We start from the raw sequence: 57,671 nt of genomic DNA on the forward strand, positions 1-57,671 counted from the left end.
GAGACGTGACCGCGTGCTTAAACATGCTCAGGATGAGGGGAGCCCCGTTGCCCCAGAAAGCCCTCTATGAGCCTCAAATAATCGAGGTGAGAGGGAAGGGACGAAAGTCTATGAATCCCACAACGGTTAGAACCATATGTAGTGGAACACATTCGAAAGATTGTTTTGTCTATACCACAAGTTAATCAGATAATTGATATAAAAAGTGTTTATTTTGGAATTAATCATGTAATACTTGGCATTGATATTAATTTCAAAGACAAATTAACAACAGATGAAATAGAATATATAATTGATGAAATAGAACAAAAAATAAAACAATCATACCCATTCGTAAAGCATATATACATAGAAGCAGAGAGTCAACCCGTAATAACTAAAAAATCAACTTAAATATTCTCATTTATATGATGGTCTCAGAAAATCTTTTCAAATCATTAAATCATCACTCGGCAAACACATCATTGACCAAAATAATCATATCAAAAGAGTATAAAAAATTATTGTTCAAGTTTTAAAGATGGATGTCTAGAAAACCTAGTGCTTTGGCTCTGGGATATTCCCGATGTGGATGGAGCGACATCTAAATGGTGTTAAGAACATAGCCATACTTTAATGAGAGGTGTGAGATGGGGGATGAGTGAGCCCCCGAGCCAGCAGATGTGCCTGAAATAGATAGCTATAGAAATCTTTAATAGCGAAAATGTACGGTCTAAGTTTTTTCTCATTTTAGGTTTCAAAACAATGATTTTTCTGTAAGAGAGATCTTATAAGTGTTTAAGCTTATGTGAAAAACATTATGATTTATAAGTTAGAAAGTGTTTTAATTTACTATGAGCGAGACAAAAAGTGATCTCATTGTAATAAAATTAGGAGGTAGTGTGATAACTGATAAATCAAAAGAAAAGTTTATAAAAAAAGATACATTAAATAGGCTCAGTCGGGAAATTGCAGAATTGCAGGTCAGAACTATTATAGTGCATGGTGGGGGAAGTTTTGGGCATCCATTAGCCAAAAAATATAAAGTGAGTTCAGGATTAGGAGGATCGACTTTAATAGGGGCAAGTTTAACAGAGTCTGCTATGAAAGAACTCAATTTATATGTAGTAAATTCCTTAATAAATCATGGAATACCTGCAGCATCAATCTCACCATTTTCAATAATAGTTACTGATACCAAAAAAGTTTGGTTATATTTTTTTGAAACTATTAATCTTTCATTAAACATAGGTTTCACACCAGTACTTTACGGTGATGTTGTGCTCGATAAATCTAATGGATTTTCCATATTATCTGGTGATAAAATGATTATAGAATTGGCGAAGTATTTTAAACCTAAGAGTGTAATTTTTTGTTTGGATGTGGATGGCATCTATACATCTGATCCTAAGATAGATAAAAACGCTAGACTTATAAAAGAACTAACCATTAATGATGCTATAGAGATAGCTAAAAGTAGTGGTAATTCTGAAAAAGATGTTACTGGTGGTATAAAAGGTAAACTAGAATCAGCAATTGAAATAGCACGCATGGGGACTGATGTAGTATTCATAAATGGGAATAGGCATGGTTTACTTCAAAAGACTTTAAAAGGAACGATTGAGATAGGTACATTACTCAGGGGGTTAAAGACTTGAGTATAAGAAAGAGAAAAGGCGAGCATGTAGATATTGTAGTTAATAAGGATGTAAGTTTTAAGACAAAAACAACGGGATTTGAATGCATAGAGTTTGTGCATCGTGGAGCCACTAGATTAAAAATAGATGAGATAGATATATCGACGACATTTCTAGAAAAGCATTTTAAAGCACCATTACTCATCGGTTGTATGACTGGAGGTTATGAGGATGCGGAAAGGATTAATCGAGGTTTGGCACGCATAGCTCAAAAACTAGGTATCGGAATGTGTGTAGGCAGCCAGAGAGCTGCGCTTAATCATCCTGAATTAGCTTATACGTTCTCAGTAGTTCGTGAAGAAGCTCCTGACATATTTGTAATGGGGAATTTAGGAGCAGCACAGCTTAAAGAATATGGTATGAGTGGCATTAGAAAAGCTATTGAAATGATTAAAGCTGATGCAATAGCAATACATTTTAACCCCGTGCAAGAGGCCGTTCAAATTGAAGGTACTCCGGACTTTAGTGAGTGGTTTAACACGTTGTCTGATGTTTCGAAAGATGTTGGTATACCTATTATAGCAAAAGAAATAGGGTTTGGTTTCAGTTATGAAGATGCAGTACTACTTAAAAAGGTTGGAGTAAGTGGTATAGAAATTGATGGGGCCGGCGGTACAAGTTGGGCTGCCGTAGAATATTATAGAGCAGAAACGGCAAATGACAAACAAAAAATGGAACTTGCAAAATTATTTTGGGATTGGGGAATACCTACTGCTGCATCATTATGTGAAGTTCTATCTCATGTGGATTTACCAGTTATAGCTGGTGGGGGAATAAAAAATGGTATAGAAGTAGCTAAAGCTCTCTCTTTAGGCGCTTCATTGGTCGCTATTGCGCGACCGATATTAAAAGAGTTAATACAGGGTGGGATTGAGAATGCCGCTGATTTGATTAATAAATATATACTTGAATTGAGGACAACAATGTTTCTTGTAGAGGCTAAAAACATACTGCAACTTCAACGAAAACCTTTAATAATAAGAGATTGGTTAAAAACATGGTTAGAGTCTAGAGGTATTAATACTATGCGTTGGTCATCGAGAAGTGATCTAAATGAGCAAATTGAATGAAGAATTAAAATTTTACGCGGACTTAATCACTAAAGAAGCTTTATTACGCATCGATAAGATACAGCCACCCGAGTTAAGAGATTCATGTGCACATTTGATTAAAGGTGGCGGTAAGAGATTGAGACCTTTTATAGTAATTACTGTTGGAAGAGGATTTGGTATGAAAACCGACACATTAATACCAGCTGCTTTAGCTGTTGAGTATATACATAATTTTAGTCTTATACACGATGATATAATAGATCAAGATGAAGTGCGTAGAGGGTTAAAGACTGTACACACGGTCTGGGGTACTTCAATGGCAATAATTGCTGGTGACATGCTTTTTGCTATGGCTTTCACAACACTTAATGAACTTGAAAGATTTAGTATTCATTCCAATAGAATTCAAATTGCAAACAACTTACTCGCATTAGCAACACAACGTCTAGCTATAGGACAGAGTTATGATATTTTATTTTCTAATGAAAAGTATGTAAATGTAGATTCATACTTAAAAATGATTTATCTTAAAACTGGTGCACTTTTTGAATGTTCCTCTGAAATGGGCGCCGTTATCGCAGGTGTTAAAGGTGAAAAAAGAATAACAATGAGACGTTTTGGAAGAAACCTAGGAGTAGCATTCCAAATTATAGATGATATACTAGGTATCATTGGCGACGAGAAAGTCACAGGAAAACCTGTAGGTAATGATATAAGGGAAGGCAAAAAAACGCTACCTATCATTTATGCGCTAAAACACGGAGATACCAAAATAAAAGAATTGTTGAAAAAGAACTTGGGTAACAAACTAATAACGCAAGAGGATGTGAAAGAAATACAAGATATATTGCTTAATACAGGAATAATAGATTATTCATATAAATTGGCTAAACAATATGGAGAAAACGCAAGAAAGAATCTAACTGTATTACCAAATAAAGATCAGAAGGAACTTCTTGATGAACTTATAGAATTCATACTGGCACGAAACTATTAAGTGAGAATTATGAGTTTCGATGAGAAAATTAAAGAAATTGCTTTAAAACATGCGTTACTTAATGCTGTAAAATTTGGAGGTAAAGCCAAGGTAGATGCTGTAATTTCAAAAATTTTATCAGAACATCCGGAACTCAGACAAAATATAAAATCCCTAGTAGATCTAGTCAAAAAAATAGTTGAACAAGTGAATTCAATGTCAGTCAATGAACAAAAAGACAAATTATCACAAATATGGCCTGAAGCGTTAAGTGAACAAAAGATAGAAAGAAAAGAAAAACAATTACCTCCCCTACCAAATGCTGACAAATACAAACTCATTGTTACTAGGTTTGCTCCGAATCCAGATGGACCACTCCATTTAGGAAGCGCAAGGCCAATAATCCTATCACACGAATATGCTAGAATGTACAAAGGTAAATTTATCTTAAGATTTGAAGATACTGATCCTAAATTAAAAAGACCAATACTCTTCATCAACAAGTCGACTGAGAAAAAGGAATACGATTATATTAGAAGAGACGTTGAGTGGTTAAGTGCTAAATGGGATGAAGAATATATACAATCAGATAGAATGGACATCTATCTTAGGCTTGCAAAAGAATTAATAGAAAAAGGAGGAGCATACATCTGCACATGCAGTCAAGACACATTTAAAAAATTCAGAGATGTGGGCAAACCATGTCCACATAGAGATCAAGATGTACAAATTAATCTAGAACTCTGGGAAAAAATGATTAATGGATCATTTGCTGAAGGTAAAGCAGTTCTTAGAGTAAAGACAGACTTAGCTCATCCAGATCCTAGCGTGCGAGACTGGGTTGCATTTAGAATTGTTAACATAAAAAAATATCCACACCCTAGAATAGGTAGAAAATATTTCGTATGGCCAACATATAATTTTGCAGCAGGAGTTGACGATCATTTAATGGGAATAACACACGTACTGAGAGCCAAAGAACATCTAACTAACACAGTAAAACAAAGCTATTTATACAAACATATGAACTGGCCAATGCCAGAAGTAATAAGCTTTGGTAGAATGAAATTGGAGGGAGTGGTACTTTCAAAATCTAAAATAAGAACAGGTATTTCAAAAGGTGAATATTATGGATGGGATGATCCACGATTAGGCACATTAATGGCATTGAGAAGAAGGGGCATATTACCAGAAACTATCAGGGAAATAATCATAGATATAAGCACAAAACCAATTGAGGCAACAATATCATGGATAAATCTAGCGGCACTCAACAGAAAACGCTTAGAAACAATAGCAAATCGTTACATGTTCGTCAGAAACGGACCATGGAACGAACCACCCAAACTAACCATAACAAACATAAATTCACTAGAAGCGCACCTACCATTCCATCCCAATCATCCAGAAAGAGGTTTTCGAACATTAAAAATTACAACAACAAATAATGCTACAACAGTATACATAGACTATACAGACATGTATGAAAATAACATAATAAAACTCTCCCCAGGACTTGAATTAAGGTTAATGAGTCTCACTAACATCAAAATAGTCTCAATAAAAGAAAAAGAAATCATCGCAAAAAACATTGGAAACAATCTAGAATACGCAAAAAACAAAGGGCTAACAATCATTCAATGGGTTCCAACAGACAATAACGTAAAAATAAAAGTTGTCATGCCAGGTCAAATAGTTTACGGTGTTGGTGAACAAAGTATCTCTAAACTCACACCAAACATTCCAGTACAATTCTACAGGTTCGGGTTTGCAAGACTTGATACAATAACCGAAAAAGAAATAGTCTTTTATTATTCGCATGATTAATTTTTACCATAAAACAGAGCTTATCCACTAGACAACCCACACGTCTCTAAACGTGAAATTCCATGTTTTCAGTCCATTATCATGATCAGATGCGTATTCCTACGTAACTTAAAACCCTTCTACTATTGATAGTAAGTTTAACCTTAACTAATATTATAATAAATCTTCACTAAATAAGAAGCAAAGGTTTAATCTATTGAGTTTTTGCTTGTGTAGTAGGTTATGAGGTTTCTGTTATTTTAGCTTGCTGTACATGTTTTACGTAGCGTAGTGTCCATTTATATTTTCGTGGATCTCTGCCCATGAAGTAATTTTTTCTACATTTGCTTGAACAGAATCTCAGTATTGTTCCATCTGTTTTTACAAATATTGTTCCAGTTCCTTGTATAATGTTTTTACCACAGAATGAGCATTTGTAGACCATGATTTTTACCTCACTGTAAGTTTTCTAGCTTCTCTTTCGGTCTCTCTTAGCATAAGAATGTCGCCTATTTTAACTGGTCCCTTTACATTTCTGGTTATTACTCTTCCTTTATCCTTTCCTTCAAGTATTTTTACTCGTACCTGTGTTATTTCACCAGTCACACCAGTTCTTCCTATAATTTGTATTACTTCAGCTGGGGTTGTATCCGTTATTTGTTGAGTTTGACTTTTTTCACTCAATTTCACCACCTAACTAAAAAATTCGTTAGTTGTTTATAAAATTATATTGTTTCATTTCTTTACTTTTGCTTTAAGCTCGGAATATACCGCGACCAATTCATCATAGAGTGACTTTGCTTCTCCAATTTCTATAATTGCTATCGATGCTGCTGGCACTTCTATTCCTGCTGCTTCACCTAATGTTTTCTTCGATGGCACATACAGGTATGGAATATTTCTCTCATCACAGAGTAAAGGTAATGGTGCTACAATCTCTGGAGGATCTACGTCTTCAGCTATTATAACCATTTTTGCAACTCCTCTTTCTACAGCTTTGGTTGTTTCATTTGTACCTCGCCTTAATTTCCCTGAGTCTTTTACTTTTCTTACTAATTCATATGCCTTCTCGGCTATTTCCGAAGGTACTTCAAATTTTACATAAAATGGTTTTTTTGCGGACACATCGCTCACCTATGTTCATAGCTTGTTCATATTCTAACGTTTTAACTGCTATAAAAATGTGTCGCAATAAAAATTTTAGAACCTTAATAAAGCTAGTACTTAATCAGTCAAACCTACATGAATATTCGATGAGAAAGCTCTAAGATTTTAGTTTTGGTGTGAATTACCAATATACTTATGTATATGTTTATGATTTCGGAGACACTCTCAAGCGAGTTTAATAGGTTCTGCTCTGGCATAACTCAAAACTCTGTAAAGTCCTAAGAACCGTTTATAGTGATTTCTTGTCGGCTTCTTTGTAGATATCCTGTCTAAAGAGTCTGGTTGATCTATTTTGTCAATAAACTTATTAGGGTATTTTATTTTTAGAATATAGTTATGCCATTAAGACAGCCAATATTAGTTGTTTTAGGTCACGTTGATGTTGGAAAAACATTGTTGTTAGATAAGATTAGAGGTACTGCTGTTCAAATGAGGGAAGCTGGAGGTATAACTCAACATATTGGCGCATCATTTCTACCAAAGTCAACGATTGAAAAGATCTGTGAGTCTTTGAAAACGCGGTTTAATATTAATATCAGGGTTCCCGGAATTTTAGTTATTGATACTCCAGGTCATGAGGCATTCTCGAATTTGCGCGTGAGAGGTGGTTCTGTTGCTGATATGGCTATTCTGGTTATTGATGCACTAAAGGGTATTGAGAAGCAAACGTTAGAAAGCCTTGAAATACTAAAAGCTAGGAATACTATGTTTGTTATTGCATTCAATAAGATTGATAGGATCCCAGGTTGGAAGCCGATGAATACATTTTCGTTTTTGGAATCTATCTCTAGGCAAGAAAATACTGTTTATGAAAATCTTGAGAATAGAATTTATACACTTATGGGTGAATTGTCTAAGCTTGGTATCTTAGCTGATCGATTTGATAGGGTAAAGAATTTTGCTAAAACTGTTGCAATTATACCTACTAGCGCTGTGACTGGTGAAGGTATTGCTGAGCTTTTGGCTGCTGTGAGTGGCATGGCTCAAGCTTATATCTCATTACGTCTTAGTTATACTGAAGGCCCTGCTAGAGGTGTAGTTTTAGAGGTTAAGGAGGAAGTAGGATTAGGCCCTACTCTTGATGTGATTATTTTTGATGGTATATTACGTCGTGGAGATCTCATAGTAGTAGGTTCACTTGAAAAACCTATAATTTCTCATGTGAGAGCTATTTTAATGCCTAAACCGCTTGATGAGATGATGTCTCCTGAAGATAAGTTCAAGAATGTTAATGAGGTTATCGCAGCAGCTGGTGTGAAGGTTGTCGCCCCAGATATTGAAAGTGCAGTAGCTGGTGCACCTTTTATAGTAGTTGACAAGCCTGAGAATATTGAGAAAATTTCTAATGATGTAATGAATGAAATACGCTCTATACGAATATCTACTGATAGAATTGGTGTTATTATTAAGGCTGATGCATTGGGCACACTTGAAGCTTTTACTAGTTATGTAAAGTCGATGAATATTCCAGTAAGGTTGGCCGATGTAGGTCCAGTATCTCGTAGAGACATTATAGAAGCATTTATTTCAAAAGAACATAATAGATATTATGGTTGTGTGTTTGCGTTTAACGCGAAAGTTTTGCCAGATGCTAAAGATGAAGCCTCAAGTAAGGGGATTCCAATCTTTTACAACAATATAATCTATAGAATTGTGGAAGAATATCGGGAATGGGTTGAGAAACTTAAGCTTGAAGAGAGACAAAAAGAGCTATCAACATTGATATTGCCTGGAGCTATTAAAGTTTTACCTGGTTACGTTTTTCGTAAGAATGACCCCGCCATATTTGGTGTAGAAATACTATCAGGCAGAATTAGATCAGGATATCCCCTTATGAAAGAGAATGGACAACTGGTAGGCACAATTCTACAGATACAAGAGATGGGCAAGCCATTGCAAGAGGCAATAAAAGGCCAAAGTGTAGCTATATCAGTAAAGGGCGATATTTATATTGGAAGAAATGTGAAAGAAAATGAAATACTTTATGTAAAAATTCCTGAAACACACTTAAAAATGATACTCACCAAGTACAGATCAGAACTATCACAAGATGAGATTATATTACTCGAAAAACTAACGAAACTGTATTTTGAGACAAAGATTTAATTTCATTCATTATGATGAATTTTGTTAAATAGATTAACCTTTTCCCTGCCTCCTGAAGAAGTATTTTCTGAAGTCTTTGAGAGCATTCTTTAGCAAGTGTTACTAAATAGAAGATTTGTTAGTGATAAGAGGAACAGTAACTCTAAAATAGTGTTAAATTAAAAGATGTCAGGAATGAATTTTAAAGGAAAACTTTTTTGGGAAGTGTATTATATGAGAATAGGATAAACATGCCTGAATTTAAAGTGGTGATTAGTGATCCGAAAACTGGTAAATCGCAGCAAGTAACAGTTTCAGGAAAGGATGCACAATCGTTAATAGGTTTAAAAATAGGGGATGTAATAAGTGGAACATTGTTTGGAATGCCAGATAAAAAAATAAAAATCACAGGAGGGTCTGATAATTCTGGTTTTCCTATGAGAGCGGATCTGCCGGGTGGTGCTAAACGTAAAGTCTTGTTAGCGGGACCTCCAGGTTATAGGCCAAAAAAGAAAGGAGAGCGTAGACGCGTTATGATTCGCGGAAATACTATAACCGAGGACATAGTACAAATTAACACTATGATAGTTTATGAATAAACTGAGGTGAATCAAATCGCAGATAAGGTCACTGTGCAAGAGGAACGACCTGAACTTAAACAACCTCTAATCAACATTGGTACAGCTGGACACGTGGATAGTGGAAAAACTACATTAGTATTAAGCTTAAGCGGTGTATGGACTGCGAGGCATTCAGAAGAATTACGAAAAGGAATTACCATTAAGCTCGGGTATGCAAATACATTAATAATGAGGTGCCCTGTTTGTCCTGAACCTTATAAATGGACTACTTTAGCTTTGTCACCAGATGGAAAATGTAAAAGGTGTGGATCAACCTTAGAACCGGTAAGATTTATTTCTTTTGTGGATAGCCCTGGGCATGAAATGTTAATGGCTACCATGCTTTCTGGGGCTGCTGTGATGGATTCAGCCATCCTTGTTGTCGATGCTACCCTACCATGCCCTCAACCTCAGACTAGGGAACATTTTAAAGCATTAGAAATTATGGATGTAAGAAATCTCATAGTAGTTCAAAACAAAGTAGAAGTTGTGTCAAAAGAAAGAGCTGTGGAAAGTTATAAAGAGATTAAGGATTTTTTAAAAGGAACTTTTGCTGAAAACGCTCTTATCATACCTATTTCAGCTCTTCATAAAGCAAACCTAGATTTATTAATTGAAGCTATACAAAAATATATGCCGAACCCAGCAAGGGATGAAAGTAAATCTTTGACTATGCATGTAATTCGTTCATTCGATATAAATAAACCTGGAACACCAGTTGAGAATTTACACGGTGGCGTTTTGGGAGGTACAATCCTACAAGGTACATTGAAAGTAGGTGATGAAATTGAAATCTTGCCTGGAGCTAAAATTAGAAAAGGTGATAAAATAACGTTTCTTCCTATCATAACTAAAGTCACAGGTTTGAGAAGTGGTGATATTGAATTGGATGTTGCTCGTCCTGGTGGTTTAATCGGTGTTTCAACAGAGCTTGATCCTTCATTAACAAAGAATGATGGAATGATTGGTAATGTAGTAGGGAGGCCTGGGCAACTGCCCAGACCTGTAATGAATATAACTGTTGAGTATAAATTATTTGATTATGTGATAGGTATGAAGGAACAAGTAAAGGTAGAACCTCTAAAAATTAAAGAGGAACTTGTGTTAAACATAGGTGCGAGCAGAGTCCTAGGTGTCATAACCTCCATGACTAGCGATGAATTAGTGTTCAAGTTAGGAGCGCCGGTTGTAGCATACAAAAATAGTAAAGTTGCGTTAAACAGAAAAATTGCTAACAGATGGAGACTAATTGGTTATGGAGTGCTAAAGGATTGAGAGCCAAAAATATGCTTATTTTAATGGATACAAGCTTCATTTTAGCTTGTGTTGAAAAAGGTAAAGATCTTCTAGCAATAGTTGAGAAAAAATCTGATCACGTTTTTAAACCTGTAGTTCCTCACGTTGTTTTAGATGAACTGAGATCTATAATGTCTAGAGGAGGCAAACGTGGTCGTTTAGCATTGTTAGCTCTTGAAATGGCTAATAGATATGAAAAGTTATCAGATAAGCTAATGCCCAATGAAGATGTGGACAGTTTTATAATAAGAATAGCCTTTGAGAAAAAATTAATTGTTGCAACAAATGATGTGCATTTGAGATCACGTCTTAGAAAACTAGGAATACCTCATATTTATTTACGATATGATGGTAATGTGGATTATTTCGGACTTTGAAAACTGCAAAAGTATAAATAAACAAATATATATGGGTATTTAATAATGCTCAAATGATTGTTAATTGGTAGGTGTGGCGTTCATGTATATGCTCTGTAAAATAAAAGGTATTGTGAGAATACCAGCAGATAAGCTTGGTGAAACATTAGAGGATACTGCAAAGAAAATTTTAAGGAGTGAGTATGAAGGTAGATTTATAAAAGATCTTGGCTATGTTCTTTCTATATTTGATGTGAAGGTTTCTAGATTTGGTAAAATTTTACAGGGAGATGGCGCATCATACCACATCGCTAAATTTAGTGCACTCACTTATATGCCTCACGATAAAGAAGTTATAGAAGGAGAAATTATTGATGTGAAAAGTTTTGGATTAATCGTAAGATCTGGCCCCCTTGAGGGATTAATTCACATCTCGCAAGTTATGGACGATAGAGCAAATGTGGACGTTCGTCGAGCGCTTTGCATTGGAGAAAAAACTAAACGCACAATAGGTAAAGGTGACAGAGTAAGAGCTAGAATAGTTTCAGTTAGTGTGTCCGGATCGTCGGTTAGAGTAGGATTAACCATGAGACAACCATTCCTTGGAAAAATAGACTGGATAAAGGAAGACATTGAACGATCAAAAGGTATGAAAAAGGAGATGAAAACTGTTGGCTGAAGAACGAAGAATTACACTTGGAATGAAAGCATGTATAAAATGTAAATACTTAGTTGAGGATAAAGAAATTATTTGTCCAAATTGCGGAAATAATACTTTCACAAAGAACTGGAGTGGCGTAATAATATTGTACAAACCAGAGCAATCGGCACTGGCACAAATGTTAAACCTAAAAAAACCTGGTAAATATGCAATAAAAGTAAAAGGTGTAGTTTAGTTGGTTAAACTAACTGAATTACCTAGAGGATATGTAGGTATACCTAAATTATCCGAAAAACGGAATTTGAGAATTTTTTTAAAATACCCTCTTGGTCTCTTATTACCATATCCGCATCCTGAATCAACAAAACTTGCAATAAAATATCTGTCAGAACTTGGTTCGAGTAAAGTAATTTTAGTTGGTGATAGAGTATCATATAATTTCATCAGCGAAGGTTTTAGCCCAAACGTTATAGTTATTGATAAACGCGAGAAACGAAATAGTATAGATGATAGATGGGTTTATAATTGGGCTAAAATAATTAGGAATGTAAAAAATCCTCCAGGAACAATAAGTAAAGAAGTGTTAACAGTTATTAAAGAATGCATCAATGAGAACAGATGTGCTATAGTTGTTGATGGTGAAGAGGATTTGCTTGTACTCCCAGTAACACTTTATTCCGAAGACAACACAGTAATATTCTATGGGTTACCTGATGTAGGATTAATATTGGTGAAAAGCGAAAAATCTAAAAAGATGTTTATTAAAAAAATATTGGAGCGAGTGAGTAAAAATGGGTGAAGAAATACAATTTGAAATAATAAAATCCGTAGAAAATCCATTACTAGAACGAAAAGAGTATATGATCAAATTAATACATATAAAATCTGCAACACCGTCTCGTCATAATGTCAGATCATTCTTTGCATCAAAAATGGGAGCGCCTGTAGATAATGTAATCGTAAAAAGGCTAAGAACTTATTACGGAACTAATGTAACTTTTTGTAAAATTCATGTCTACAATTCACCAGAGAAAATCATTGAACCAGAATACATTAAATTAAGAAACTTACCAAGATCTGAACGTAAAAAAGCATTGGAAGCAATGAAAACTGGAAAATCTGAAGCTAAAAAAGAACAAAAAAGTTAAATAATAGAATATAATCAAGACTATCGAGGTAAATCAAATGGCAAATGTTCATAAACTTTATGAGTATGATTATTCAACAGGTAAAATAAAACCAAAAAATCAGAAATGTCCTAGATGTGGTTCCTACATGGCTTTTCATAAAGAACCAATACCAAGATGGACCTGCGGAGCTTGTCACTATACGATTTTTCTGAAAAGTAAATAAAAAAAGTTTAGAAAACTTATATAAATAGCAAGAACTCCCGTTGTGGGATTCATGGACTTTCGTCCCTTCCCCCTCAACCTCATTGGGGGCTTTCTGGGGCAGCGGGGCTCCCCTCATCCTGAGCATGTTTAGACGTGCCCATTCGGTGCCAATTTACCACCACATATCGGGCACGTTCATGCATTCTTTAATACACTAAACATCTATAAAAATCTATCTATTTGGGAACTGCTGTCCAACCCTTAACCTCTTCATATCTTAAGAATGAGACTTTCGGATACAAATAAGCACCAAAAATTTCCTCTCCTTACATAAACAATGAGAATAAAATATTGTTATATTTTGGTTTAAAGTAATTTAGGACGGAACTATGTCCAAGTTGGTATTGGGTATAGAAAGTACAGCGCATACTTTTGGTGTTGGTATAGCCTCATCGGATGGACGTATATTAGCTAATGCAAAAGATATCTATAAACCTCAGAAAGGGGGTATTCATCCTAGAGAATGCGCTAAACATCATGCGTTAGTTGCAAATTCAGTATTAAAACAAGCTTTAACACAATCTAATGTTAAACTGGATGAGATAAGTGCGATAGCAGTAGCATTAGGCCCAGGATTAGGGCCGTGTTTGAGAATTGGAGCCACAACTGCAAGAACACTAGCTCTCCTTCTCAATGTTCCTTTAGTACCAGTGAATCATGGCGTGGCACATATAGAGATAGCGAAATTAACTGCTAATGTGAAAGATCCCTTAGTTGTATTTGTTTCTGGAGGACATACGAGTATCATGGCCTACATGGATGGTAGGTATAGAGTATTTGGAGAAACATTGGATGTTGCTTTAGGCAATTTCCTTGATTCATTAGGAGAAAAACTAGGGTTCCCATTTCCGGGCCTTGTAAGCATAGAAAAAAATGCAGAATCTGGTAAACAAATACTTAACCTACCATACACAGTGAAAGGTCAAGATCTATCATTTTCAGGACTATATACATCTGCACTTAGAGCAATAAAAAATGGTGCTAGAATAGAGGATGTATGCCTCAGCGTAGTAGAGTATTCGTACAGCATGTTATGTGAAGTTGTTGAAAGAGCATTAGCGTTTTTAGGAAAAGAGGCAGTAATTCTTACTGGTGGTGTGGCAAGAAGTAATAAGCTTCAGAAAATGCTCAGTGTTGTTGCATCATTGCATAATGCAAGCTTTCATGTAGTTCCCGATGAATATGCCGGTGATAATGGCGCTATGATAGCGTGGACCGGGGTGTTAATGTACCAGAATGGCATAACAATCCCGGTTGAAGAAAGTAGTGTAAAGTCTCGTTGGAGAATCGACGAGGTTGACATACCATGGATGAAATAACATTAGAAACAACAAAAAAACAATTAATAAAACGAGGCGCAGAATCAGAAATTTGGCTTGGTGTATGGCTAGATCTTCCAGCAATATTTAAAGTAAGAATCTCTAAACCATATAGACACACAATGTTAGATAAAATAATAAGGGAACATAGGACAATATCTGAGGCAAAAATTATGGCGGAGGCATTGGAGATAGGTATTAACGTTCCAATCATATATGATATTGACTTAGACGAAATGACAATAGTAATGGAATATATAGAGGGGTCAACGCTAAAAAGTATACTTGAGATTAATCCTAGCGAGGGAATTAAATGGGCTTATGTACTAGGTACTATAATAGGTAAGCTTCATAGAAATAATATTATGCACGGTGATTTGACCACGTCAAACGTCATAGTACGGAACGACAGGCTGTATCTTATAGACTTTGGGCTTGCAGAAAAAACAAATAGATTGGAGGATCATGGATTAGATTTACACCTTCTCAACCGTATACTTGATAGTAATCACCACAAAATAGCAACACTATTCCTTAATGAAGTTCTAAAAGGATACTCTGATGTTGTAGGTAGTGAAAAAACTAAACTTATTAAAGAAAAAATGAGAGAGATAAAATTAAGAGGACGATATATTCATGAAAGAAAACTTAAGAATGAATTGCAGTAAACCATTTAGCAAATTCTAATAATGCCTTACCCCTATGGGAAAAGATATTTTTTTCATTTACATCCATTTCTCCAAATGTTTTCGATGATCCATCAGGTATAAAAATCGGATCAAACCCCCATCCCCTCCCTCTTGGTTCAAAACTTATCTTACCCCTTATTTCTCCAACAAATACCTTAACTATTTTTTCATCAGCGTAAGCTATAGCAGCTTTAAAGATAGCGTCTCTCTTTTCTACATTACTCATGAGTTTAAGTATGCCATTTACTCCTAAAGTTCTATAAACATATGAAGAATATGGTCCAGGAAAACCATTTAATGCGTTAATGTATAATCCAGAATCTTCTACTATGAGAGCTTTTTTTAAAAATCTATAGGAATCTTCAGCTGCACGTCGCGCAATATATTCTATGTCATCTGCTTGGACTTCATCTATATCAAGATTAACATCAGTTATATCGATACCAAACGTTTTTAAAAAAGTCTCCACCTCACGTACTTTATTTTTATTCCCAGTAACAAATATTATTGTTGCCACATTAGTTAGACTAGTGAAAAATATATATTACTACTCGTATAAAATCATGTAAGGTGTAAGCCTTGAATAAGAACCGCGAAAAAGGTAAATCACATAGTACACGACCTATCTCACCTAACGAAAATTTAATTAGAAAATATAGAGCTGAAGAGGTCCGTTCACTAATAATTAATCTAGCTAGAAAAGGACATCCACCATCAATGATTGGAATAATCCTACGTGACCAGTACGGTATACCTCTGGCTTCATTAATCACAGGGAAATCCATAACACAAATTCTTAAAGAGGAGAATCTAGCTCCACAAATCCCTGAAGATTTAGTAAACCTCATTAAACGTGCAGAGAGAGTTCTAAGACATTTGCAAGAACATCCCAAAGATAGTAAATCTCTCAGAGGACTTGAGAGTATTATCTCAAAAATTAATCGGCTAACCAAATACTATAAAAGAGAAGGCATTTTACCACAAACATGGGAACATGGCATCACATTACCACGATAAACATTTTAATGTATAATTAACATCATTCTCATGAATAGAAAGTTTTAAATCCCATTCTAGAGATTAAGTGATTGTCGCTATGAGCTATGAAAATTTACTTAGCATTATAAATCAAGCTGTAGATCTATTAAAGAAATCAAATAATGTTTTTATTGTATCACATTTTGATGCCGATGGATTGTCATCAGCAATAATTTTAGCCTCGACAGTCTATCGCATGAGAATTCCATTCCAATTAAGAATTGTTGATCAGCTTGACATTGACATAATGAATAATATACTATCCAATAGTGCAGATACAGCGATCTTAGCAGATTTTGGTAGCGCAATTTCCAGGAAATTTTCTAATGAAAAAACGAACAAAAAAGTTATAATAATAGATCATCATGAAATACCAGAAAAAGATCTTCCTTCATGGGTATTAGAGATTAATCCACATGAATACGGATTTAATGGCAGTGTTGATGTTAGTTCAGCAGGACTTAGCTACTTATTAGCTAAACATCTGGATGAAAAAAATATAGATCTTGTAAGATTTGCGTTAGCAGGTGCTATAGGCGATCAACAAGATCAAGGACCTAAGAAAAGTTTTGTATCAATTAATTCAAAAATCGTTAATGAAGGTGTGGAGTCTGGTTACATCTCTGTAAGAGTACGGCTTTTACTTTCTGGATCACCCACAACTACACCAATAGTAAGAGCAATCGCTAACACAACAGAGCCTTATTTAGCAGGGTTAAGTGGAGATGAGCAGGCATCATATGAATTCCTAAAAAACATTGGTATAAACCCAGAGATTTCAGGACGTTTAAGAACTTTGGCAGAATTAAATGAAAATGAATTAAAACTGCTGGCATCAAGACTAGTTTTACACATCTTAGGATATGGCGGGACTGCAGAGCAAGCAGAAAATCTCTATGGACATGATTATATATACGTAAAAGATAATATAATACCAAGCATAAGAGAACTTTCAGCTTTTTTAAACGCATGTGGCAGGCTTGATATGGAGTGGTATCCGATAGAAGCATTCATATTAGGTAAAATTGAACAACAAAACGTAGTAGATATCATAGGAAAGCATAGACAAATAATTGCTAAAAAACTTGAAATATTACAAAATAATGCTGACATCATAACTAAAGGTAAATGGATAAATGCTTTCAAATTAGAAGATGTTGGTGATAGAATGATGGGCGTAATAACAACAATTGCTCTGAACAGTAGAATACTTGGTGGATCAATGGTTACAGTAGGCATAACTAAATCTCGTACAAAACCTGGTTATTTAAAAATTTCAGCCAGAGCACCGAGAGAATTAATTGAAAAAGGTATAAATGTTGGCAAAGCAATCAGCAAAGTAGCTGAAAAAGTAGGCGGAATTGGCGGAGGACATGATGCTGCCGGAGGAGCGCAAATACCCGAAAATTCAGAAAAAGAATTCATAGAAGAATTCGATGAAATAATAGATAAACAGATAGGTGGTTATCATGATACAGATTAAAGCAAAAGTAACTTTCAATTTTCTACAACCTTTAGCAAAAACTATAGAATGCGCATTATATCCTGATAATAAACCATTACCACATGACCTAAAATTAGAAAGCAAATCAACTAGTAAAAAATTATTTATCTATATTGAATACAATGGTGATAATGTACTCAGACTATTCTCAACAATAGATGAGCTAATAGAGACGATATCTCTCACAATTAAAACATCCGACCTAGTAAACTCTTTTAATTAATAAGGTAAAAAGATATGAACACAATTTCATAAATAAAAACAAAACATTTATGTAGAGATATTTTATTAGTGTGTTGAGTGGTGCAAAGATGCCTGTAAGGACAGTTAAAAAAGCCCCAATAATGTGGGTTCCTGTGTATGCTCCAGAGACATTCGGTAAAAGTGAGATAGCTGAAATAGCCACAAGAGATATCGAAAAAATAGTAGGTAGAACGGTGGAAGTCAGCCTCTACGAAATAACGAAGGAAATCGAACATCAATTCATCAAATTAAAACTAAAAATCACGAAAGTTGAGAACAACAAAGCCTATACAATGTTCATTATGCATGACACAACAAGAGATTATATCAGAAGTCTCGTGAGACGAGGAAGTTCAAGAGTAGACTTAATAACAGATATGAAAACTAAAGATAACTGGATTGTTAGAATTTTTGTAATGGCAGTCACAATAAGAAGAGTGTCAACCTCCAAAGAACGTCAAATACGTAAAGCCATGTTACAAGCATTAATTGAGCACGTACCACAACTTACATTGGATGAACTAGTCAGAGAAATGTTATTAGGAAAGCTAGCATCATTAATGACTGAGAGAGCAAAGAAAATCTATCCATGTAAAAAAGTTGAAATACGAAAAAGTAAATTAATCCGAAAAGAAGAAGTATTCTCTACCCACGTAGCCATACAAGAATCCGTCAAAATAACTTCACAATAGCAATCTACTAGTTGATTATCTACCTTTAGTTGCAACTATTTTTACAACATCCCTATGCTTAAGTTTATAATTCTCACCTACTTTTTGTTTTGACCTAACATCAATAGCATATAAAAAGCTCTCACCCAAATCACTATGTATCTTGTATGCAAACTCTCTAGCAGTAATGTCACTAGGAACAAGAAATACATCTGGTAAAATTCTTCCCTCGTGGTCGCTCAGAGAATTAACATCTTCAACAGGAAAAACGGCAATATAATTAAGCAACTTAAAGTATGTTAGTTCTAATGCCTCTTGAACACCAGTAGAACCATAAACATCAAGAACATTCTTCCTGATGTATTCTAATGCTTTAGAAACTTTTTCATTAAGATGATCCTTGACAACGAAATCTTTTGAACCAGGAGTATAATCAATAAGCCCTTTTTGCTGGGCAGTCCTTAATATAAGTTCAGCCTCAGCAGAAGCAGGTATAATAATGTAATTTCTGAGCTCTTTCTTCATAACATCAATATATTCTTTAGACTGGGGCAAGTCAGCCTTATTAGCAACAATAAGCATTGGCTTACCTTTAAACAATACCTCGCGAATAAATTCAAGCCGATCATCAGAACCCCATAATCTTAATGGTTTGTTAATAAGACTACTTTTCTCAAGTACGTTAGCAATAGCCCAACGCGGTATTGAATAACCTGATAATTTTTGGTAAAAGAATTCCACAACATCAATTGAGCCTTGGTGTTCAACACTTCTTATATCTCTATCCCATGATCTTTCAAGATTCTGATACACCCACATAGTGAACTCACGTTCGATGAACTTTACATCCTCTAACGGATTTCTAGTGCCAGGAGGAACAATGTTACCTTCTGCATCAGTGCCGCCTGAAGCGTCAACAATATGTATTAAGGCATCAGCTTGTCTTAGATCATCAAGAAACTTATTACCTAAACCCCTACCTTTCCATGCATCAGGCACAAGACCTGCCACATCAATTACTTCGACAGGCACGTATCTAATCCCATTGATACACTTAGAATTCCTAGGATTATCAATTACATTAAACTCACGACACACACATTCCACACGAACATTAGCAATTCCTTTATTCGGATTGATTGTAGTAAAAGGGTAAGGAGCAATCTTAACTGGAACCATAGTAAGCGCCATGAAAAAAGTACTTTTACCAACATTTGGCTTACCAACAACACCCACAAGAGGCAAACCAATACACCTACTATTTTATCTAACAACACGTATATAACCATAAAACTAAACTTAAAAACCTAAGAGCTTATACGAGACTTGAGCAATTTTAAACATCATGGCAGGACTCTTTAACAATTTCACCATAGCTTGTAGATAACTATTTCTATCACCATTAAAGATACCTATAAAATCGTCAGGTTCGAGGATTCTAAACACATTATTTAAATCCTTATCGTCAAGATTTTCAAATAAAAGCCTAGCCTTGAGACCCACATTGATCATTTTACTATACCTGTGAGAACGAAAACGTTGCACATACTTTTTAAGAAAACCTTTAGAAAAATCATTACTTTCTAAAGCCTCAACAGCAACCTCTCCTGCAATCTTTCCAGCTACTGCAGAAGGCCCTATACCCTCTCCAGTAATTGGTACAACATGACCGGCTGCTTCGCCACAGATCATTAACCCATTCATGACTGGATCATCAATTTGCCCAGATAAATCAATCACGCCAGCATTAACCTTAATGATACTAGAATCCTTAAATAAACTAGGATTTTCAAAAATAAATTTGTTCAGATAATCTCGCAAATTTACACCCCTAGCTCCTAATCCAACATTTGCAACATTAATATCCTTCGGAAAAATCCATAAATAACCCAAAGGCGCATACTTTCTTCCAAAAAATATATGTATAGAATTGTTATCGTTAAGTAAAACGTTCGCCATGGTATATTGATAAGCAGGTTCAAGAGTTCTATCATTACGACCTATAAGCACCCTACTAATTCCAGTAACACCATCACAAACAATCACAATCTTGCTATGAATCTTAATATATTCTCCATTACGAGAAACAATCACACCAGAAAACTTGTTACCATCTTTTTTTAGAAAATCAACAACATAAGCGTTCATAAGTACATCAGCACCGTTTTCCATACCCTCAAAGACCAACTCTCTTAATAAGAGACGTTTATCAACCACATAACCTGAAAGGTTTACTTTCTCAACAGGAACATACATGGCATTAGAAGCTTCAGGAGGATAAAGCCACGCACCACTAATTCTAAATGCACGAATCTTTTCCGAAGGTGAAATACCCATTGCTTCAAAAGCAAGGTTAGTAACTCCCTCAGCACAAGCTTTCACAGCAAAATCACTATTTTTCTCTACTAAAAGAACACGAACACCGCGTTTAGCCATCCACTTAACAGCAGTGGCACCAGCAGGTCCACCACCAACTATAACCACATCATACTTCATAATAAAAACAAAATACACAAACTATATAACCTTAATTTCATTATGGGGTTTTACATCATTAGACTATGTTTTTTTATCTGGGAGCTCTTAAAGTATTTTGTACGCATAAGTATTTCTCTCAATGTTTGATATTGTCGTTGTGTTCTTTTTTCAGAATTCCCATACACCTTAATCTTCATAACTGTTCCTTCAGTTTATGCTTGGACAACCTTATCAATATCACTTTAACTAACAATCACAGTCTACAGCTCTTTCCCTATATAGCAAACCTTCAGATTAAGACTTTCCTTATCTTTACTATGAAAGCAAAAAACAAATACAAAATTACTCGTAAAATTATGAAAAATATAGCAAAAATAATGCATTAAATTTTATCATAAAAAACATCATGCATAGGTTAAATTTAATTGAATTTAACAAAAATTTATAATTACTATGGAACAAAAAGCAGATAATCACCTTTTATCTTTCACACGTTTTATGCTTCCTACTTTACTTCTTTTACTACAGATTCTCATACTATCACCGATCTCGACACAAGCATTTTGTGTAAATTTAGATCCTAATCCTAAAACTATAACTATCGAGCCAGGAGAGTCAGCTAACATTACGATTTCTATATCAACAGCGTTGAATATAAACTATGGAACGGAGAAATTTAGTGCGACAGGATTACCACCTAATACTGATGCATTGTTTTCACCATCAGAAATACCCTATAATAATGGTTATCAAGGAATAGCTCATCTTACAATAAGGTCATCATCTAACACTCCTAAAGGAACGTATACAGTGACAATACATTTAGTTGGCTCAGGGCCAGATAGTTTTCCAGGCAACACAGCAACCATAACCTTAATAGTAGGGAAACCATCTTCTCCAACCTCTCCAACTACAACTCAAACAACATTTCCGAGCTCATCATTATTTTTATACATCATAAGTATTATTATAATAGTAGTTATAGGAGTAATAATATTTCTATTGCGTAAACGCTAAAAATTATCTTTTTTTGTATATTTGTTCCTTTATATTAGATCTTCATATCTATCATCGATTTACCGTCTGGCACCAATTTATTCATGAGAATATGCTTTAGTATCATCGATGAATTCTCTGTAATTATGTATATTGTTGAATTTAGAGGTAATTGAGAAATAATATCAGAAAGAGTTATGATCACTTGACTGCATTCAATACCTATTGTGAAATAGGTGAAATCAAGTGGTGTCTCAAAACAGGCAACATTTTTTGTTTTAATTAAACTTTTAATAATGATATTTCTTTTGGCTTGCTTAAATTCATTCTAATTATCCATGAATCTTCATAATTCATAGTCTGTGCTATCCATGGTATTTGACAATTTTTTGATTTATCTCCTCTATTTCCTGTGAGGAGATTTCTGAACTATGTAGTTTATTGCGTACAGAGTTCTTAATTATTTATTGTACAGTGTTCGTTTCATGTTTAGACAAAGTATAAAAATTAAAACGTGAGCATTAAAAGTTAATAACCAAATGAAATTATGTAGTGTTTTAATAATATAAACAAAATTTTAGCTTTAGTTTATGGTGTAGTTTGATATGGTTGATTACCAGTTATTATCTGAAGAATTATAGATATTATAATTAGTATTATTAAGAATATTATGATAGGAAGTAGTTTAGTTTCAATAAATGCTATAGCAAATGCTATGGCATCCTTTTTATCTATTTTTTCTCTAGAAGCCAACATCTTGTCTCATCATCGTTATTAATTTTTATTAATGGAGGGGTTTCTTTAAAACATTTATCAACTGCATAGGGACACCTATGAGCAAATGGGCATCCATTTATTAGGATTGTAGGATTTGGTGGTTCTCCTTTTAAAATTATTCTATTTCTTTTTATTGTTGGGTCTGGTATGGGTACGCTTGAAAGTAATGCTTGCGTATATGGATGTTTAGGATCTTCGAATAAGACCTTTGTGGGTGCTTTTTCAACTATCATTCCCCTATACATGACTGCTATTTTTGTGCTCATGTAACGTACTACTGCTAGGTTGTGTGTTATAAATAAGTATGCATAACCATGTTTTTCTTGTAATTCTTTAAGGAGATCTAATACTTGAGCTTGAACTGAAACATCAAGTGATGCTGTCGGTTCATCAAGTACTATAAATTCAGGATTAACTGTTAAAGCTCTTGCTATCACTACACGTTGACGTTGTCCTCCACTAAGCTCATGAGGATACCTATAAAGATGCTCTTCACTCAAACCCACTCGTTCCATAAGTTTTACAGCGTAATCATACATTACTGATTTAGGAATATCATGATATTTCATAACTTCAAACAGCATATCTTTGATTATCATTCTAGGATTAAGTGATGCATAAGGATCTTGAAATACCATTTGAACTTTACTACGATATTTTTTAAGTTCTTTTTTATGTATTTTAGTCACATCTTTATTATCATAGAATATTTTCCCTCTAGTAGGTTCTATTAATTTTACTATAAGTCTTCCGACAGTTGTTTTGCCACAGCCAGTCTCTCCAACAAGTCCTAACGTTTCTCCCTTGTTTACTGTGAACGTAGCGTCTTCTACAGCATAGATATACCCAACAATTTTCTGGATAATCCCACTGTATATAGGAAAATATTTTGCTAATCCCTCTACTCTAAGCAATTCAGGCATTTTAGCTTCCCTCCATGTATAAGTGACATGCTACATAATGTTCTGGTTGAATTTCTATAAATTTTGGTATGGTCTCTCTGCATATATTCATGACATATTTGCATCTTGGGTGAAATGCACATCCTGTAGGAGGATTTACTAAATCAGGGACTGTCCCACTTATACTTTGTGGTTTTATGTCTCTATCAACTCTAGGTAATGCGGAAAGCAATCCTTTAGTATATGGATGCAGAGGTTCTTTAAATACATCCTCGACTTTTCCAAATTCGATTATCTTTCCTGCATACATGATAGCAACCCTTCTAGCTATTTCTGCAATAACACCTAAGTCATGTGTGATAAATATTACTGATGTGCCATATTTTTTCTGTATTTCCTTCATAATTTCAAGTACTTGTGCTTGTATAGATACATCAAGAGCTGTTGTGGGCTCATCTGCAACTACTAGCTCAGGTCTTAATGAAAAAGCCATAGCTATCATTACTCTCTGTTTCATACCTCCACTGAGCTCATGAGGGTACATTTTCATAACATTTTCAGGTGCTGGCATACCAACTTCTTTTAACATTTCAATTGCTTGTGACCATGCTTCTTTTTTCATTTTTGTCTTGTTTTTATCCTCATTTTTCATATGATGCATCAATACATCAACGAACTGGTCACCAATACGGAAAACTGGATTAAGATATGTATGAGGATCTTGAAAGATAGCTGTAATTTTTTTACCTCTTATCTTAGACATTTCTTTAGGATCTAATTTTAAAAGATCCGTACCATTAAATAAAATGCTACCATTTGTCACGGTAGCATTAGGAGGTAAAAGTCTCATAATAGTAAATCCTGTAACTGTTTTACCGCTTCCTGTTTCCCCGGCTAAACCGATGATCTCACCTTTATTGACGTCAAATGTTACACCATTTAATGCTTTCACAATACCTCTAAATGTGCGAAATCTGACAACTAGATCTTTTACTTCTAATAACCTCTCCAAAAAATCACCTCCTGAGCCTTGGATCTAATACATCTCTGAGTCCATCACCGACTAGGTTAAACCCTAAACTTGCAAAGAGAATTGCTAATCCAGGAAATAAAACTTCCCAAGGTGCCTGAAAAATGTAACTTGAACCTCTAGCAGCAAGTTGTCCCCATTCAGGTTCAAAAGGTGAAGGCCCTAATCCTATGAAACTTAATGCTGCAGCAGTTAACATTACACCGCCTATATCTAACGTAGCAACAACTAATAGTGGATATATTGAATTGGGAAGAACGTGCCTTAAAATAATTCTCCACGAAGGTATACCTAAAACCTTTGCAGCTTGTACATATGGTTTTTCCTTTTCAGCTAAAAATTGGCCTCTCATAATTCTAGCATAACCACTCCACCAAATTATTACTAATGCCAACATAAGATTAGTGAATGATCTACCTAAAACTTCTGTAATTGCCATAGCCAGTATAAGTCCTGGAAATGCTAAAAACACATCTGTAACTCTCATAAATAACTCATCAATTTTCCCTCCAATATAACCAGAAATGCTGCCTACCAATATTCCTATTGATAACGCTAAAAATACAACAGTGCCTGCAATCCAAAGATCATAACGAGCACCTAACACTATCATGCTTAATAAATCTCGTCCAATGTCGTCAGTACCGAATATATACTTCCAACTCGGTGGTTTATGTTGATTTGCGTAATTAACACTTTCCGCTATTTTTGGATCAACGATGAATGGTCCTATGATTGCTAGTATGATGTAAAACACAGCTATACCAAATCCAAGAACAATAAGTTTATTTCTACTCAAAAGCCATAAAGCATATTTCAAATCCTTTAAACGAAGCTCTAATTCCATTCTTCTTGAAACTCGTGCTTCTTGTGAAGTCATATCATCACCTCTAATACTTAATCCTTGGATCAAGCCATGCATATATGATATCTACAACTAAGTTTGTAAAAACATAAATAAAAGTAGCTAGAACAGTAAAACCAAGTATTGTCGCTGAATCATTATATGTTATTGCTCTTACAGCTAACCATCCCATACCTGGAAATGCAAAAATAGTCTCAGTTATCACAGCACCACCTAACATTCCACCAAACATAAGACCACTAATAGTGGTTACAGGAATCATAGCATTTTTCAAGGCATACTTATAATAAATTCTACGCTCAGGAAGACCATAAGCTTTAGCAGCTGATATGTAATCTTGCCTAAGAACCTCAAGGAATGAAGACCTAGTAATCCTAGCAATCACGCCTATATTAAGAAATGATAAAGTAATTGCAGGCAATATTAGATGGTTGAAAGCATCCCATGCCATAATCCAGTTCCCTTGAATCAAAGAATCCAGAATCATCAACCCAGTTATTTTTTGAACAGGATAACTTAAAATAAGTATTGGATCATAACGACCAGTACTTGGAAGATACGGTAATCCATTATTTTTAGTCCAATATGTAAAAATGTATTGAAGCATAAGAGCTAACCAAAAAACTGGTGTTGATATACCAACTAAGGCTGTAAACCTGGTTGCATGATCCACTAAACTATTACTACGTAACGCACTAATAATACCTATAGGAATCCCAATACCTATTGTAAGCAAGAACGCAAATATCGTTAACTCAACAGTAGCAGGAAAATGAGCAGCAATAGCATTAATAACAGCATCATGAGCAGTTTTTGACCATCCCCAGTTGAGCGTGAAAAGATCTTTAATATAAATTGCAAACTGAACAGGAAAAGGTTGATCAAGACCTAATTGCTTTCTTATAGCAGGTATTGCGGATTCAGGGGTCTTCTCGGTAACATATGCAGCAGTGGGATCCAATATTATCCTTGAAATGTAAAATGTTATTAAAAGAACACCTAGCAAAACTGGAAACAATAATAGAAGCCTACGTGCTACATACTCATAAAGCTTCATATTCCCCCTAAATATGAAAACACGGAACTATTTAAGTATTCTCTTATCAGAATATAACCTACATCACACTATCAACATTATCTTTGTATGAAAATTTATTCTCAAAGCATTCGGAGTTAACTAAAAATGCAAAATACTCACTTACATGCTAAAAAGTTAATGTAGAGAGTTTGTATATTATAATAAAGAATTATGAGATATTTTAAATACTTTGCGGTATGATTTAAATTTAAAATTAATTATAAAAAATAAAATTAATTTTAGATTATTTTATATCCTATGCCTTGTAGATTGTTGCATAATAGTTTCCAGCGAATGCTGGATTATAATACCATCCATGTATCCATGTGCGTTCAAAATGAATCACTACTGGTTGTGAAAGCCAAATGTATATATAATCATCATTAACCATCTGTACTATTTGTTTTATTAAAGCAGCACGTTTAACAGGATTGAATTCCTTCGATTGCTCATCTATGAGTTTATTAACCTCAGGATTATTGTATCCAATTCTTATTGGAAATGTCCCCTTCTCTCCATGAGCAAACGGTACCAGGTAATCATCTGGATCAATATAATCTGGAGCCCATCCCAAGAAGAATATTGGAAGTTGTCTAGCTCGTAGTTTAGCTAAGAACTGAGGCCATGCAAGTGGCACAACTTGAAGTATTAACCCCACATTCATGCTATTTATTGCACTAGCCAACAATAACGCTGCTTTTTCACGGGCAAGGTTCCCAGCATTATAGTATATTGTCAACGTCTTAGGTTTATCTGGTGATAAACCAAGTTCTTTGGCAGCTTCTGTAAGTAGTTCTTTAGCTTTGGTAAGGTTATATTGATATGTAGGTATCGTTGGATCATAACCAAACATACCTTTAGGCACTGCACCATTAGGTTGTATAGCAGCACCTTTCAAAACTTCCTTAATGAAAGTATTATAATCGAATGCAAAAGCGAAGGCCATTCTAACTTTTTTATTCTGGAATGGCTGGAATGGGTCAATCTTACCAGTCTCATTTCTAATAGCCATGTTAAGACCAATAAAGTTAATGACAAATGTTTCAAAAGGTCCTACAGCTCTTACATCGCTCCTTATAGGAACCACACGCTTTTCATTAAGCCATACGTTCATATCAATGAATTGGTTCCAGTAATCAGCAGGAAGATAGATCATATCAGCAACACCGTTAATTAAATCAAGAATCCTTGTGTTATGATCAGTAACAGTTTTAATAATGACATATTTGATCTTTGGCTTTATATCTCCCCTTGGTCCACCCCAATAGTTTGGGTTTACTTCAAGCGTTACAACACCACTTTCCCATGATTTTACTTTAAATGGACCTGTACCCGCTTCGGCATGCCTATCCATCCAATCATTGTGCTTTCCAACTTGAACGCCACCGTGAGCTTCAACATAAGTTGGTGATACGATGGATGCAACAGTGAATGCCATTACTGATATGAATGGTGAATATGGTCTATCTAAGTTTATTCTTACTGTGTATGTGTCTAGTATTTCTATCGGTTTTTGCGCTCTCCAAGCGTCAACATCAGCTTGTGTGGCGTTACCGTTCCAGATCTTCTCTAACAATGCCCCAGCCCCACGAATAACATCAAGCATCCAAGCCGGACCGTCAGGATCACCTATTATTATTGCGCGCTCTAATGAATATTTTACTGCTGTAGCATTGAATGGTGTTCCATCATGGAACTTAATGCCCTTCTTCAAGTAAAAAGTATAACTCATACCGTCACTAGAAACTTCCCACTTTTCAGCAAGCCAAGGAATAAATTGAGTAGCGCTAGTACCATTATACCATACCAAAGTCTCATAAGTATTCTGTAGAACTTCACCGCCTGCAGTTTCATAATCTACCGCTGGATCAAGATAGTCAGGCTCACCAATACTTTCTACCACTACAGTATCTGGATTTGGTATCGGAGGCGTTGTTGTGGTGGGTGTCGTGGTTGTTGTAGGTGTTGTTGTGGTTGCGGGTGTGGTTGTTGTAGGTGTTGTGGTTGTTGGTCCTAGTTGTAAGAAAACTGCTGCTGCGCCTGCAATTATAATTATTACAATTATAATTATTACGGCTGTTACACGACTAATTGCGCGTTTATTCATAACGCCTCAACAAAATAAATAGCTCTAGAAGTATTTATTTTTATCTAATAATTATCAAATGTGCGTAAGTTTAAGGATGATGTTTAACTGACTCAATACACACTAAGTGGAGTGTAGTTCTTAGTATATGTGGATAATTTCGGTAATTATTGTGCCAACTATTAATGCGGAACAAAGTATTGTTAAATGTAAGTTAGATGTTTTAAATAGTTTAATTGAATTTGTTTGTGTTGGTTGCTTTATAAATTTCATACTTAGATAAATCACGTAGATTGCTAATATGATTGCTGATGTAAGATATATTATATTGTTTGGCATTAAAGGATATATTAATAATGAGAAGACTGATGTCAGTATGTTACTCAAAGTTATCGCTTTAACCGTGGTTTCTGTTGAATAGACTACTGGTAGCATTGGTATTTTGGCGTTTAAGTAATCTTCTTTAAATTTGAGTGCAAGGCTCCAAAAGTGTCCTGGTGTCCAGATAAAAACTAATAGTGCTAGGATGATGGCATTTAATGTAATTGAACCTGCTGCGCTACTACCAGTTAATGCAGCAAAACTTCCTGCAAACCCTCCTATTACTATATTTAAAGGTGTGCGCCTTTTAAGTAGAATAGTATATACATATAAATATGTTAATGCTCCCAAAGCTATGAAAATACTAGTCATAAATCCAAACCAAATATATGCTATAATTAATGACAACATCGTTAACAGAATACCGGTTATAAGAACTGATCTCGCTTTAACTCTGCCAGCAGCTAATGGTCGTTTCATTGTCCTTTTCATAATCCTATCTATCTTTCTATCCAAATAATTATTAAGCATTGCAGAACCACTTGAAGATAACACACCAGATGAAACTAATACGCCTAATTTGGGGATATCATTCAATTCAAGATTTTTAAGAGATGAAATATAAGCGGCAACCGAGACTAAGACAAGAAGAAAAACTATACCAGGTTTAGCTAATTTATAGTAGTCAAGCAATAAAGATTTATTCATAATTAAACCTCCATATAGATCTCAAAGACTAATGAAAAATTGCTTTATATAAAATTAATAGATTGATAAATTTTTTGATAAGAAACTTTTAAAATGAGAAGCTATGTTAATATATAATATTTTTTATAATTGAGAGCTTTTATCCTTCTAGAATGAAGAATGAAGCTTATACACCCAATAATTTAAACAAAAGATGATGCTTTTAGTATCAAACATCTAGGATCAGATGAAAGTAATAGAATACGTAATGAAGTGTCTTGACTTCCAGAAGAATCAGAAGTTGACAATACATATGAGTAAGAATGGTGGGTTGATTAGTTGTTTCTGAATGGATATGTTATATAGGTGTTGCATCTTTAGTTTTGGATAAACAATATGGGCCCTGTCTCACATAGTGAAACTCTTGATGTGTTGTCTCCTACTGTTAGTGGCAAAACTCTTCATGAACCTCTAGTAATAAAGGTGAATAGATGAAAACTCATGAATCCCACAACGATTATAGATCTAACCTATAGTTAGCCGCTGAAAATGAGGAGTAATTATAAATCTATGAACAGTTCTAAAGGAATTTCATTCTTCAAAATGAGGAAAAGGTCAGTGGACCAAAATATAAGAGTACGATGACTATTAGTAAAATCTAAATAGTTCTGAATAACTATTAGTTGTGATAAGATATGATGATAAAGCGTTTGAGCTTAATAATGACATTATCAATATATGTATTAATGCTTTTAGGTTCTTATACGTCTGCTAGTGGCTCAGGATTGGCGTGCCCAGACTGGCCTTTATGTCCTATCGATTTCACAAACAGATTTATTATAATTGAGTTTATACATAGAATGTGGGCGATCATTACTTTTACAATTACTATCTTGACGATATTGCTAATAATTAAAAATCATTACATCCCACAGAAAATTAAAAAAGGAACAATAATACTTTTCATTGTTTTTATTATACAGATATTTTGGGGAGCAGTAGCAATATTTCAACGCCTAAATCCCTTAATAGTAGCAACTCATCAAGGTTTAGCAGCATTAATATTTGCATTGGCAGTATACGTTACTACGTTACTACATGCAAATACAAATCAAAATTAAAAAAAAATAAATTATAATTTAATTAACAAGTATCTTATTTCACTATAAATTGACCGAACATACCATTGTGTGCATGATCACCAACGTGACATACATAATAATATGTTCCTGGTTTGTCTGCAGTGAACTGAATCACTGTGCCATGGTAAATTCCGCTAGGTTTCTCAAACTGTATTCCGCGAAGGGGATCAGGGATCGAAGAACCGTTAAATGCAAAGGTCATGTATTCTGGTGAATCCAAATTACTTGGATATGGTGGAGGTGTTTTAATTACTGAAAAACTATGAAACTCAGAATCGCCACCATTAATGAATATAATTTTCACGTTTGCATTTACAGGTATAATCAATGTCGGATTTATAAGACCAAAGACCACAAATCTGTCCTCATATTCCTCGCCTAATTCTGGTTCTGCTGTTACTACTATTGATATTTTATCATGTGTAAATCTTATTGTGTTATTTTCAATAAAGATTTCAGCATATGCAGGTTTCAAATCCATTAAGTACATGAGATCATTCTCTGTTATATTGAAATTCGTATTGGGTGGAATGTTTAGGTAGGAAATGAGGGGTTTTTCTATTGGAGTAGTTGTCACTTTTTGTGAAGGATAAACGGATAAAACGTATGTTGAGGTTGTTATTGCAGTTATTGACAATAAAATTGCTAATATGCTTAGTACTTTTTCTGCGTTCATAAGCATTCTGGCTGAATATGTTCTTTCAGTAATATAAATATTATATGTGAACATATACCATTAGTTATTTGATATTAGAAATTTCTAATAATAATTATATAATCATATATTTAAACACAAGATTATGACAGACTTAAATGTCTATTTATACTTTATTATCGAATATGTTCTATGATTTTTCTTTTATAGAAGTTCGTGCAAATAAAAACTGGTGTTTTAAATGTTGTTTGTTGTATTATCCCCGAGCACAATTCGATGGCAATCGCTTTTTAACTTATATTTAATATCTGCCCTTATAGTAATGAGTATTGTGTTTGCTTGGTTTGTTTATGTCATTATTAGATATAGACGTCATTCAGAACCATCCGATGCTCCTAATTTAGGTTCATTTCCATCGGAAAGAGGAAGTATAAAAATAGCACTAATAATAGCTATTCTCTTAGGTATACTTTTTTTAGGGCTTACTGTTGAGACTGTTGGCACTCTTAATTTCATACAAAATATTCCAAATAATCCGGATAGCCTTCATATAAAAGTCATAGGTAAGCGATTTGAATGGACCTTTGTGTATCCAAATGGAACTACAACAACTAAACTCATAGTTCCAGCTGGAAAAGTTGTTGTATTAGAAATCACCAGTGTTGATGTATTTCATTCATTTGGTATACCTGCACTTAGGCTTAAAGCCGATGCAATTCCTGGCAAAATTAATTACCTATGGTTTAAGGTTGATCAGAAGGGAACTTATATGATAAGATGTTATGAATTATGTGGGACAGGTCATGCAGCAATGATTACCGATTTAGTCGTTGTGTGAGGTGATCAAATTTTATGAGTGACCAAAATTCTTCCGTAAAAAATAAAAACAACATGAACAGTAAAATACGTGAATGGTTATTCACGACTAATCATAAAAATATAGGTATACTCTACTTCATAACATCTATAATCTTCTTTTTTGTGGCAGGAACATTGGCATTACTAATGAGAACTCAATTGGCTATACCAGCTAATAATTTTCTAAATGCTGATGAATATAATCAAGCTGTGACCATGCACGGATTAGTTATGTTACTTTGGTTCATTTCTCCTTTAGGGACGGCATTTGCAAATTATTTTATTCCATTGCAGATCGGTGCTAGAGATCTAGCGTTTCCTAGACTTAATGCAATGAGCTATTGGCTCTATTTGTTTTCAGGTATAGTTGCAGTTTCAGGATTTGTTCTTGGAGGAGCCGCGGATGTTGGTTGGACATACTACGCACCACTAACAGCAGTAAAATATAGCCCAGGACCTGGCGTAACACTTGGTGCAGCTGCTATAGCTATGCTTAGTGGTTCTGTGACGATGAGTACTATAAACTTTTTGGTAACAATTATTAAAATGCGCGCACCAGGCATGAAATTAATGAATCTTCCACTTTATACATGGTTTATCTTCTTTACTCAAGTATTAATGTTAGTTGTATTTCCACCACTACTTGGTGCAGTTATCATGTTACTTTCTGATAGGATCTTGGGGACTACATTCTTTAGTTCTGTTGGAGCATCAATAATTTGGGACAATCTTTTCTGGTTCTTTGGTCATCCCGAAGTCTATATAATATTGCTTCCTGGTTTTGGTATTATCCCAGAGGTTCTGAGCGTTTTTTCACGTAAACCCTATTATGGAAAGAAAATTATTATAGCATCTTTAGCAGCTGGCACAATCTTAAGCATGAGTGTCTGGGGTCATCATATGTACGCTACTGGTGTAAATACAGAATGGAGAGAGTTTATGAATATAACTACTGAAATCATATCTATACCATTTGGCCTTATTACCCTTTCTTTCATAGCAACGTTAGTGGGAGGTTCTATTAGATTCAAAACACCCTTGTTATTTGCTTTAGGTTCGATATTTCTCTTTATAGTAGGAGGTTCTACAGGTGTTTTTCAATCGTCAGTGCCTCTTGATTTACAATTTAGAGGAACATACTGGGTTGTTGGTCATTTCCACTATGTCATGGTGGGAGCTACACTCTTTGGTTTGATTGCGGGCATGTATTATTGGTTCCCAAAAATAACTGGGCGGCTTTATAACGAAAAGCTTGGTAAAATACACTTCATACTGTCATTTATTGGATTTAACATTCTCTATGGTCCAATGTTTCTCCTAATTGATATGCCTAGGCGGATCTGGACTTACCAACCTAATACTGGATGGGGTGATTTAAACTTAATTGCTACCATAGGAGCATTTATCTTCGGGCCTGCTCAGCTTATCCTTGTATATAACCTTTATAGGAGCAGGAAACACGGGGAACCTGCAGGTTCCAATCCATGGGGAGGATGGACTCTTGAATGGGCCACAAGTTCGCCACCACCTCCTGAAGATTTTCCGGGAATTCCCGATTTAAGTAGTGGCACCCTTCGTTTTATACAACTGGATGGTTCAGGAATTACTGAAACATATGGTAATCATCATAATCATTTAAGTACTTGGCCTGTTATACTTGCAATATCTACAGCCTTATTCTTATTTGGAGCCAGTTTATCACCGTTAAACTTTATTGGTATTGTAATACTTTTTGCAGGTGTAATAATTGGTTTTTATGCGCTCATAGGTTGGGCTAGAGATGATATGCACGAACGTTTTAAGATTCCTGAAGAACCTATGAGAGAACAGTGGCCATTTGGAAAAACGGATAGAGTAAAGCTTGGTATGTGGATTCTCATATTTGGTGAAGCATTACTATTCGGAACACTAATTAGTACATATGCCTATTACAGGTATATAGATATATCATCATGGCCTGCACCAGGCACTGTGCATAATATATCTATAGGTATGATTAATACTTTAATACTTCTCACTAGTAGTTTCACGTTAGTAATGGCATTAGCATTTGATAGAGCTAACAATTTACGTGGTGTACGTATTAGCTTATTATTAACGTTCTCTCTTGGACTATTGTTCATAGTAATTAAAAGCTTTGAGTGGAGCGAATTATTTAGAAATGGGTTTGTATTTTCGAGCGGTTTACCTGCATCGACGTATTTCATAACCACCGGCACTCATGGCGCTCATGTGATCGCAGGTCTAGCTGGACTGCTCTATTTAATAGTGAGAACTTTTAAAGGTCATATAAAGCTTAGCACACTTGAAAACTTCGGCATATACTGGCATTTTGTGGACATTGTGTGGGTCTTTCTCTTTCCGCTATTCTATCTATTATGAGGTGGTATTATGAAATCATACATAGTTGTATACATAATATTAATTCTAGTAACACTGCTTGAAGTTTCTCTAACTATTGGTATTTTTAGTTATCTAATAGCATCAACCATGATACTTATTCTCGCAAGCATAAAAGCACTACTCATAGCATTATTTTACCAGCGTCTTAAATATGAAGTTGATCCTCTAAGATTAATACCACTTACAGCTTTTATAGTAATCTCAGGTCTTTTAGTAGCTATAATTACTTCAGTAATTTCAATATCATTTTCCTAACATAATAGAAATGAATGCGAAAATTGTCAAAGATGAATCCAAACATGTGTGTCATAAAACTTAATCAAAATAACTAACCTATATAAGGTATTTTGAATAAAAATTAATTAAAGATAGATAACTTTATTAAATAAGTTGCATAATGAAATCAATGATGAGAACTAGTATTACGTTTTTTTATGATAAATGTTGGGCTTCGATTATAGTAACTCAATATAACTTAGTAGTCAGATTATTGTCAATGGACATCAAAAATTTATCAAGTGGTTTTGCCAGCGAATATGCAGAAATTATAGGTAATGAGCAAAACATAACAAAGGCTCTTAAGTTGTTAAAAAATTATCCTGATATAATCGATTATGAGATAATAAGGAAATATTCAGATGGGCAACGAGTTTTAATTAAAATTGATTTATTATTACCTCAATGCCCGCTCTTCAGAGTGATGCGCATATTTTCTAAAGAAAAAAGCTTTCCCATTATAGAGAGAGTAAGGTATGACGGATCTCTTGAGTGGAATATGAACATTAATCATAAACGTACAGCAAAAATAATAATAAACAAACTTAAAAAAATGGGAGCTGATCAAATTGCTATAAAATTTAAAAATGAAAAAGAATTAGCCTCCAAATCATTCTATATACTGAAATATGCATATGAACGCGGTTATTTTGATGTGAAACGAAAGATTACTCTAAAAGAATTATCAAGCGAGCTCAACATTCCTGCGAGCACATTGGACACAACACTGAGAAGGGGTATAAAGAAGATCATGGACGAAGTAGCTAAATGATGTTCCTTCCAATAAGTTGTAATTGAAAGCTTTATACTGAGAGACTGGTTTACTCTTGTTTTAGTAAAATTTGCTAAGAAATATTTTATGATGTACTTGAAGAGTATTGTGCTTATCGTAATGTGATATTCAGATGAAATAATAATCCTGTTCCTAGAGCAGTATTTTGAATATTTAAAAATAAAATATATAATAATTTTTAATATATTTTAGTTAGATTTAAATTTGTGTTACGTTTTGGTAATTACGGTGTTTTAACAATGAACTCTAATCCTAGTAATGAAGAAAAAATTTCACGTCGCACGTTCGTGAGAATGATATTGGTTGCGTCAGGAATGTTGACCATAGGAGCTTTCACTCCATTAATTTCTTATTTAGGAGAGCGTGTTACATCAGTACAGGCTCAAAGTGAAGTAAAAATTGGAAATTTAAATGATTTAACTAAGTTAGCTGATCAGGCAAATCCTCCCATCGCAACAAGCATATTTATTTATCCTCCGGAACCTGATGCCTATTATACTGATATGCTTATTGTACGTAAGACGCCAGATCAAAGTGGTAATTTAGGTGATTATGATGTAAAAGCATTTAATAGAACATGTGTACATCTTCAATGTCTAGTGAATTATAATCCTAATAATCCAGAATTTGGTCCGGTACTTCAATGTCCATGTCATGGAAGTATTTACCGTCTTACTGATGCTCTTCCCTTAGCAGGTCCAGCTAAATTATTAAATTTGAATCCGTTACCTCAAGTCATACTTAAAATTGTGAAATCAACTGGTGATATATATGCTATTGGCTTTAATGGAAAAATTGTTCTTGGAAGACCTAAAGATCAACCTCTTATTGCGCCAATGGTAGTCTGAGAGGTGTATGATAATGAGTAGCAAAAAGAAAGGTATTTTTAGTTGGATAACTGATCGTATGGAGCGTATGCTTTTTAATGGCGCGAAGTTCATAATTCCTAAAAAACCAACTAACCCATTAGCATACCTAGGTATGCTAACGTTCATGGACTTTCTTTTGTTAGGAATAACAGGAGCCTTGCTCACAATCTATTATACTCCAACTTTTGAACTAAATCTTACTAACAGAACATTTACATCACCTTGGAACAGTGTTAAGACAATTAATGATGTTATAGCATTTGGATATATATTACGTAATATACATTATCATGCATCGAATGCTATGGTATTATTGGCAATTCTGCATCTATCTTATCAACTCTTTTCAGGTCGTTATAAATTAAAAAATGAACTTATTTGGGTAACAGGTGTTGTATTTGGATTAATAACTATTCTTGAAGCTTACAGTGGTTATGATCTAATTGTTAATGTGAGAGCACAGTTAGCTATGAACGTAGGAAGGGGATTGGCATTGAATACACCTTTTCTAGGGGACACGCTGGCTAATTTACTTTTTGGACCAGGATCATTATCTAGCATGGTAATTCATCTTTATGCGTTTCACATATTCCTATTACCGTTTATAATGGTTTTATTAGCGATATTTCACTTTCCAAGAAATCTCACATTGGATATACCGATGGTTTCTGTGATAATTGGTATAATATTCATAGTAGCAGGAATATATCCAGTAGAATTAGGATCTCAATTTAATCCATTTTATCCAGCTCCAGTGACCGTTCCTGAGTGGTATCTTACAGCATTATACGCTTTCCTAAGAACAGGATTATCCCCGTTTCTTGTAGGCGTGCTCATACCAACACTTTATATTATAGCAGCTGCAATAATACCATTTCTTGACAAAAGTCGAGGATTTAAAATCTCTGATAGACCACTAGTAATAGCAATAGGTGTCACGGGCCTCGTCCAATTTGCATTCTTCACAATATGGGGTTTTCAAGGAACATATCCATGGATGCCATTAATGCCTCTACCTGGAGAAGAAACATTACTACTCTTCCTAGATCCGATTACAACCTTCGCTGTATGGGGAATGTTAATAGTTATATGCATTCTTACAGTTTACATATATTCTTATAATCAAAAAAGGAAATCAGCAAAACCATTATCCCGTTCAATTAATGATCCAACTAAACCTAAGCAACTTAGCCCAAGAACACTGTTAGTAGGGCTCGTAGGTCTTGTGACACTTCAAGCATTTTTAACAATCGTAACAGTCATGTCTTATATGCTGAACTTACAAAATATAGCACTAATCACACTAGGTAGTATTCTAATAACCTTCGGATTCATATACCATTTCTATAGAATGCTATCATCCTAATGTTTATATAAAATTGAAATATTTTGAAATAATATGTTATAAAATTTTATTTATTTTTTATGATTAATATAAGTCCTATTACAAATATTACAAATGCTATTGCTTCAGCAATTACAATACTTTGATAAACCTCTAGACGTCTACTCAATAGTATAAATTGGTTAGTTACTTCATTAATTGATGATGTGGCTGCTAAACTTAACATTAATCCTATAAAAAGTAATACAAAACCTATACTAAGCTTATTGACGTTCATATTACATCACACACGAAAAGAATTTAGCTAAATAAAAACATTTTGATTAATCATTAATTTTTATATAAAAATATTATATAAAACTTCATGAACCGATTAATAATTCCTGTAATGCGTTAAGTACTTCTTTACCGTGCTGTGCAGCATTAACTTTAGGGAATATTTTTACTATTCTCCCATCTTTATCTATGATAAATGTCACTCGTCTGGCACCAACTAGGCCTTTTACGCCGTAAAGATTTATAACTTTTTTATCAGGATCACTTAGTAAGTTAAAAGGTAAGTTAAATGTTTCAGCAAACCTTTTATGAGACTCGACGGAATCTGCGCTGACACCAAGAACGATAACATCCATATTTCTTAGTTTCTTTAATTCCTTTAACTCATCATACACATCCTTTATACTTTGTGCTTCTAAAGTGCATCCATGTGTAAAATCCTTAGGATAAAAATAAAGTACTACATATTTTCCTCTCAGACTAGAAAGCTTAACATTTTCACCCCTTTGATTTAGTAATTCAAAGTCTGGTGCTTCATCACCTACCCTCGGCATAGACATATTAAACACCACATCAATTGATTAAAGACCAAAAAATTAAACTTTAGTATTTATAATAGTTAAATTCAACAATTTCTAATGTTAACAATTATTTTGTGGAACAATAAAACATTAAAAGTTTTAGATACTTCTAAATTATTTTGAGAAAAAAGCTTCACGTCTAAATTATATCTTTTATTTTGGAATATATTTCAATAAAAAGCCTGCTATAAGAAAAATTATTTCAATTCATTTATCCTTATAGTGTTATTATTGTTCTATAGGTCCAAGGCCAAAACGTTGAGCTAATTCATCAGCATATTTTTGTATTTCAGTTATTAATTCTGGCTTATTAAGTAGATGCTTGAACCTTCCCTGGAGCTTAAGATATTCTATGACTGGTTTTCTTCTTGGCACTGGAACTGTAGTTCGGAACACGCCATTTTCATACTCATAAAGTGGCCAAAGTCCAGTTTGAACAGCCAGTTTACCGATTTTTATTGTAAAAGATGGGTCGAATCTCCAACCAGTAGTGCATGGTATGAGAACGTGAATAAACGCTGGACCATTTACTTTAAGACCCTTTTCTATCTTATTTGCTAAATCAAAAGGATAAGAGGGTACAGCAGTAGCAGCATAACGAACTTTATGTGCTATTGCAATTCCAATGAGATCTTTTTTGAAAATTTCACGACCACTTAATTTTGCACCTAATGGTGTGGTTGTCGTCCATGCTCCGAAGGGTGTTGCTCCACTCCTCTGAATACCTGTATTCATGTATGCTTCATTATCATAACATATATAGAGGAATCTATCACCACGTTCTAATGCCCCGCTCAATGCTTGTAAACCTATATCCGCAGTGCCACCATCACCAGCAAATACTATTATATTCGCATCCTTATTGAGTAATCCTTTCTTTATCATTGCATCGTAAGCGGCCCTTACACCTGAAGCTGTTGCTGCAGCATTTTCAAATGCTAAATGAATCCATGGCACTCTCCACGCTGTGGATGGGTACAGTGTGGTTGATACTTCCCCACATCCGGTTGCATTAACGATTATACTATCCTTTCCGGAGACCTTTAAAACAATTTTCGCTAATATTCCTATTGGACAGCCTGCGCACAAACCATGTCCTGGAGCAAAGTATTCCTCTGTGGGTAGATCTCTAACAGTTCTGTATATCATGGATTCCACCCCCGTAAACCTATATAATAAACAGGTCTTTTTGGTTTTCCTGATATAGCCGTGAGTTGGAGTTCATCAAACATATATTTTATATCGCTTGGAGTGACATCTCTGCCTCCTAGCCCTGCTATGAAATTCACTATTGGGACATCAATTCCATACAACTTCATAATGGCTGCAATTTCCATAAAAACTGGTCCACCTACTGCTCCAGGTGAAACTGCTCTATCAATAATTCCCACAGCCTTTGCATCACTTATTAAATCAATAATTGACTTAATTGGGAATGGTCTAAACAAGCGCAACCTAATGAGACCAGCTTTTATGTTATGTTGTCTTAACTCTCTCACAACATGCCTAGCTGTACCTGAAAGGGCACCCATGCTAACTAAAACAATATCTGCATCGTTAACGGAAGTTTGTTCAACATTACTGTAATATCTACCTGATAAATCACCATACTTTTTTGATACCTCTTCAATAACTGGTAGTGAATTTTCTATAGCGTTAATTTCTTGATACTTTACTTCATAATAGTAATCTGGTGGTGCCAGAGTACCTATACTCACTGGTTCATCAGGATTCAATCTAAAAGGCGGTTTTACTCGCGGAGTAAATTCTTTTACATGCTCATCAGGTAATGTGTCTACCGGTTCGTAAGTATGGGTTAATATGTATCCATCAAAGTTTACCATTACTGGCAATCTTACTCTGAGATCTTCAGCAATTCTGTATGCTTGTATCATAGTATCGTATGCTTCCTGTGATGATTCTGCAAATATTTGTATCCATCCTGTATCTCTTTGATCCATAGCATCACTATGATCATTCCAAATATTAATCGGAGCTGAGACGGCCCTATTGGCTACAGCCATCACGACAGGGAGTCTAAGTGCTGCTGTAATGAAAAGAATTTCATGCATTAGCAAAAGGCCCTGAGAACTAGTTGATGTAAAAACACGTGCTCCTGTAGCTGCAGCTGCAGTAACTACTGACAAAGCTGAATGTTCAGATTCCACAGGAATAAACTCAGCTTGAAGTTCCCCTGTAGCAACGTATTCTGAGAGTTTCTCTACCATAGTAGTTTGCGGGGTAATCGGATATGCTGAAATCACATCAACATCTACTTGTTTTACTGCATACGCCACTGCATAATTGCCAGAGAGAGTTTGTCTAATTTGTTTTAACTTTTGCACTATTTCTCCTCCTCCTTTACCCACATAATAGCTTTAAGTGGACATTCTTGATAACAGATCCCGCAACCTTTACAATGATCATAGTCTATGTAATACTTTTTGCCCTGCTTATAGATTGCAGGCTCGGGGCAAAATACCCAACACAATCCACAATCGGTACACTTATTATAATCTATAACAGGTTTAAAAGTTCTCCACGTACTTGTAATATTTAATTCTGATGAACCAGGTCTTAAGATAGTAGCCCCAGTTTCTACTTCATTCCAACTTGGGAGATTTGAGCCCATTTAAACACCTCCGTTTTTTCATAAGTTTCAATAACAGTATCAACATTACTTTTACCGAAACGAGCATTTACTTCATCCAATATAGATTCAAGCTTTACAATGTTAGTAGCTTTCACTAATGCACCGAGCATTGCAGTATTAGTAATAGCAGACCCAATGTGTTTAAGAGCTATTTCCGTTGCGTTCACAACAGCCAGCTTATATCCACTGAATATTTGTGAAATTTCGTTAATACGTCTGCTAGTATTTAGAACTAAGACACCTCCTGCCTTTAATCCTTGAAGAACAGACTTACTAGAAACCAACGAAGGATCTAAGACAACAACTATATCAGGTTCATAGATTTGTGAACGTATTTCAATAGGTTCATCAGAAATCCTTGTAAACGCTAATACTGGGGCACCTCTTCTCTCAGGACCAAATGCCGCAAAACCCTGAGCGTATTTACCTTCTTTGATAGCGGCTTTTGCCAACAGTTCCGCAGCGGTAACAGCTCCCTGACCACCCCTACCATGAAATCTCACTTCAACTCTCATACCAAGTGTATTAATTTAGAATTCACATATATAGATGTCTAAAATATATAGAATAATAATTTTGCAGTAATATAACTATCATAACTCTAAAATTGAGAACAACTTAAGCATGAGCCTTGCATTGTTAAGCATATTATGATTATTATTAAAGAAAATATAAACACGTTCTGGGCCACTCTTAAGAATACTATATGCAATTTCTTTTAATTCATCCTCGCTATAATCGTGCATATACCAAAAATACCTACCATGCATTCGCAAATAAACAACACCATCGCTCACGAATATACTACGAGGAAGATTAGGTGCATCAACAGAAACAAAAACACATCCGAGATCATTAACAAACTTTGCACCATCATGAGTGAACCAGTCGACAGAACGACCTTCGATAGCAATTCTTGATGAAATACCACTATTTTTAATAAAATTCTTTAACTTACTTTTAACGGCATCAGTAAATCTTAACGAGGGAGGAAGTTGAAATAAATAGAAATCTATTAAAGAATCCATGGGGTCAAATAGTTTTTTAAACTTATTCCATACGTTAAGTCCCTTGTCGTTAAACTTATAAATATGAGTTACTAATCTATTAACTTTAATAGACCATCTTATATTTGAACCCTTTTTAGCCCATGAACTTATTTGATTCGTGAAAGGAAACCTGTAATAACTGGCGTTTAACTCGACAGCATTCAACCCACTTTGCATTACATACCAATCAAATCCATTAGGATTCCAATCATACATCCAACCAGAAGTACCAATAAAAACTTTCACTTCATTCACCAATTATTAGAATAAAGAGAGAAATTAAAATTATTTTGGTATTATTTCAAATTCACAGTATTCATCACCTTTTGATATGCATTTGGTCTCAAATGCTTGACACTCCACCTTAAAATGGTTCGAAAAAAATCCTGCAAGAATACCTCTTGAATAATGACTCTCACTCTTACCCGTTTTACCGACTATACTACATTCCCAGTTATCCCTTACCCTAACAATAGCCTTACTATTAATAGGACTATACTCTACAATCTCAAAATCATTAACCCAACCAGTTGCAATTGCAGTATGCCTTAAAAGTTCTACTACATCCTTAACGCTTGCCCTTCTTATATCATAGAAAAACTCCCATAACTTTTTACCAGTAACATAACCCATATTCCATAACGTTACACCTGCTACTGTTTCTCCAAGCTGTTTGCGTAATCCCACAAAAATTCCCCACCATATAAATTCACTTGTTATAATGCTCTTGATACCACTATACAATGTGATTGGATAATGTGTTATATCTATAAGTACTCCTGGAAATATGGGATCAATTATATCAACCTCTTTTATTCCCTTTAGAGAGAGTAACTTCAATCTGAGGTCAGATGGTTCTATAACTGAGTTTGACATGTCGACGGCAATAAATATATGAGCCATATTATTCTCTAATACATTTATACTGGTCTTTAAATTTATAATGTTAATATTATTTTCGGCGCATGTTCTTCCAACATTACCAATTACACCAATCAGGTTCTCAGTAAAAATGCTGAAGCCATAAATTTTATCTTCAGAGAAAAGTATTACAAATCCTAAATCAAAAGGGAATTTTTTCATGTTTGCGTCTTAAATTCAATATACCAAAAGTATTTATACTTGTTTTTTATATTTTATAATAATGTAGGTAAAAAATAGTTTTTATGATAAAAATTTATAATAGATGAAGTGCGTAGAGAACAAATAATGCGCCCATTACAATTGCTACATTGTTAACTAATTTTAATACAATGTGGATGCTTGGACCTGCAGTATCCTTTAATGGATCTCCTACAGTATCTCCTACTACTGCTGATTTGTGTTGTTCTGATTTTTTAAGACCAATTCTTTCTAAGTATTTTTTAGCGTTGTCGAATGCAGCACCTCCTGTGTTCATGAAGAATGCTAGCATCGTACCTGTTATGGTAACTCCTATTAGAAAAGCTCCGGCTGATTCTGATCCTAGAAGTAAGCCAACTACTATTGGTGTGATCAGAATTATTAAGCTAGGTGTTACCATGTTTTTCTGTGCTGATTTTGTGGTTATGTCTACACATTTACCATATTGTGGCTCTGCTTTACCTTCAAGTAAACCTGGTATTTCCCTAAACTGTCTGCGAACTTCTTCGATAATATCTGATGCTGTCTTACCTACCGCTCTTATTGCTAATGATGCGAAGAGGAACACTATCATGCCACCTATTATAAGACCCATTATAACAGATGGTTGTATAAGATTTATAATGTATTCTTTTCCTGATACTAGATTTATTACATCAACATAGGCCTGGAAGAGCAAAAGTGATGCCATTACTGCACTTCCCATAGCAAAACCTTTTGCTAATGCTTTCGTAGTGTTTCCTGCCGCATCAAGCACTTCAGCGGTTTTTCCAACTTCTTCTTCTATGCCTGACATTTCAATTATTCCACCAGCATTATCCGCGATTGGTCCATAACCATCGATTGCTAGTATAATGCCTGTGAGTGAAAGCATGCCTATAGTCGCTGTAACAGTACCATAAACTCCACCTATATGTGATGAAATTCCAATCGCAGCAGCATAATTGGCTCCAAGTATGTAGGATGCGCCTAACGCTATAATCACTATTATTACTGGAAGCGCTGTGGATTCCATACCCACTGATAAACCCATGAGCAATGTTGTTGCAGGGCCAGTTTTAGCTGCATCTGCAATATCTTTTACAGGCTTGTGATCACCAGTGTAATACTCTGTAACTAGTTCGATTAATAAAGCGGCTGCTAATCCAGTTAGCGATGCAAAATATAAGTAGATTGCTGCGAGTCCTAACATTCCAGTTATTACAAAGTAGAAAAGTATTGCCACTAGAATTGTTGATACTACTAAACCATTTCTGAGTGACGAAACAGGCTTTATTAAAACTTCCTTTTCTTTCTCTACTACTATGTTACTGCCATCCACGAGTTTCGTACTAGGTTCCTTAGGTCTTACTGCTAAAGCTCCTATTATCGTTGCTATAAGTCCCACAGCTCTAGCTATTATAGGAAAGAAGATGAAATACATGTTATTTGTCAACATATAAAGTCCTGCTCCTATAATCATCGAACCAATATTTTCTGCGGAGATAGATTCAAATAAATCAGCTCCTCTCCCAGCGCAATCCCCTACGTTATCCCCTACGTTATCAGCTATCACTGCTGGATTTCTGGGATCGTCTTCAGGTATTCCTATCTCAACTTTACCAACTAGATCAGCACCTATATCTGCTGATTTCGTGTATATTCCACCACCTAGTTGCATGAACAACGCCGCTAAGCTTGCACCAAAACCGTATCCCATTATAAGCTCTGGAATTCTCTGTAAATTGCTCCACCCATTAAATGCCCAATAAAGGTAAAATAAACCTGTAACACCTATAAGGCTCATAGCAACAACCATTAATCCTAATACAAGTCCACCATAGAAAGCTAGTTGTAATGGTCTAGCTTGGCTTCCTCTTGCCGCTTCTGCAACTTTAACGTTCGAACGTGTGGCCGCTTCCATTGAAACATAACCAGCCACTATTGAAGAAACAGTACCTAAGAAGAAACTTAGTGATACGTATGGAATTTCACCATGTATATTACGGTCAATAACTAGATAGATTATCACTGTTATTAGTGATAATATTGCTAGTATTACTTTATACTGCCTCTTTAGATATGCTTTCGCACCCTCCCTTATAGCTCTATTTATTCTTATCATTTTTTCGGTCCCTGAACTTTGTTTTGATATGAACCATAGTAAATAGAGAGCAATTGATAGCGCTAGTATTATAGAGAGCGGTATTGTTAGTATATATATATCGATACTACTCATTAGTCTACACCTTACTTTGTCACTATTTTAGGTAAAATAAATATTTTGCTCCTTTACCAGAGATAATTTAGATTGTTATTCCTAATTTTAAATGAAAACTCTACTCTTCAGAGTTGAGAAAACCAGTCCTGTGGAACGCTAATGTTTTTATTCTTCTTTTTCTTATTTTTTATCGAGTTGTCGTGGGTATGTTAAGTCTTAAGCATGGTGAATATCTTGTAAGACTTGCTCGTCAGGCGGTAGAAAACTATTTCATCACTGGGAGTGAATTACCAATTCCTAGTGATGCTCCCTCAGAGCTCATGGAGAAACGCGGTGTTTTTACAACTATTTATAGGATTAGTAGTGGTGAAACTTCTGTTGGAATTGCTAAGGAGTTACGTGGCTGTATTGGTTTTCCGTTACCAATAAAGCCGTTGTTAAAAGCTACTATTGAATCTGCATTAAGTGCTGCTTTTGAAGATCCAAGATTTCCTCCGCTTAAAGAGAAGGAACTTGATGGTGTGATTTTTGAGGTTAGTGCGCTTACGCAACCTAAGCTTATTCAAGGTACGCCTGAAGAGATTATGAAGAATATTAAAATAGGTAGAGATGGACTTATTATACAGAAAGGTTTTATGTCTGGTTTATTATTACCGCAGGTTCCTGTTGAGTACGATTGGGATGTTGAGACATTTCTTGGACAAGCATGCATGAAAGCTGGTCTACCACCTGATGCATGGGTTATGAGGAATGCCAAAATTTATACATTTCAGGCTGAAATTTTTACTGAAATCCAGCCGAAAGGTAAGGTTATTAGACTTATGATTGAGAAGTGGAAAAGTGAAAAGTAATTAGAAGGAAGAATAATGTATAAAAGAATATACATTGCTCCGTGTGGTATTGGACTTGGTCATGTAAGAAGGATGGAAGCGTTAGCAGGAGCATTAAAAAATTTTGGCATAGGAAATGTTGTGTTCTCAACTTATGGTGTTGGATACCAATACCTCCATAAATTACATTATGATTATTGCGTATATAAATCACCTGAAATAGATCTAATTTTTAATGAGGATGGCTATTTTGATTTTCATAACACAGTTATGCGATATGGGATTGTTTCACTTTATAGATTTATAAAACAAATTGGTTATGAGATAGGAAGGTTAAACTTTTTTAAACCTAGTGTAGTAATCTCTGATTCCCGCCTCTCTACAACGTTAGCAGGATGGATTTTAGGTATTCCTACAATAACGGTATTAAATCAATTAAATATATCAATACCTCGTGTGCGTCCTATGCGCTCTACTACTCGTTTATTAAAGAAGATTAGTGAGCGTTTTACATTTGAAGTGTTCAGTTTTCTTTGGGCTAGAAGTAAAAAAATCGTGGTTGCAGATTTTCCTCCGCCCTATACTATCTCCAGAATGAATATAATGGTTCACCAAAAGTACAAGAATCGATTTAAGTTAATAGGTCCTCTGTTACCTTTAGACTTAAGAGAATTACCATCAAAGGATAGAGTTAAAGAAATGCTTGGACTTAAATCACCAGTCATTGTTGCTGTTTTTTCAGGAAATAAGATTGAGCGAAATATTGCTCATGCTAAGTTATTACCATACATGATGAAATTAGCGAAGACTGGTTATACCGTGATAGAAATTGGCGGTTTAAATAATTTCATCCCTTCATTAAATAATTTTTACTCTTATCCTTTCGTCGAAGATGTTTATATGTACATGAGAGCTGCTGATGTAGCGATTTCAACAGGTGGGCAGACGACACTCGCCGAACTTATGAAAATTGGTGTGCCCACAATAGCATTACCACCAATTGGTCACACTGAGAAAACGGAGAATTCCACAATCATAAAGAAATTAGGATTAGGCATAGTTGTTCCTCTGCAAAAGGTATCAAATAATTTAGAAAATTTAGTAAAAGAGGTACTATATAACGAATCATATAGAAATCAAGCAATTAAGGTAAGCGAAGAGGTTAATAAATATAAGGGGATCACCACTCTATCAAAAATGGTGCTAGACCTCATGGAGGATTAAACATGAAACCTATGTTGAGTGTATACGTGCCATATTACGTGCCTATAGCTTATAAAAAAGAAAATAACAAAATTTACGTAACCTCAATCTCAATATTAAGAGGTACATCTATAGGTGTTTATAAAAACTTTAAGGGATTAGACATAAATTGTCAATTAAGCAATCCAATACAGAAAATTCTTGAAGAACTTTATGACACAATAGGGAGAAATTTTGGCATCGTTATTGCTATTGATGCTCCACCGTTTTGGGAGGTCGGAGTGCAGCCCTCAATAGTACTTGGAATGAACTTAATATTAGAAGTGCTTTCCACTAATTCATTAAATGCAAAAACATTGCATAGTAGAATGGCTGAATTAATGACAAAATTAGTAAATGTACCATGGATTTACAATCTTAATCTTTCTAAAGGAGTAAATAAGTTTATTATTAATGATAGCGGAGAATTGGAAGGTCATGTTTCGGCTTCAATTAGGAATGATATGAGAATTATTATTGGCGTTAGGCCACAACAAGACTCCCCAACATGGATTAATGAGATCAATATGTACAATCCTGATGAGGAGTACTCAAGAATACTTAGATGGACTTCTGATGTGAATTTTAAATATAACTGGAACAACATGGATGTTCGGATCATAAGTTTACAAAAGTTAAGACCTGTGGTAGAAGAGTTAATAAATTACTATTCTTCAGAAGAGATCATAGTATCACAACCTGATAATATGGGCGTTCGATTTTACAGATTTTAATTTGTCTAAACAATATCATTAGAATGAGGGTTGGACAGCAGCTCACAAATAGATAGATTTTTATAGACGTTTAGTGTGTTCCTCTACTATGGAATTAACGCTTTCTGTTGCCTTCAGTTATGAACCCAGCGACGATGTTAAAAGGTTATTAAAGGACTTCAGGGATATGGTTAGCTTCTGTGTAGATGAGGCTCAAAGACATAACGTCACCAGCTTCGCCAAGCTTAGGAAGCTGGTCTACGATGAATGGAAGGCGAGGTGGAACTATTCAACGCATTTCTGCCATTCAGCGTGTAGAGTGGCCACTTCAATGCTCAAGAGCTTCAGGAAGCTTAAACGTAAAGGTATGGCAATGAGCGATAAACCCGTTGCCAAGAAGCTTTTCATACAATTAGATCCACAGCTGGTTAAATTTGAAGGAGATAGGCTTAGGATATCGGTTAGGCCGAGGAAGTTCCTCTACATCCAATTAAAGTACGGCGATTACCAGAAGAAGTTCATTGAAGAATGGAGGGCTGGGAAGGTTGAGGGTTGGCGAGGTGTCTCTGAACGAGACAAAAGTCTTAATACCGTTTAGGAAAGATGTCGATTTGTCGAATCCTGATGACTGGATAGCAATTGATGTTAACGAATCCAACGTTACTTGTGTTGGTTCCAATCCGCATATCTTGAAGATAAAAAGTAACATGAGGACTATCCACACGACTTACTTCAACATCATCAGAAGAATCCAAAGGTTGAAGAAGTATAAACCCAAGACCGCTGAAAAGTTGCTTAGGAAGTACTCAGGTAGAAGAAGACGAAAAGCTATGAATGAATGCCATAAAATCGCCAAGAAGATCGTGAACCTCGCAAAGCAACACCGCATGGGAATAATTATGGAAGACCTTAAAGGAATTAGGAAAAGAATCAATTTCTCTAAGAACCTCAACCGCAGATTGCACTCTTGGAACTTCAGGAGGCTGCAATCCTATATTGAATATAAGGCTAAGCTTGAAGGTTTGCCAGTCGTCTACGTCAACCCTAAAAACACTTCAAGCCTATGTCCGATGTGTGGCGGCAGGCTAGCGCCGAATGGGCATAGGCTCGTGAAATGTGAATGCGGTTACGAAAGCGATAGAGACGTGACCGCGTGCTTAAACATGCTCAGGATGAGGGGAGCCCCGTTGCCCCAGAAGGCCCTCTATGAGCCTCTAAGCTTAGAGGTAAGGGGGAAGGGATGATGATCTATGAATCCCACAACGGTGAGTTTATTTGTTTGATTTAAATAATATTACGTGAAATGGATTTTGAAATTCTAGTTGAGACGTTCGAAAAAATTGAAGAAACAACTAAAAGACTCGAAATGACGGACCTCCTTGTAGATCTACTCAGACGCGTCCCCGAAGAAATTATCGATAAGGTTATATATTTGATCCAAGGAAGGCTCTATCCAGAATATATAGGCATTGAACTAGGAATGGCAGAGAAAATGGTTGAAAGAGCAATATCTTACGCGTCAGGATTACCTCTTACAGAAATCGAGTCATTATATAAGAAATTAGGCGATTTAGGGGAGGTGGCTGCGCAAGCATTATCTAAACGTAAAGCATTTGCATTAACAAGTTTTTTAGGTATAGAAAGTCAAAATAAGCTAACAGTAAGAGAAGTTTACGAAACATTGGATAAGATTGCAAAAGCCACTGGTGAAGGATCACAAGATTTAAAGATTAGATTATTTGTAGGATTACTTAATAAGGCCTCCCCGAGGGAAGCCCGATATTTGGCACGTTTCATCATCGGAGAACTAAGGCTTGGCGTGGCTGACATGACTATACTAGATGCGTTAGCAATAGCATACGGAGGTTCAAAAGATTACAGACCAATTCTTGAAAGAGCATACAACTTAACAAGTGATTTAGGAGAGGTTGCAAAAACTATAGCACTGGAAGGTATTGAAGCTGCAAAAGAATTTCATATTATAATTGGTCGGCCAATTCGACCAATGTTGGCTGAGCGTCTTTCAACCCCATTAGAAATTTTAGGTAAACTTGGAGGATCATGCGCTGCTGAGTATAAATATGATGGTGAACGTATTCAAGCACATAAAAAAGGCTCTGATGTTGTTCTTTTTTCAAGGAAGCTTGAAAACATAACTCATCATTATCCAGATGCCGTAAAAACTATTAGGGAAAATATTAGTGCTAATGAGGCAATAATTGAGGCTGAGGCTGTAGCTATTGATCAAGATACTGGAGATATGATGCCTTTCCAAGAATTAATGCATCGACGTAGAAAATATGGAGTGGAGGAGGCCATGAAACGATATCCAGTCACGCTGTTCTTTTTCGATGTATTATACGTAAATGGTAGAGATCTCACAAACGAACCGTACCCAACAAGACGAGAAATCTTGAGCAAAATCGTTAAGATTTCAGAAAGAGCTAAGTTATCACAACAAAAGATTGTAAAAACACCAGAAGACCTTGAAGCCTACATGAATCAAGCAATTTCTGAGGGATGTGAAGGGCTCATGTGTAAATCATTAAGTAATGATTCTATTTATCAAGCAGGGTCTAGAGGGTTTCTGTGGATAAAACTTAAAAGATCATATCAATCTAAAATGATCGAGCCAGTAGACTTAGTAATAGTAGGTGCATTTTACGGGACTGGTAGAAGAGCTGGAACGTACGGGGCTTTATTAGTAGCTTGCTATGATCCTGATAACGATGTATTTAAGACCGTTTGTAAAGTTGGGTCTGGCTTTACGGATGAGGACTTATCTAAACTACCTGAAATGATGAAACCTTATATAATACCTCATAAACATCCACGGGTTGAAAGCATAATGGAAGCGGACGTATGGTTTGTGCCGGCTAAGGTAATAGAAGTAATTGGTGACGAAATAACTATAAGTCCCATGCATACAGCAGGCAGTGGAAAAATAAGAAAAGGCGCTGGACTGGCAATTAGATTCCCACGATTTACAGGTAGATACAGAGATGACAAAGGACCAGAGGATGCCACGACAGAAACTGAACTTATTGAAATGTATAATAGTCAATTAAAGAAGATAGAAGAAGTTATGAAACCTGGTGAACAACCATGAAAATCTCAGTTATTTCTGATACTCATGATAACTTATTCGCAATAAAGAGATTTTTAAAACAAATCGAGAATGAAAAAATAACTTACATTTTTCATGCAGGTGACATAGTTGCACCGTTCACACTTAAATTGTTTAATGGATTTAAGCTCATTGGAGTGTATGGTAACAACGATGGGGAAAGAAATCTCCTCAGGGAAGCTGCAAAATCATTGGGATTTAAACTAGAAAAAGATTTTGAAAGTATCGAACTTAATGGAAGAAAAATTGCACTAATGCATGGAACAGAAAAACAGCTTGTGGAAGCATTAGTAAAAAGCCAAATGTATGATGTAGTAATTAGTGGACATACGCACATAGTTGAACAGAACGTAGTAGGGAAAACTCTAGCTATAAATCCAGGTGAACTATGCGGCTATCTCACAAACAAATCAACATATATGATTCTCGATCTAGATAATCTGCAAGTTGAGGTTCTACATCTTGATTAAAGGAATGAAACTCATCTGTCTTTAAAGCGATGCATTTAAATTACTAGAAATATCTTTGTTCTCTGGTGTAGGTTTTGACTGAAAGCATAAAGATTTTAGCTGACATGAAAAAAGAGCTTGAGAAACGAGTAGAGGAATTACAGAAAGAACTTGACAGAACAAAACTCTTGCTAAGTCTAATTGATAAAGCATTAGGAGAGCAAAGTTTTGTACCAGCAAGCGAAATCCAAAGGCAGGCTCCTCAACCTCAAGTACCAGCAGTTGAAGCTGTTGTTCCCCCGCCCCCACCTGCTGAGAAGGAGGAAGCTATAATATCTAAAACGGGAACAGAACTAGGAAAAATGTACATTGGAGAAGCAACTATACGTGTTGTGCCAGGTTTAGATTTCGATGAAAGTATGCCACCCTTCAAAAGTTTTCTTGTAGGTAGAGTTCTTGAAGGAATGAGAAGCAAGGATATAGATAGCGGAAAAAGTGAAAGTGAAGCTTTATCGTACGATGTTATTAAAGATGCATCAAACAATGTTAAGGAGTTAATAATTAAAAATGTAGATATTAATAATGAGAGAATAATGAGAGAATTACGTAACAGTATTAAATGGACTTTGGAACGAATAAAAGAAAGAAAATCTGTTAGTTAATATGGTAGCCCGGGTGGGATTCGAACCCACGTCGCGGGGTCCAAAGCCCCGCATCCTTGTCCTCTAGACGACCGGGCTATTCTACATTTGATATAAAATAAGGTAAATTTTAACTTTTATTTAAAATTTAATGAGAAAATTTTATGGTTACTAAATTGCTTGTTGGTTTGAATGTTATTATTCTAAAATTATTTTGAACGCTTTGACGCAATTTTATACCCCCATAAATGTTCATTATCCTTGTGTCTTCAGGAAATAGTGCAATTCTTCGTGTTTTCATTGACGTAGTTTTAACGTTAATCACAATACTGTTCTTCTCTTTTCTTAACGATTGAATAGTGTAGCTTGGCATTGTAATGAAGTTATCTATGAATCCAATTGGAACTATATTATTAATAGTAGGTGGTATAATATAATAATCTATTTGGCATGTTTTTAAATCCCCAGTAATAATAGAACCATTAATAATGTGTTTTTTGAAGTAATCATAAATAAAATAAATTCTTTCTTTAAATACTTTTTCAAGGTCAAAATTATAACTTTGTTCTCTTTGTCCAGTATTTATAATACCTATATACTTCCAATAATAATTTCCTATTTTACTATATGTATAAACAAGCAATAAATCATCGTTGAGCGTATGCTCCCATATCGTAGCTGACGTGTCAGGTTTAGCTAATTCTCCATCAGGTGTCAATAATAATTTTAGCACTGACCTGTTTATATGATCAACCTTATCACCTATACCAATTATACCTCCGCTAAGAATTCTTATTAAGGCTTCATACTTTGCGTTAGGTTCTGCAAATCCCTCTGGATGCTTAGGGTTGGTTATGAATACATCAAAGAACGGCACCATACCTAAAGATTTTGCGAGCAGCCCCATCATGAGATTTTGCCTCATGTAAATATTTTTAGGAACAATTTTCCATCGCCAACCCTTAGTCTCCCTTAAAAACTTTAACTGACCTTTATGAGATAAGAGATGATCAACATATGTTCTTAACGATATAATATTTTGATGTTTAACGGAGGACAAAACAAAACCAATAGTTGGCATATGAAGGATTACTGCTAACCCTTTATCATTAAAACTTTTAACCATCATATTAAACCAATATTCAACGATTTCAGGATTAGAGCGTAGTTCTCTTATAATACTTTTATAAGCTCTAACCCAATCATACAACACAGCAATGCCTCCTTCAGAAACAAAGATGTTTGCCAAGTCATTATAGAACTTAGTATCGATTGGGATCGAAATAAGTTTGTTTTTCCTATATATAAAACGATACTTATCAGTATAGTAATTTTCTCTCTCGAATGCAGAAAGATAAAGAACAAAGGGAACGCGATTCTCATTACTTATTGTTCCAAGACTCTTCGAAAAACGCTGTGGATTTGGTTTGTATTCTTTTGCAAGACCAATTTTATCAAAAATATACCACAAATCAAGTCCAATATAGCCTAAGGGTATATTCATTTTCTTAAAAATAGTACAAACATCTTTCACAATATCTTCATTTATAGGATGGAAAAGTTCTGAATAGTATCCTCCATAGCTACTCCAATATCCAAGTTTTTTAAGCACATCATGGCTCATTGGTTTAATAGGTTTTTTACCATAAATCTTTAATAAAAATGAACCCCATTGATTAATCGCATCAATAAAATTATTACCATATACAGCAACAGTTTTTGTAGTGAAACCCCTCTTAACAACATTTATATTACCATGAACACCACGCATTATATAATCACCTTTCTTCCTCATAGAGCTTACAAGAAACATATTAAAAGCTGAAAAAGCTAATGCACCATTTTTACCCTTAACAATAAAAGGAGTGAAAGGTACATTATCGGGCACCTTAATACTTTCACTAACATGACCTTCAGACCAATATCCTCTAAGTTTATCATTTCCTGTTAAACCCCATGTATAGTATAACACCTTAGCATAATTAGGAATACGAAATGCAGGAAAATTATATGTGGTAAAAAGAAAATCATCTTTAAGTCTCGTACCTTTTAATGTGCGTAAGGCCTCCATTTCGAAAATTACAGCATTGACACGTGAATAGTGTTTTATTCTAGTTTCGACAAGACGTTTATCAACCAGATACCATCTAAAATTCCACCCCTCGTACCTACCAACGTTATCTCTTCCATAAAAATGTTTAATTTTTGGCTTGGTAATCCTTGATAATACGAGTTCAATTCCATTAACATATAGAATTGGTTGAATATCCCAGACAAGCTCCTCCTCATCTATGCTCAATGAACTGATACCAAACTTTTCATCAATATTAACTTTAAGCATCTCATCATTAATTATTAATCAAACTAAATAAAGTTTTAAAATGAAATTACTAATTATAGAGCATAAAAACATAGAATATCCAGGTTCTAACCGCGGAGTCAACATGTGAGCTTCTCCACGACTGAGTTCAGGAGCTTCCAGCATTTAGGATGGGCTTTAAGCTCATTCCTTCATTTGTCGATTTGCGGAGCTCGCAACTCCACCATCTCACAGAGCTCATTACAACCTGAAAGCCTCGCCTCTTTAGGGCGGGGAGGAAGCCAGATCCTACACAACCTGCTATAATAGCAACTAAGGCTGGAAGCCAAATTTCGATCATCAGGTTAATAGCACTTTTACGGGAAGCAACAATCATAGTTGCAATCGAAGTGAGGATGAGAAGAAAGAAGAGTAATATTTTTGGGTTTTGTGACTTTAAGATAGCCCACGATATTTGTAAAACATGTTAAGTCCCAAAGCGATACCAAGGCCTTTCTCCAGATTTTTTCTTTCATCTTCAATGGAGGTCAAAGAGGCGTTGTAACAAAGCCTTATGGCAGCAATTCCCGCAATTACTTCAGTTCAGATGGAATTTATTTCATCCACATCGGGAGCATCCCAAATTTAGTGAGTTAACGTTATAAACTTTTGCCCATTCATCCCAGCAAAGTCCTAAGTTTTCTGGATACCCATCTATATAAGTAAGGAAACTGTATTTTGGTATTTCATATTAAGAAAAAACATAACTACGTTAATTATTTATGCCAGAATGAAACAAGAATTATTATGAATAGACCTCCCGGACAAGTTTATGTTCGTAATTTCATTATATACACTGTAAATGGTATACCTAATGTTAACATTAATGATTATAGATTAACTATAAATGGATTAGTTGATAATCCAGTATCATTGACTTATGACGATATACTTAAATTACCATCAATAAAGATGACCAGTGATTTTCATTGTGTGACGAAATGGAGTGTACCAAACGTAATTTGGGAAGGAGTTAGTTTTAGAACAATAATAGATCTAGTAAAGGTTAGGCCTGAAGCAAGATATGTGTTCTTTGAATGTTTAGATGGTTATACAACAACAGTTTCCATAGAAGATGTGAAAACCGATGATGCGATATTGGTGTACAAAATGAATAATAAACCGCTAGAACCAGAAAATGGTTTTCCTATCAGGCCATTCATTCCCCATCTATATGGCTGGAAAAGCGCAAAATGGTTATCAAAAATAACCTTTGTAGAGAAATATATCGATGGTTATTGGGAATTGCGCGGTTATCATGAGAGAGGAAACGTATGGAATGAAGAGCGTTTCAAATCAGAAATATGGAAAAACTTTAAAAAACATACAATGTAGTAAAAGATCAGCGCATTATCATAAAGATATAAATATCTTTTAATGTTTCTCTAAAAATTGTTTTATACCTATGCGAGCTTCTTCAGAAAGTAAAAACAATGCGATTTCTCTAAAAATGGATGTATAATCTATAAGGCTTAACTGTCTCATCATGACATCTTTTGTAATCCGAGCAAGCAAAGGAGTAGTTAGTGATATCTCTTTCACGACACTTATAACCCATTTTTCTAAATCATTCTTGTCAACAACATAATTTATCATGCCCCATTCATAAGCTTCTTCGGCTGTTACTTTACGACCAGTCAAAACCATCTCAAGTAACCTTTTTCTACCTAATGCAGGTAACCCTATAACCAATGCTAATGCAGGACCTACACCTATTCTTCCTTGAGAAAGAGAAAAGTATGAATCCCTCACGGCTACCGCAAGATCAGAAGCTAAAATTAACTCAACACCAGCACCATAAGCAGGACCATTAACAGCAGCCATTACCGGTTTTGGACTTCTTAATATCAATTCAAAAACTGGCCGTATATGATCCAAAAATAAATTTAGAGCATCATCAAAGCTCTTAAGAGAATTCAAATCCTCAATATCTTCTCCTGCACAGAAAAATCTCCCAATACCGCTTATAACAATAACACGCACATTTTTATTTTTAGATGCATCAATCAATTCATTTTTTAAACTATCCCACATCTTTACATTTATTGCGTTCAGCTTCTCAGGTCTGTTTAAGAAAATCCAATAAGCATTTTCATATATTTTACTCTCTATACTCATTACACACCACAACTATATTAGGAGTTAAAAACTTTTATTTTTCACCATAAAATCCGCTTTCACTATACGACAAAATAACACAAACCAAACGCACATCCCTCCTTAATATCTCATCCAAAATGAACACCTCAATGAAAATATAACAATGATGTTATTTTTACGACTTATATCCTCTAAGTAAAAGCTAACATCAACCT

62 protein-coding genes and 1 tRNA gene are annotated in these 57,671 nt (G+C 35.0%); 37 read left to right on the top strand and 26 right to left on the bottom strand.

All coding sequences use genetic code 11. The annotated features are described in order from the left end of the window. The first annotated feature begins 141 nt into the window (after nt 1–141). The 5 genes from QW128_03045 (at nt 142) to QW128_03065 (ending at nt 5,531) form a co-directional block, all read left to right on the top strand. Nucleotides 142–393, top strand: coding sequence for a cation transporter dimerization domain-containing protein (locus QW128_03045; GenBank protein MEM3832561.1), 252 nt, complete (start codon nt 142–144; stop codon nt 391–393). A gap of 440 nt (nt 394–833) precedes the next feature. Next, nucleotides 834–1,637: an isopentenyl phosphate kinase gene (locus QW128_03050; protein ID MEM3832562.1), complete on the top strand. Its 804-nt coding sequence runs from the start codon at nt 834–836 to the stop codon at nt 1,635–1,637. After that, the gene (gene fni / locus QW128_03055; protein MEM3832563.1) at nt 1,634–2,746 is read left to right on the top strand and encodes a type 2 isopentenyl-diphosphate Delta-isomerase; all 1,113 of its coding nucleotides are present in this window, start codon (nt 1,634–1,636) and stop codon (nt 2,744–2,746) included. Before QW128_03050 ends, fni begins: the two co-directional genes overlap by 4 nt. Further along, complete coding sequence (locus QW128_03060; GenBank protein ID MEM3832564.1) at nt 2,730–3,725, top strand: polyprenyl synthetase family protein; 996 nt, start codon at nt 2,730–2,732, stop codon at nt 3,723–3,725. Before fni ends, QW128_03060 begins: the two co-directional genes overlap by 17 nt. Before the next feature lie 9 nt (nt 3,726–3,734). After that, on the top strand, nt 3,735–5,531 hold the full coding sequence (locus QW128_03065) for a glutamate--tRNA ligase (protein ID MEM3832565.1): 1,797 nt from the start codon (nt 3,735–3,737) through the stop codon (nt 5,529–5,531). A 220-nt stretch (nt 5,532–5,751) separates the two neighbouring features. Here the strand turns inward: QW128_03065 and QW128_03070 are convergent, their stop codons facing one another. The 3 genes from QW128_03070 to rpl7ae are packed head-to-tail and all read right to left on the bottom strand — an operon-like array spanning nt 5,752 to nt 6,635. After that, nucleotides 5,752–5,955, bottom strand: coding sequence for a 50S ribosomal protein L24e (locus QW128_03070; protein MEM3832566.1), 204 nt, complete (start codon nt 5,953–5,955; stop codon nt 5,752–5,754). Between the two features lie 5 nt (nt 5,956–5,960). Further along, entirely contained in the window at nt 5,961–6,194 is a 234-nt protein-coding gene (locus tag QW128_03075; GenBank protein MEM3832567.1) for a 30S ribosomal protein S28e, read from the bottom strand. 51 nt (nt 6,195–6,245) lie between these two features. Then, nucleotides 6,246–6,635: a 50S ribosomal protein L7Ae gene (rpl7ae, locus tag QW128_03080; protein MEM3832568.1), complete on the bottom strand. Its 390-nt coding sequence runs from the start codon at nt 6,633–6,635 to the stop codon at nt 6,246–6,248. Nucleotides 6,636–7,013: 378 nt separating this feature from the next. Between rpl7ae and infB the strand changes: the two genes are divergently transcribed. The 11 genes from infB to QW128_03135 all read left to right on the top strand — a co-directional run bounded on the left by infB (nt 7,014) and on the right by QW128_03135 (nt 15,076). Continuing rightward, nucleotides 7,014–8,783: a translation initiation factor IF-2 gene (gene infB, locus QW128_03085; protein ID MEM3832569.1), complete on the top strand. Its 1,770-nt coding sequence runs from the start codon at nt 7,014–7,016 to the stop codon at nt 8,781–8,783. Between the two features lie 230 nt (nt 8,784–9,013). Beyond that, nucleotides 9,014–9,361, top strand: a complete 348-nt coding sequence (locus tag QW128_03090; GenBank protein ID MEM3832570.1) for a 30S ribosomal protein S6e — start codon at nt 9,014–9,016, stop codon at nt 9,359–9,361. 6 nt (nt 9,362–9,367) lie between these two features. After that, nucleotides 9,368–10,657, top strand: coding sequence for a translation initiation factor IF-2 subunit gamma (locus QW128_03095; GenBank protein ID MEM3832571.1), 1,290 nt, complete (start codon nt 9,368–9,370; stop codon nt 10,655–10,657). After that, nucleotides 10,621–11,055, top strand: a complete 435-nt coding sequence (locus tag QW128_03100; GenBank protein MEM3832572.1) for a 30S processome protein Utp24 — start codon at nt 10,621–10,623, stop codon at nt 11,053–11,055. Before QW128_03095 ends, QW128_03100 begins: the two co-directional genes overlap by 37 nt. A gap of 82 nt (nt 11,056–11,137) precedes the next feature. After that, on the top strand, nt 11,138–11,713 hold the full coding sequence (locus QW128_03105) for a DNA-directed RNA polymerase (protein MEM3832573.1): 576 nt from the start codon (nt 11,138–11,140) through the stop codon (nt 11,711–11,713). Continuing rightward, the gene (gene spt4 / locus QW128_03110) at nt 11,706–11,930 is read left to right on the top strand and encodes a transcription elongation factor subunit Spt4 (protein MEM3832574.1); all 225 of its coding nucleotides are present in this window, start codon (nt 11,706–11,708) and stop codon (nt 11,928–11,930) included. The genes QW128_03105 and spt4 overlap by 8 nt, the downstream gene beginning before the upstream one ends. Then, entirely contained in the window at nt 11,931–12,494 is a 564-nt protein-coding gene (locus QW128_03115; protein ID MEM3832575.1) for a GTP-dependent dephospho-CoA kinase family protein, read from the top strand. Continuing rightward, a complete protein-coding gene (locus QW128_03120; GenBank protein MEM3832576.1) occupies nt 12,487–12,843 on the top strand; it encodes a hypothetical protein in 357 nt (118 codons plus the stop codon). Before QW128_03115 ends, QW128_03120 begins: the two co-directional genes overlap by 8 nt. A 37-nt stretch (nt 12,844–12,880) precedes the next feature. Further along, nucleotides 12,881–13,048 (top strand): 30S ribosomal protein S27ae, encoded by a 168-nt coding sequence (locus QW128_03125; protein MEM3832577.1) that lies wholly within the window; start codon nt 12,881–12,883, stop codon nt 13,046–13,048. A gap of 370 nt (nt 13,049–13,418) precedes the next feature. Continuing rightward, complete coding sequence (kae1, locus tag QW128_03130; protein MEM3832578.1) at nt 13,419–14,408, top strand: KEOPS complex N(6)-L-threonylcarbamoyladenine synthase Kae1; 990 nt, start codon at nt 13,419–13,421, stop codon at nt 14,406–14,408. Beyond that, nucleotides 14,396–15,076, top strand: coding sequence for a Kae1-associated kinase Bud32 (locus tag QW128_03135; protein MEM3832579.1), 681 nt, complete (start codon nt 14,396–14,398; stop codon nt 15,074–15,076). The genes kae1 and QW128_03135 overlap by 13 nt, the downstream gene beginning before the upstream one ends. Here the strand turns inward: QW128_03135 and QW128_03140 are convergent. Continuing rightward, nucleotides 15,057–15,614, bottom strand: a complete 558-nt coding sequence (locus QW128_03140; protein ID MEM3832580.1) for an XTP/dITP diphosphatase — start codon at nt 15,612–15,614, stop codon at nt 15,057–15,059. The two genes, QW128_03135 and QW128_03140, sit on opposite strands and share 20 nt — an antisense overlap. 62 nt (nt 15,615–15,676) lie before the next feature. On the opposite strand from QW128_03140, the gene QW128_03145 reads away from it, so the two are divergent. The 4 genes from QW128_03145 to QW128_03160 all read left to right on the top strand — a co-directional run bounded on the left by QW128_03145 (nt 15,677) and on the right by QW128_03160 (nt 18,574). Then, on the top strand, nt 15,677–16,114 hold the full coding sequence (locus tag QW128_03145; GenBank protein MEM3832581.1) for a 30S ribosomal protein S15: 438 nt from the start codon (nt 15,677–15,679) through the stop codon (nt 16,112–16,114). Nucleotides 16,115–16,193: 79 nt separating this feature from the next. Further along, a complete protein-coding gene (locus QW128_03150; protein MEM3832582.1) occupies nt 16,194–17,618 on the top strand; it encodes a DHH family phosphoesterase in 1,425 nt (474 codons plus the stop codon). Beyond that, nucleotides 17,605–17,862 carry a hypothetical protein gene (locus QW128_03155; GenBank protein ID MEM3832583.1) on the top strand — a complete coding sequence of 86 codons (258 nt, stop codon included), beginning with the start codon at nt 17,605–17,607 and terminating at the stop codon, nt 17,860–17,862. The genes QW128_03150 and QW128_03155 overlap by 14 nt, the downstream gene beginning before the upstream one ends. A gap of 88 nt (nt 17,863–17,950) precedes the next feature. Beyond that, nucleotides 17,951–18,574: a 30S ribosomal protein S3ae gene (locus QW128_03160; protein ID MEM3832584.1), complete on the top strand. Its 624-nt coding sequence runs from the start codon at nt 17,951–17,953 to the stop codon at nt 18,572–18,574. Between the two features lie 15 nt (nt 18,575–18,589). Here QW128_03160 and QW128_03165 read toward each other — a convergent pair whose 3' ends face one another. Further along, nucleotides 18,590–19,789, bottom strand: a complete 1,200-nt coding sequence (locus QW128_03165; protein MEM3832585.1) for a redox-regulated ATPase YchF — start codon at nt 19,787–19,789, stop codon at nt 18,590–18,592. A gap of 63 nt (nt 19,790–19,852) precedes the next feature. Beyond that, the gene (locus QW128_03170) at nt 19,853–21,049 is read right to left on the bottom strand and encodes an NAD(P)/FAD-dependent oxidoreductase (protein ID MEM3832586.1); all 1,197 of its coding nucleotides are present in this window, start codon (nt 21,047–21,049) and stop codon (nt 19,853–19,855) included. Nucleotides 21,050–21,484: 435 nt separating this feature from the next. On the opposite strand from QW128_03170, the gene QW128_03175 reads away from it, so the two are divergent. Further along, the gene (locus QW128_03175; GenBank protein MEM3832587.1) at nt 21,485–22,048 is read left to right on the top strand and encodes a hypothetical protein; all 564 of its coding nucleotides are present in this window, start codon (nt 21,485–21,487) and stop codon (nt 22,046–22,048) included. A 567-nt stretch (nt 22,049–22,615) separates the two neighbouring features. Here QW128_03175 and QW128_03180 read toward each other — a convergent pair. From QW128_03180 to cyoE, 7 genes are all read right to left on the bottom strand, one after another. Next, nucleotides 22,616–22,783: a hypothetical protein gene (locus tag QW128_03180; protein MEM3832588.1), complete on the bottom strand. Its 168-nt coding sequence runs from the start codon at nt 22,781–22,783 to the stop codon at nt 22,616–22,618. Next, nucleotides 22,759–23,727: an ABC transporter ATP-binding protein gene (locus tag QW128_03185; GenBank protein MEM3832589.1), complete on the bottom strand. Its 969-nt coding sequence runs from the start codon at nt 23,725–23,727 to the stop codon at nt 22,759–22,761. The genes QW128_03180 and QW128_03185 overlap by 25 nt, the downstream gene beginning before the upstream one ends. Before the next feature lies 1 nt (nt 23,728). After that, nucleotides 23,729–24,718: an ABC transporter ATP-binding protein gene (locus QW128_03190; protein ID MEM3832590.1), complete on the bottom strand. Its 990-nt coding sequence runs from the start codon at nt 24,716–24,718 to the stop codon at nt 23,729–23,731. 4 nt (nt 24,719–24,722) lie between these two features. Beyond that, nucleotides 24,723–25,658, bottom strand: coding sequence for an ABC transporter permease (locus QW128_03195; GenBank protein ID MEM3832591.1), 936 nt, complete (start codon nt 25,656–25,658; stop codon nt 24,723–24,725). Next, nucleotides 25,627–26,658 (bottom strand): ABC transporter permease, encoded by a 1,032-nt coding sequence (locus QW128_03200; protein MEM3832592.1) that lies wholly within the window; start codon nt 26,656–26,658, stop codon nt 25,627–25,629. Before QW128_03200 ends, QW128_03195 begins: the two co-directional genes overlap by 32 nt. A 277-nt stretch (nt 26,659–26,935) precedes the next feature. Then, nucleotides 26,936–28,786, bottom strand: a complete 1,851-nt coding sequence (locus QW128_03205) for an ABC transporter substrate-binding protein (GenBank protein MEM3832593.1) — start codon at nt 28,784–28,786, stop codon at nt 26,936–26,938. A 120-nt stretch (nt 28,787–28,906) separates the two neighbouring features. Then, nucleotides 28,907–29,794 (bottom strand): heme o synthase, encoded by an 888-nt coding sequence (gene cyoE / locus QW128_03210; GenBank protein MEM3832594.1) that lies wholly within the window; start codon nt 29,792–29,794, stop codon nt 28,907–28,909. A gap of 674 nt (nt 29,795–30,468) precedes the next feature. Between cyoE and QW128_03215 the strand changes: the two genes are divergently transcribed. Beyond that, a complete protein-coding gene (locus QW128_03215) occupies nt 30,469–30,894 on the top strand; it encodes a COX15/CtaA family protein (protein ID MEM3832595.1) in 426 nt (141 codons plus the stop codon). 34 nt (nt 30,895–30,928) lie between these two features. Here the strand turns inward: QW128_03215 and QW128_03220 are convergent, their stop codons facing one another. After that, the gene (locus QW128_03220) at nt 30,929–31,597 is read right to left on the bottom strand and encodes a multicopper oxidase domain-containing protein (protein ID MEM3832596.1); all 669 of its coding nucleotides are present in this window, start codon (nt 31,595–31,597) and stop codon (nt 30,929–30,931) included. Between the two features lie 214 nt (nt 31,598–31,811). Between QW128_03220 and coxB the strand changes: the two genes are divergently transcribed. The 6 genes from coxB (at nt 31,812) to QW128_03250 (ending at nt 38,135) form a co-directional block, all read left to right on the top strand. Continuing rightward, entirely contained in the window at nt 31,812–32,408 is a 597-nt protein-coding gene (coxB, locus tag QW128_03225) for a cytochrome c oxidase subunit II (GenBank protein ID MEM3832597.1), read from the top strand. 14 nt (nt 32,409–32,422) lie between these two features. Further along, nucleotides 32,423–34,810 carry a cbb3-type cytochrome c oxidase subunit I gene (locus tag QW128_03230; protein ID MEM3832598.1) on the top strand — a complete coding sequence of 796 codons (2,388 nt, stop codon included), beginning with the start codon at nt 32,423–32,425 and terminating at the stop codon, nt 34,808–34,810. Between the two features lie 9 nt (nt 34,811–34,819). Continuing rightward, on the top strand, nt 34,820–35,086 hold the full coding sequence (locus tag QW128_03235; GenBank protein MEM3832599.1) for a cytochrome C oxidase subunit IV family protein: 267 nt from the start codon (nt 34,820–34,822) through the stop codon (nt 35,084–35,086). A 154-nt stretch (nt 35,087–35,240) separates the two neighbouring features. Next, complete coding sequence (locus tag QW128_03240; GenBank protein ID MEM3832600.1) at nt 35,241–35,879, top strand: helix-turn-helix domain-containing protein; 639 nt, start codon at nt 35,241–35,243, stop codon at nt 35,877–35,879. Nucleotides 35,880–36,106: 227 nt separating this feature from the next. Next, complete coding sequence (locus QW128_03245) at nt 36,107–36,748, top strand: Rieske 2Fe-2S domain-containing protein (protein MEM3832601.1); 642 nt, start codon at nt 36,107–36,109, stop codon at nt 36,746–36,748. Between the two features lie 13 nt (nt 36,749–36,761). Then, on the top strand, nt 36,762–38,135 hold the full coding sequence (locus QW128_03250) for a cytochrome b N-terminal domain-containing protein (GenBank protein MEM3832602.1): 1,374 nt from the start codon (nt 36,762–36,764) through the stop codon (nt 38,133–38,135). Nucleotides 38,136–38,181: 46 nt separating this feature from the next. Here the strand turns inward: QW128_03250 and QW128_03255 are convergent, their stop codons facing one another. The 9 genes from QW128_03255 to QW128_03295 all read right to left on the bottom strand — a co-directional run bounded on the left by QW128_03255 (nt 38,182) and on the right by QW128_03295 (nt 46,013). Beyond that, nucleotides 38,182–38,391, bottom strand: a complete 210-nt coding sequence (locus QW128_03255) for a hypothetical protein (protein ID MEM3832603.1) — start codon at nt 38,389–38,391, stop codon at nt 38,182–38,184. Nucleotides 38,392–38,476: 85 nt separating this feature from the next. Then, nucleotides 38,477–38,950, bottom strand: coding sequence for a peroxiredoxin (locus QW128_03260; protein MEM3832604.1), 474 nt, complete (start codon nt 38,948–38,950; stop codon nt 38,477–38,479). Nucleotides 38,951–39,199: 249 nt separating this feature from the next. After that, on the bottom strand, nt 39,200–40,120 hold the full coding sequence (locus QW128_03265; protein ID MEM3832605.1) for a thiamine pyrophosphate-dependent enzyme: 921 nt from the start codon (nt 40,118–40,120) through the stop codon (nt 39,200–39,202). Beyond that, complete coding sequence (locus tag QW128_03270; protein ID MEM3832606.1) at nt 40,117–41,316, bottom strand: transketolase C-terminal domain-containing protein; 1,200 nt, start codon at nt 41,314–41,316, stop codon at nt 40,117–40,119. Before QW128_03270 ends, QW128_03265 begins: the two co-directional genes overlap by 4 nt. Continuing rightward, a complete protein-coding gene (locus tag QW128_03275) occupies nt 41,316–41,603 on the bottom strand; it encodes a 4Fe-4S binding protein (protein ID MEM3832607.1) in 288 nt (95 codons plus the stop codon). Before QW128_03275 ends, QW128_03270 begins: the two co-directional genes overlap by 1 nt. Then, nucleotides 41,570–42,139 carry a 2-oxoacid:acceptor oxidoreductase family protein gene (locus tag QW128_03280; protein ID MEM3832608.1) on the bottom strand — a complete coding sequence of 190 codons (570 nt, stop codon included), beginning with the start codon at nt 42,137–42,139 and terminating at the stop codon, nt 41,570–41,572. The genes QW128_03275 and QW128_03280 overlap by 34 nt, the downstream gene beginning before the upstream one ends. Before the next feature lie 78 nt (nt 42,140–42,217). Beyond that, nucleotides 42,218–42,928, bottom strand: coding sequence for a DUF72 domain-containing protein (locus QW128_03285; GenBank protein MEM3832609.1), 711 nt, complete (start codon nt 42,926–42,928; stop codon nt 42,218–42,220). Nucleotides 42,929–42,958: 30 nt separating this feature from the next. Next, entirely contained in the window at nt 42,959–43,756 is a 798-nt protein-coding gene (locus QW128_03290) for a V4R domain-containing protein (protein MEM3832610.1), read from the bottom strand. A 94-nt stretch (nt 43,757–43,850) separates the two neighbouring features. Continuing rightward, nucleotides 43,851–46,013 (bottom strand): sodium-translocating pyrophosphatase, encoded by a 2,163-nt coding sequence (locus QW128_03295; GenBank protein MEM3832611.1) that lies wholly within the window; start codon nt 46,011–46,013, stop codon nt 43,851–43,853. Nucleotides 46,014–46,201: 188 nt separating this feature from the next. On the opposite strand from QW128_03295, the gene QW128_03300 reads away from it, so the two are divergent. From QW128_03300 to QW128_03335, 8 genes are all read left to right on the top strand, one after another. Beyond that, nucleotides 46,202–46,846 (top strand): TIGR00296 family protein, encoded by a 645-nt coding sequence (locus tag QW128_03300; protein ID MEM3832612.1) that lies wholly within the window; start codon nt 46,202–46,204, stop codon nt 46,844–46,846. A gap of 15 nt (nt 46,847–46,861) precedes the next feature. Further along, nucleotides 46,862–48,049, top strand: a complete 1,188-nt coding sequence (locus QW128_03305; GenBank protein ID MEM3832613.1) for a glycosyltransferase — start codon at nt 46,862–46,864, stop codon at nt 48,047–48,049. Between the two features lie 2 nt (nt 48,050–48,051). Continuing rightward, nucleotides 48,052–48,801, top strand: a complete 750-nt coding sequence (locus QW128_03310; GenBank protein MEM3832614.1) for a hypothetical protein — start codon at nt 48,052–48,054, stop codon at nt 48,799–48,801. An 88-nt stretch (nt 48,802–48,889) separates the two neighbouring features. Next, nucleotides 48,890–49,378, top strand: a complete 489-nt coding sequence (locus QW128_03315) for a hypothetical protein (GenBank protein ID MEM3832615.1) — start codon at nt 48,890–48,892, stop codon at nt 49,376–49,378. 13 nt (nt 49,379–49,391) lie between these two features. Further along, nucleotides 49,392–50,024 carry a transposase gene (locus QW128_03320; protein ID MEM3832616.1) on the top strand — a complete coding sequence of 211 codons (633 nt, stop codon included), beginning with the start codon at nt 49,392–49,394 and terminating at the stop codon, nt 50,022–50,024. Nucleotides 50,025–50,083: 59 nt separating this feature from the next. Next, entirely contained in the window at nt 50,084–51,889 is a 1,806-nt protein-coding gene (locus QW128_03325) for an ATP-dependent DNA ligase (GenBank protein MEM3832617.1), read from the top strand. After that, nucleotides 51,886–52,377 carry a metallophosphoesterase gene (locus QW128_03330; protein MEM3832618.1) on the top strand — a complete coding sequence of 164 codons (492 nt, stop codon included), beginning with the start codon at nt 51,886–51,888 and terminating at the stop codon, nt 52,375–52,377. Before QW128_03325 ends, QW128_03330 begins: the two co-directional genes overlap by 4 nt. 74 nt (nt 52,378–52,451) lie before the next feature. Then, nucleotides 52,452–53,018: a hypothetical protein gene (locus QW128_03335; protein ID MEM3832619.1), complete on the top strand. Its 567-nt coding sequence runs from the start codon at nt 52,452–52,454 to the stop codon at nt 53,016–53,018. 2 nt (nt 53,019–53,020) lie between these two features. Here the strand turns inward: QW128_03335 and QW128_03340 are convergent. Together QW128_03340 and QW128_03345 are read right to left on the bottom strand one after the other, a co-directional pair. After that, nucleotides 53,021–53,096: transfer RNA gene (locus QW128_03340), tRNA-Gln, on the bottom strand. A 49-nt stretch (nt 53,097–53,145) separates the two neighbouring features. Then, on the bottom strand, nt 53,146–55,338 hold the full coding sequence (locus QW128_03345; protein MEM3832620.1) for a hypothetical protein: 2,193 nt from the start codon (nt 55,336–55,338) through the stop codon (nt 53,146–53,148). Nucleotides 55,339–56,103: 765 nt separating this feature from the next. Between QW128_03345 and QW128_03350 the strand changes: the two genes are divergently transcribed. After that, nucleotides 56,104–56,691, top strand: a complete 588-nt coding sequence (locus QW128_03350; protein MEM3832621.1) for a sulfite oxidase-like oxidoreductase — start codon at nt 56,104–56,106, stop codon at nt 56,689–56,691. Nucleotides 56,692–56,730: 39 nt separating this feature from the next. On the opposite strand, the gene QW128_03355 is transcribed toward QW128_03350, so the two are convergent. Further along, nucleotides 56,731–57,474, bottom strand: coding sequence for an enoyl-CoA hydratase/isomerase family protein (locus QW128_03355; protein ID MEM3832622.1), 744 nt, complete (start codon nt 57,472–57,474; stop codon nt 56,731–56,733). Between the last annotated feature and the right edge of the window lie 197 nt (nt 57,475–57,671).

The sequence above is a fragment of the Thermoprotei archaeon genome (assembly GCA_038881895.1).
In the GTDB taxonomy this organism is placed as follows: Archaea; Thermoproteota; Thermoprotei; order Gearchaeales; family WAQG01; genus JAVZOV01.

What these genes read in the sequence shown, in the direction of transcription:
- QW128_03105 (MEM3832573.1), top strand. Translation starts at nt 11,138, where the DNA reads ATGTATATGCTCTGTAAAATAAAAGGTATTGTGAGAATACCAGCAGAT.
- QW128_03155 (MEM3832583.1), top strand. Translation starts at nt 17,605, where the DNA reads ATGATACAGATTAAAGCAAAAGTAACTTTCAATTTTCTACAACCTTTA.
- QW128_03325 (MEM3832617.1), top strand. Translation starts at nt 50,084, where the DNA reads ATGGATTTTGAAATTCTAGTTGAGACGTTCGAAAAAATTGAAGAAACA.
- QW128_03235 (MEM3832599.1), top strand. Translation starts at nt 34,820, where the DNA reads ATGAAATCATACATAGTTGTATACATAATATTAATTCTAGTAACACTG.
- QW128_03100 (MEM3832572.1), top strand. Translation starts at nt 10,621, where the DNA reads ATGGAGACTAATTGGTTATGGAGTGCTAAAGGATTGAGAGCCAAAAAT.
- QW128_03120 (MEM3832576.1), top strand. Translation starts at nt 12,487, where the DNA reads ATGGGTGAAGAAATACAATTTGAAATAATAAAATCCGTAGAAAATCCA.
- kae1 (MEM3832578.1), top strand. Translation starts at nt 13,419, where the DNA reads ATGTCCAAGTTGGTATTGGGTATAGAAAGTACAGCGCATACTTTTGGT.
- QW128_03070 (MEM3832566.1), bottom strand. Translation starts at nt 5,955, where the DNA reads ATGGTCTACAAATGCTCATTCTGTGGTAAAAACATTATACAAGGAACT.
- QW128_03305 (MEM3832613.1), top strand. Translation starts at nt 46,862, where the DNA reads ATGTATAAAAGAATATACATTGCTCCGTGTGGTATTGGACTTGGTCAT.
- QW128_03290 (MEM3832610.1), bottom strand. Translation starts at nt 43,756, where the DNA reads ATGAAAAAATTCCCTTTTGATTTAGGATTTGTAATACTTTTCTCTGAA.
- QW128_03275 (MEM3832607.1), bottom strand. Translation starts at nt 41,603, where the DNA reads ATGGGCTCAAATCTCCCAAGTTGGAATGAAGTAGAAACTGGGGCTACT.
- QW128_03180 (MEM3832588.1), bottom strand. Translation starts at nt 22,783, where the DNA reads ATGTTGGCTTCTAGAGAAAAAATAGATAAAAAGGATGCCATAGCATTT.
- QW128_03065 (MEM3832565.1), top strand. Translation starts at nt 3,735, where the DNA reads ATGAGTTTCGATGAGAAAATTAAAGAAATTGCTTTAAAACATGCGTTA.
- QW128_03200 (MEM3832592.1), bottom strand. Translation starts at nt 26,658, where the DNA reads ATGAAGCTTTATGAGTATGTAGCACGTAGGCTTCTATTATTGTTTCCA.
- QW128_03345 (MEM3832620.1), bottom strand. Translation starts at nt 55,338, where the DNA reads ATGCTTAAAGTTAATATTGATGAAAAGTTTGGTATCAGTTCATTGAGC.
- QW128_03185 (MEM3832589.1), bottom strand. Translation starts at nt 23,727, where the DNA reads ATGCCTGAATTGCTTAGAGTAGAGGGATTAGCAAAATATTTTCCTATA.
- QW128_03265 (MEM3832605.1), bottom strand. Translation starts at nt 40,120, where the DNA reads ATGATATACAGAACTGTTAGAGATCTACCCACAGAGGAATACTTTGCT.
- QW128_03195 (MEM3832591.1), bottom strand. Translation starts at nt 25,658, where the DNA reads ATGCATGGCTTGATCCAAGGATTAAGTATTAGAGGTGATGATATGACT.
- infB (MEM3832569.1), top strand. Translation starts at nt 7,014, where the DNA reads ATGCCATTAAGACAGCCAATATTAGTTGTTTTAGGTCACGTTGATGTT.
- QW128_03355 (MEM3832622.1), bottom strand. Translation starts at nt 57,474, where the DNA reads ATGAGTATAGAGAGTAAAATATATGAAAATGCTTATTGGATTTTCTTA.
- QW128_03125 (MEM3832577.1), top strand. Translation starts at nt 12,881, where the DNA reads ATGGCAAATGTTCATAAACTTTATGAGTATGATTATTCAACAGGTAAA.
- QW128_03300 (MEM3832612.1), top strand. Translation starts at nt 46,202, where the DNA reads ATGTTAAGTCTTAAGCATGGTGAATATCTTGTAAGACTTGCTCGTCAG.
- QW128_03220 (MEM3832596.1), bottom strand. Translation starts at nt 31,597, where the DNA reads ATGCTTATGAACGCAGAAAAAGTACTAAGCATATTAGCAATTTTATTG.
- QW128_03135 (MEM3832579.1), top strand. Translation starts at nt 14,396, where the DNA reads ATGGATGAAATAACATTAGAAACAACAAAAAAACAATTAATAAAACGA.
- QW128_03250 (MEM3832602.1), top strand. Translation starts at nt 36,762, where the DNA reads ATGAGTAGCAAAAAGAAAGGTATTTTTAGTTGGATAACTGATCGTATG.
- QW128_03295 (MEM3832611.1), bottom strand. Translation starts at nt 46,013, where the DNA reads ATGAGTAGTATCGATATATATATACTAACAATACCGCTCTCTATAATA.
- QW128_03090 (MEM3832570.1), top strand. Translation starts at nt 9,014, where the DNA reads ATGCCTGAATTTAAAGTGGTGATTAGTGATCCGAAAACTGGTAAATCG.
- cyoE (MEM3832594.1), bottom strand. Translation starts at nt 29,794, where the DNA reads ATGAATAAATCTTTATTGCTTGACTACTATAAATTAGCTAAACCTGGT.
- QW128_03050 (MEM3832562.1), top strand. Translation starts at nt 834, where the DNA reads ATGAGCGAGACAAAAAGTGATCTCATTGTAATAAAATTAGGAGGTAGT.
- QW128_03230 (MEM3832598.1), top strand. Translation starts at nt 32,423, where the DNA reads ATGAGTGACCAAAATTCTTCCGTAAAAAATAAAAACAACATGAACAGT.
- QW128_03215 (MEM3832595.1), top strand. Translation starts at nt 30,469, where the DNA reads ATGATGATAAAGCGTTTGAGCTTAATAATGACATTATCAATATATGTA.
- coxB (MEM3832597.1), top strand. Translation starts at nt 31,812, where the DNA reads ATGTTGTTTGTTGTATTATCCCCGAGCACAATTCGATGGCAATCGCTT.
- QW128_03060 (MEM3832564.1), top strand. Translation starts at nt 2,730, where the DNA reads ATGAGCAAATTGAATGAAGAATTAAAATTTTACGCGGACTTAATCACT.
- QW128_03175 (MEM3832587.1), top strand. Translation starts at nt 21,485, where the DNA reads ATGGAACAAAAAGCAGATAATCACCTTTTATCTTTCACACGTTTTATG.
- QW128_03330 (MEM3832618.1), top strand. Translation starts at nt 51,886, where the DNA reads ATGAAAATCTCAGTTATTTCTGATACTCATGATAACTTATTCGCAATA.
- QW128_03160 (MEM3832584.1), top strand. Translation starts at nt 17,951, where the DNA reads ATGCCTGTAAGGACAGTTAAAAAAGCCCCAATAATGTGGGTTCCTGTG.
- QW128_03315 (MEM3832615.1), top strand. Translation starts at nt 48,890, where the DNA reads ATGGAATTAACGCTTTCTGTTGCCTTCAGTTATGAACCCAGCGACGAT.
- QW128_03150 (MEM3832582.1), top strand. Translation starts at nt 16,194, where the DNA reads ATGAGCTATGAAAATTTACTTAGCATTATAAATCAAGCTGTAGATCTA.
- QW128_03280 (MEM3832608.1), bottom strand. Translation starts at nt 42,139, where the DNA reads ATGAGAGTTGAAGTGAGATTTCATGGTAGGGGTGGTCAGGGAGCTGTT.
- QW128_03170 (MEM3832586.1), bottom strand. Translation starts at nt 21,049, where the DNA reads ATGAAGTATGATGTGGTTATAGTTGGTGGTGGACCTGCTGGTGCCACT.
- QW128_03240 (MEM3832600.1), top strand. Translation starts at nt 35,241, where the DNA reads ATGAGAACTAGTATTACGTTTTTTTATGATAAATGTTGGGCTTCGATT.
- QW128_03255 (MEM3832603.1), bottom strand. Translation starts at nt 38,391, where the DNA reads ATGAACGTCAATAAGCTTAGTATAGGTTTTGTATTACTTTTTATAGGA.
- QW128_03310 (MEM3832614.1), top strand. Translation starts at nt 48,052, where the DNA reads ATGAAACCTATGTTGAGTGTATACGTGCCATATTACGTGCCTATAGCT.
- QW128_03260 (MEM3832604.1), bottom strand. Translation starts at nt 38,950, where the DNA reads ATGTCTATGCCGAGGGTAGGTGATGAAGCACCAGACTTTGAATTACTA.
- QW128_03350 (MEM3832621.1), top strand. Translation starts at nt 56,104, where the DNA reads ATGAATAGACCTCCCGGACAAGTTTATGTTCGTAATTTCATTATATAC.
- QW128_03205 (MEM3832593.1), bottom strand. Translation starts at nt 28,786, where the DNA reads ATGAATAAACGCGCAATTAGTCGTGTAACAGCCGTAATAATTATAATT.